The 57,037-nt window shown below is 59.7% G+C and carries 57 protein-coding genes (1 of these 57 cut by a window edge); 29 read left to right on the top strand and 28 right to left on the bottom strand.

The genetic code is table 11. The features are described from left to right. The first annotated feature begins 6 nt into the window (after positions 1–6). Positions 7–666 (top strand): MarC family protein, encoded by a 660-nt coding sequence (locus GLP43_RS01645; RefSeq protein WP_237277948.1) that lies wholly within the window; start codon positions 7–9, stop codon positions 664–666. On the opposite strand, the gene pncA is transcribed toward GLP43_RS01645, so the two are convergent. Next, positions 653–1,249, bottom strand: a complete 597-nt coding sequence (gene pncA / locus GLP43_RS01650; protein WP_237277949.1) for a bifunctional nicotinamidase/pyrazinamidase — start codon at positions 1,247–1,249, stop codon at positions 653–655. The genes GLP43_RS01645 and pncA overlap by 14 nt on opposite strands. Positions 1,250–1,351: 102 nt before the next feature. Between pncA and trhO the strand changes: the two genes are divergently transcribed. Continuing rightward, on the top strand, positions 1,352–2,251 hold the full coding sequence (trhO, locus tag GLP43_RS01655; protein WP_237279901.1) for an oxygen-dependent tRNA uridine(34) hydroxylase TrhO: 900 nt from the start codon (positions 1,352–1,354) through the stop codon (positions 2,249–2,251). 47 nt (positions 2,252–2,298) lie between these two features. On the opposite strand, the gene GLP43_RS01660 is transcribed toward trhO, so the two are convergent. From GLP43_RS01660 to GLP43_RS01685, 6 genes are all read right to left on the bottom strand, one after another. Further along, positions 2,299–3,618 (bottom strand): UDP-glucose dehydrogenase family protein, encoded by a 1,320-nt coding sequence (locus tag GLP43_RS01660; RefSeq protein ID WP_237277950.1) that lies wholly within the window; start codon positions 3,616–3,618, stop codon positions 2,299–2,301. 60 nt (positions 3,619–3,678) lie between these two features. Further along, positions 3,679–5,007, bottom strand: a complete 1,329-nt coding sequence (locus GLP43_RS01665; RefSeq protein ID WP_237277951.1) for an NAD(P)/FAD-dependent oxidoreductase — start codon at positions 5,005–5,007, stop codon at positions 3,679–3,681. Between the two features lie 13 nt (positions 5,008–5,020). Next, complete coding sequence (locus GLP43_RS01670) at positions 5,021–5,842, bottom strand: ABC transporter permease (protein ID WP_237277952.1); 822 nt, start codon at positions 5,840–5,842, stop codon at positions 5,021–5,023. Then, the gene (locus GLP43_RS01675) at positions 5,839–6,714 is read right to left on the bottom strand and encodes an ABC transporter permease subunit (RefSeq protein WP_237279902.1); all 876 of its coding nucleotides are present in this window, start codon (positions 6,712–6,714) and stop codon (positions 5,839–5,841) included. The genes GLP43_RS01670 and GLP43_RS01675 overlap by 4 nt, the downstream gene beginning before the upstream one ends. A 2-nt stretch (positions 6,715–6,716) precedes the next feature. After that, positions 6,717–7,844: an ABC transporter ATP-binding protein gene (locus GLP43_RS01680; RefSeq protein WP_237277953.1), complete on the bottom strand. Its 1,128-nt coding sequence runs from the start codon at positions 7,842–7,844 to the stop codon at positions 6,717–6,719. Between the two features lie 92 nt (positions 7,845–7,936). Continuing rightward, positions 7,937–9,022 (bottom strand): polyamine ABC transporter substrate-binding protein, encoded by a 1,086-nt coding sequence (locus tag GLP43_RS01685; protein ID WP_237277954.1) that lies wholly within the window; start codon positions 9,020–9,022, stop codon positions 7,937–7,939. A 146-nt stretch (positions 9,023–9,168) separates the two neighbouring features. On the opposite strand from GLP43_RS01685, the gene GLP43_RS01690 reads away from it, so the two are divergent. From GLP43_RS01690 to GLP43_RS01715, 6 genes are all read left to right on the top strand, one after another. After that, entirely contained in the window at positions 9,169–9,849 is a 681-nt protein-coding gene (locus GLP43_RS01690; RefSeq protein ID WP_237277955.1) for a GntR family transcriptional regulator, read from the top strand. A gap of 121 nt (positions 9,850–9,970) precedes the next feature. Continuing rightward, positions 9,971–11,401 carry an aspartate aminotransferase family protein gene (locus GLP43_RS01695; RefSeq protein WP_237277956.1) on the top strand — a complete coding sequence of 477 codons (1,431 nt, stop codon included), beginning with the start codon at positions 9,971–9,973 and terminating at the stop codon, positions 11,399–11,401. Positions 11,402–11,761: 360 nt separating this feature from the next. Next, complete coding sequence (locus GLP43_RS01700; protein ID WP_005850522.1) at positions 11,762–12,862, top strand: ABC transporter ATP-binding protein; 1,101 nt, start codon at positions 11,762–11,764, stop codon at positions 12,860–12,862. 111 nt (positions 12,863–12,973) lie between these two features. After that, positions 12,974–14,089: an extracellular solute-binding protein gene (locus tag GLP43_RS01705; RefSeq protein WP_237277957.1), complete on the top strand. Its 1,116-nt coding sequence runs from the start codon at positions 12,974–12,976 to the stop codon at positions 14,087–14,089. A gap of 100 nt (positions 14,090–14,189) precedes the next feature. Beyond that, on the top strand, positions 14,190–15,842 hold the full coding sequence (locus GLP43_RS01710; RefSeq protein WP_237277958.1) for an ABC transporter permease: 1,653 nt from the start codon (positions 14,190–14,192) through the stop codon (positions 15,840–15,842). Positions 15,843–15,846: 4 nt separating this feature from the next. Beyond that, the gene (locus tag GLP43_RS01715) at positions 15,847–17,025 is read left to right on the top strand and encodes an ABC transporter permease (RefSeq protein WP_237277959.1); all 1,179 of its coding nucleotides are present in this window, start codon (positions 15,847–15,849) and stop codon (positions 17,023–17,025) included. 79 nt (positions 17,026–17,104) lie between these two features. On the opposite strand, the gene GLP43_RS01720 is transcribed toward GLP43_RS01715, so the two are convergent. From GLP43_RS01720 to dapD, 8 genes are all read right to left on the bottom strand, one after another. Next, positions 17,105–18,364 carry a lytic murein transglycosylase gene (locus GLP43_RS01720; RefSeq protein ID WP_237277960.1) on the bottom strand — a complete coding sequence of 420 codons (1,260 nt, stop codon included), beginning with the start codon at positions 18,362–18,364 and terminating at the stop codon, positions 17,105–17,107. Between the two features lie 123 nt (positions 18,365–18,487). Beyond that, complete coding sequence (gene rnr / locus GLP43_RS01725) at positions 18,488–20,767, bottom strand: ribonuclease R (protein ID WP_237277961.1); 2,280 nt, start codon at positions 20,765–20,767, stop codon at positions 18,488–18,490. Positions 20,768–20,770: 3 nt separating this feature from the next. Next, positions 20,771–21,373: a TIGR04282 family arsenosugar biosynthesis glycosyltransferase gene (locus tag GLP43_RS01730; protein ID WP_237277962.1), complete on the bottom strand. Its 603-nt coding sequence runs from the start codon at positions 21,371–21,373 to the stop codon at positions 20,771–20,773. Then, positions 21,370–21,792 carry a GNAT family N-acetyltransferase gene (locus tag GLP43_RS01735; RefSeq protein ID WP_005850535.1) on the bottom strand — a complete coding sequence of 141 codons (423 nt, stop codon included), beginning with the start codon at positions 21,790–21,792 and terminating at the stop codon, positions 21,370–21,372. The genes GLP43_RS01730 and GLP43_RS01735 overlap by 4 nt, the downstream gene beginning before the upstream one ends. After that, the gene (gene dapE / locus GLP43_RS01740) at positions 21,789–22,934 is read right to left on the bottom strand and encodes a succinyl-diaminopimelate desuccinylase (protein ID WP_237277963.1); all 1,146 of its coding nucleotides are present in this window, start codon (positions 22,932–22,934) and stop codon (positions 21,789–21,791) included. Before dapE ends, GLP43_RS01735 begins: the two co-directional genes overlap by 4 nt. Before the next feature lie 139 nt (positions 22,935–23,073). Further along, positions 23,074–23,412, bottom strand: a complete 339-nt coding sequence (locus tag GLP43_RS01745) for a hypothetical protein (protein ID WP_237277964.1) — start codon at positions 23,410–23,412, stop codon at positions 23,074–23,076. Between the two features lie 61 nt (positions 23,413–23,473). Then, the gene (locus GLP43_RS01750; RefSeq protein WP_237277965.1) at positions 23,474–23,728 is read right to left on the bottom strand and encodes a GlsB/YeaQ/YmgE family stress response membrane protein; all 255 of its coding nucleotides are present in this window, start codon (positions 23,726–23,728) and stop codon (positions 23,474–23,476) included. Positions 23,729–23,789: 61 nt separating this feature from the next. Then, the gene (gene dapD / locus GLP43_RS01755) at positions 23,790–24,617 is read right to left on the bottom strand and encodes a 2,3,4,5-tetrahydropyridine-2,6-dicarboxylate N-succinyltransferase (protein ID WP_005850539.1); all 828 of its coding nucleotides are present in this window, start codon (positions 24,615–24,617) and stop codon (positions 23,790–23,792) included. Between the two features lie 152 nt (positions 24,618–24,769). Between dapD and GLP43_RS01760 the strand changes: the two genes are divergently transcribed. Next, positions 24,770–25,621: a TIGR00730 family Rossman fold protein gene (locus tag GLP43_RS01760; protein ID WP_005850540.1), complete on the top strand. Its 852-nt coding sequence runs from the start codon at positions 24,770–24,772 to the stop codon at positions 25,619–25,621. Positions 25,622–25,635: 14 nt separating this feature from the next. On the opposite strand, the gene GLP43_RS01765 is transcribed toward GLP43_RS01760, so the two are convergent. From GLP43_RS01765 to GLP43_RS01775, 3 genes are all read right to left on the bottom strand, one after another. Next, positions 25,636–25,848 (bottom strand): hypothetical protein, encoded by a 213-nt coding sequence (locus GLP43_RS01765; protein ID WP_005850541.1) that lies wholly within the window; start codon positions 25,846–25,848, stop codon positions 25,636–25,638. 190 nt (positions 25,849–26,038) lie between these two features. Then, positions 26,039–27,214: a 23S rRNA (adenine(2503)-C(2))-methyltransferase RlmN gene (gene rlmN, locus GLP43_RS01770; protein WP_037942562.1), complete on the bottom strand. Its 1,176-nt coding sequence runs from the start codon at positions 27,212–27,214 to the stop codon at positions 26,039–26,041. 204 nt (positions 27,215–27,418) lie between these two features. Next, a complete protein-coding gene (locus GLP43_RS01775) occupies positions 27,419–27,949 on the bottom strand; it encodes an invasion associated locus B family protein (RefSeq protein ID WP_009825608.1) in 531 nt (176 codons plus the stop codon). Between the two features lie 179 nt (positions 27,950–28,128). Here GLP43_RS01775 and GLP43_RS01780 point away from each other — a divergent pair, with 179 nt between their 5' ends. After that, on the top strand, positions 28,129–29,109 hold the full coding sequence (locus GLP43_RS01780; RefSeq protein WP_237277966.1) for an asparaginase: 981 nt from the start codon (positions 28,129–28,131) through the stop codon (positions 29,107–29,109). Between the two features lie 62 nt (positions 29,110–29,171). Here GLP43_RS01780 and serB read toward each other — a convergent pair whose 3' ends face one another. Then, positions 29,172–30,047: a phosphoserine phosphatase SerB gene (gene serB / locus GLP43_RS01785; protein WP_005850546.1), complete on the bottom strand. Its 876-nt coding sequence runs from the start codon at positions 30,045–30,047 to the stop codon at positions 29,172–29,174. 252 nt (positions 30,048–30,299) lie between these two features. Between serB and pcaF the strand changes: the two genes are divergently transcribed. The 15 genes from pcaF to GLP43_RS01860 all read left to right on the top strand — a co-directional run bounded on the left by pcaF (position 30,300) and on the right by GLP43_RS01860 (position 42,791). Beyond that, the gene (gene pcaF, locus GLP43_RS01790; protein ID WP_074636548.1) at positions 30,300–31,502 is read left to right on the top strand and encodes a 3-oxoadipyl-CoA thiolase; all 1,203 of its coding nucleotides are present in this window, start codon (positions 30,300–30,302) and stop codon (positions 31,500–31,502) included. A gap of 30 nt (positions 31,503–31,532) precedes the next feature. Beyond that, the gene (gene paaA / locus GLP43_RS01795) at positions 31,533–32,525 is read left to right on the top strand and encodes a 1,2-phenylacetyl-CoA epoxidase subunit PaaA (RefSeq protein WP_237277967.1); all 993 of its coding nucleotides are present in this window, start codon (positions 31,533–31,535) and stop codon (positions 32,523–32,525) included. Between the two features lie 5 nt (positions 32,526–32,530). Next, on the top strand, positions 32,531–32,875 hold the full coding sequence (paaB, locus tag GLP43_RS01800) for a 1,2-phenylacetyl-CoA epoxidase subunit PaaB (RefSeq protein WP_005850550.1): 345 nt from the start codon (positions 32,531–32,533) through the stop codon (positions 32,873–32,875). 53 nt (positions 32,876–32,928) lie between these two features. Then, positions 32,929–33,651: a 1,2-phenylacetyl-CoA epoxidase subunit PaaC gene (gene paaC, locus GLP43_RS01805; protein ID WP_237279903.1), complete on the top strand. Its 723-nt coding sequence runs from the start codon at positions 32,929–32,931 to the stop codon at positions 33,649–33,651. After that, complete coding sequence (paaD, locus tag GLP43_RS01810) at positions 33,645–34,112, top strand: 1,2-phenylacetyl-CoA epoxidase subunit PaaD (RefSeq protein WP_237277968.1); 468 nt, start codon at positions 33,645–33,647, stop codon at positions 34,110–34,112. Before paaC ends, paaD begins: the two co-directional genes overlap by 7 nt. Positions 34,113–34,115: 3 nt before the next feature. Further along, positions 34,116–35,180 carry a 2Fe-2S iron-sulfur cluster-binding protein gene (locus tag GLP43_RS01815; RefSeq protein ID WP_237277969.1) on the top strand — a complete coding sequence of 355 codons (1,065 nt, stop codon included), beginning with the start codon at positions 34,116–34,118 and terminating at the stop codon, positions 35,178–35,180. Between the two features lie 10 nt (positions 35,181–35,190). Continuing rightward, positions 35,191–37,215, top strand: coding sequence for a phenylacetic acid degradation bifunctional protein PaaZ (gene paaZ, locus GLP43_RS01820; RefSeq protein ID WP_237277970.1), 2,025 nt, complete (start codon positions 35,191–35,193; stop codon positions 37,213–37,215). Beyond that, positions 37,205–37,975, top strand: coding sequence for a PaaX family transcriptional regulator C-terminal domain-containing protein (locus GLP43_RS01825; RefSeq protein ID WP_237277971.1), 771 nt, complete (start codon positions 37,205–37,207; stop codon positions 37,973–37,975). Before paaZ ends, GLP43_RS01825 begins: the two co-directional genes overlap by 11 nt. A gap of 55 nt (positions 37,976–38,030) precedes the next feature. Further along, a complete protein-coding gene (locus GLP43_RS01830) occupies positions 38,031–38,645 on the top strand; it encodes a ribonuclease D (protein ID WP_005850559.1) in 615 nt (204 codons plus the stop codon). Beyond that, positions 38,642–39,604 (top strand): KpsF/GutQ family sugar-phosphate isomerase, encoded by a 963-nt coding sequence (locus GLP43_RS01835; protein ID WP_237277972.1) that lies wholly within the window; start codon positions 38,642–38,644, stop codon positions 39,602–39,604. Before GLP43_RS01830 ends, GLP43_RS01835 begins: the two co-directional genes overlap by 4 nt. A gap of 6 nt (positions 39,605–39,610) precedes the next feature. Continuing rightward, complete coding sequence (locus GLP43_RS01840; RefSeq protein ID WP_237277973.1) at positions 39,611–40,219, top strand: hypothetical protein; 609 nt, start codon at positions 39,611–39,613, stop codon at positions 40,217–40,219. Beyond that, positions 40,216–40,710, top strand: coding sequence for an LptA/OstA family protein (locus tag GLP43_RS01845; RefSeq protein WP_237277974.1), 495 nt, complete (start codon positions 40,216–40,218; stop codon positions 40,708–40,710). Before GLP43_RS01840 ends, GLP43_RS01845 begins: the two co-directional genes overlap by 4 nt. Next, positions 40,710–41,468, top strand: coding sequence for an LPS export ABC transporter ATP-binding protein (gene lptB, locus GLP43_RS01850; RefSeq protein WP_005850564.1), 759 nt, complete (start codon positions 40,710–40,712; stop codon positions 41,466–41,468). Before GLP43_RS01845 ends, lptB begins: the two co-directional genes overlap by 1 nt. Positions 41,469–41,717: 249 nt before the next feature. Then, positions 41,718–42,284, top strand: a complete 567-nt coding sequence (hpf, locus tag GLP43_RS01855; protein WP_138924731.1) for a ribosome hibernation-promoting factor, HPF/YfiA family — start codon at positions 41,718–41,720, stop codon at positions 42,282–42,284. Positions 42,285–42,326: 42 nt separating this feature from the next. Beyond that, positions 42,327–42,791, top strand: a complete 465-nt coding sequence (locus tag GLP43_RS01860) for a PTS sugar transporter subunit IIA (protein ID WP_005850566.1) — start codon at positions 42,327–42,329, stop codon at positions 42,789–42,791. A 6-nt stretch (positions 42,792–42,797) separates the two neighbouring features. On the opposite strand, the gene GLP43_RS01865 is transcribed toward GLP43_RS01860, so the two are convergent. The 8 genes from GLP43_RS01865 to cysQ form a co-directional block, all read right to left on the bottom strand. Beyond that, entirely contained in the window at positions 42,798–44,225 is a 1,428-nt protein-coding gene (locus GLP43_RS01865) for a sulfotransferase family 2 domain-containing protein (RefSeq protein WP_237277975.1), read from the bottom strand. 2 nt (positions 44,226–44,227) lie between these two features. Then, on the bottom strand, positions 44,228–45,925 hold the full coding sequence (locus GLP43_RS01870; RefSeq protein ID WP_237277976.1) for a beta-1,6-N-acetylglucosaminyltransferase: 1,698 nt from the start codon (positions 45,923–45,925) through the stop codon (positions 44,228–44,230). Next, on the bottom strand, positions 45,922–46,908 hold the full coding sequence (locus GLP43_RS01875) for a glycosyltransferase family 2 protein (RefSeq protein WP_237279904.1): 987 nt from the start codon (positions 46,906–46,908) through the stop codon (positions 45,922–45,924). The genes GLP43_RS01870 and GLP43_RS01875 overlap by 4 nt, the downstream gene beginning before the upstream one ends. A gap of 173 nt (positions 46,909–47,081) precedes the next feature. Further along, positions 47,082–48,119, bottom strand: a complete 1,038-nt coding sequence (locus tag GLP43_RS01880) for a glycosyltransferase family 2 protein (protein ID WP_237277977.1) — start codon at positions 48,117–48,119, stop codon at positions 47,082–47,084. Beyond that, positions 48,116–49,099: a UDP-glucose 4-epimerase GalE gene (gene galE / locus GLP43_RS01885; protein WP_237277978.1), complete on the bottom strand. Its 984-nt coding sequence runs from the start codon at positions 49,097–49,099 to the stop codon at positions 48,116–48,118. Before galE ends, GLP43_RS01880 begins: the two co-directional genes overlap by 4 nt. A 24-nt stretch (positions 49,100–49,123) precedes the next feature. Continuing rightward, a complete protein-coding gene (galU, locus tag GLP43_RS01890; protein WP_184583623.1) occupies positions 49,124–50,023 on the bottom strand; it encodes a UTP--glucose-1-phosphate uridylyltransferase GalU in 900 nt (299 codons plus the stop codon). Between the two features lie 281 nt (positions 50,024–50,304). Next, positions 50,305–51,105: a 3-deoxy-manno-octulosonate cytidylyltransferase gene (locus tag GLP43_RS01895; protein ID WP_237277979.1), complete on the bottom strand. Its 801-nt coding sequence runs from the start codon at positions 51,103–51,105 to the stop codon at positions 50,305–50,307. Beyond that, positions 51,105–51,902 (bottom strand): 3'(2'),5'-bisphosphate nucleotidase CysQ, encoded by a 798-nt coding sequence (gene cysQ, locus GLP43_RS01900; RefSeq protein ID WP_168592987.1) that lies wholly within the window; start codon positions 51,900–51,902, stop codon positions 51,105–51,107. Before cysQ ends, GLP43_RS01895 begins: the two co-directional genes overlap by 1 nt. A gap of 112 nt (positions 51,903–52,014) precedes the next feature. Here cysQ and GLP43_RS01905 point away from each other — a divergent pair, with 112 nt between their 5' ends. After that, entirely contained in the window at positions 52,015–52,839 is an 825-nt protein-coding gene (locus GLP43_RS01905; protein ID WP_237277980.1) for an ABC transporter permease, read from the top strand. A gap of 2 nt (positions 52,840–52,841) precedes the next feature. On the opposite strand, the gene GLP43_RS01910 is transcribed toward GLP43_RS01905, so the two are convergent. After that, positions 52,842–53,444, bottom strand: a complete 603-nt coding sequence (locus GLP43_RS01910; RefSeq protein ID WP_237277981.1) for an alpha-ketoglutarate-dependent dioxygenase AlkB family protein — start codon at positions 53,442–53,444, stop codon at positions 52,842–52,844. 208 nt (positions 53,445–53,652) lie between these two features. On the opposite strand from GLP43_RS01910, the gene dnaK reads away from it, so the two are divergent. The 3 genes from dnaK to radC form a co-directional block, all read left to right on the top strand. After that, positions 53,653–55,560: a molecular chaperone DnaK gene (gene dnaK, locus GLP43_RS01915; protein WP_005850585.1), complete on the top strand. Its 1,908-nt coding sequence runs from the start codon at positions 53,653–53,655 to the stop codon at positions 55,558–55,560. A 77-nt stretch (positions 55,561–55,637) separates the two neighbouring features. Beyond that, on the top strand, positions 55,638–56,792 hold the full coding sequence (dnaJ, locus tag GLP43_RS01920; protein ID WP_237277982.1) for a molecular chaperone DnaJ: 1,155 nt from the start codon (positions 55,638–55,640) through the stop codon (positions 56,790–56,792). A gap of 107 nt (positions 56,793–56,899) precedes the next feature. Next, a protein-coding gene (radC, locus tag GLP43_RS01925; RefSeq protein ID WP_237277983.1) for a RadC family protein crosses the window boundary here: on the top strand, positions 56,900–57,037 show its 5' portion. It continues 624 nt past the right edge of the window; 138 of the gene's 762 nt are visible here — the first part of the coding sequence; its start codon is at positions 56,900–56,902; the stop codon falls past the right edge of the window.

A 57,037-nucleotide genomic window follows, 5' to 3' on the forward strand; every position in this document is an offset into this window, starting at 1 on the left:
TGCTAGATGCTGGAATGGCCCAATCTCTTGCGAGAGTTGATTACACTGTTTGTCGTGATCGACCCTATTGGCAGCCTTCCCGTCTTTCTTTTCGCGACGGCCAATGTGCCACAACGACTGCACAAAAGCTTTGCGCTGCGGGCCGTGCTGGTGGCCGGACTTGTCTTGCTTGGGTTTCTGGCGGGCGGGCAATATCTGCTTGAGAACCTTGGGCTGCGGCTGGGGTCGTTTCAGGTCGCGGGCGGGATTATCCTGTTCCTCTTCGCGCTCAGCATGATTTTCGGCGACCCGAAACCGACACAGGAAATCGAGGCAGCAGAGCGGGATCATCTCGCCGGTGCGGTCTTTCCGCTCGCCATGCCGTCTATCGCCTCTCCCGGAGCGATGCTGGCGATTGTGATCCTGACTGACAATCACACCAACCAGATATCAGACCAGCTGGTCACGGCGGGCCTGCTGGTGGTCGTGCTGCTGTTCACGCTTGTGCTTCTGTTGCTCGCAGGGCGGATCGGTCACCTGATGGGGACCACAGGCGCCAGCGTGATCAGCCGCGTCATGGGGATCATTCTGGCGACCGTCGCGGTGGATGCCACGCTTGGCGGGCTGGATGCGCTGGATATCCTCAACATCGCCCCCGTCGAAGACGCCCCGCTTAGCGCAGAGTAACCCCCGCCGTCGTCATCGCCTCGCGCGCGGCAGAAAGCGACCCGTCCAGGTCAATTGCACGACACAGGTCCAAACGGACCTCGACATCAAAGCCCAGCTTCGCCGCGTCCACGGCGGAGAAGTTAACGCAGAAATCAAGCGCCAGACCTACCATCGTCAGCTTGGTTATGCCGCGTGTCCGCAAATACCCTTCAAGCCCGGTAGGCGTTTTGTGGTCATTTTCGAAGAACGCAGAATAGCTGTCGATGGCGGGGTTATACCCTTTACGAATGATCATATCGGCACGGGTTTGATCCAGCTGCGGATGGAACGCAGCCCCGTCGCTGCCTTGGACGCAATGATCCGGCCACAGCACCTGCGCGCCATAGGGCATCTGCGTTACCTCGAACGGCGCCTTATCCGCATGGGATGACGCAAAGGAGGAATGGCCCGCCGGATGCCAATCCTGCGTCAGAACCACCGCATCCGCCTGCCCCATCAGCGCGTTGATCCCGTCGACGATCGCGTCGCCGTCTGTCACCGCAAGGGCTCCGCCGGGGCAGAAATCATTTTGCACATCAATCACGATCAGGGCGTGGGTCATATCGGGTTCCTCATGGGCCAGCTTGTGCCAAGGGACATAACACGGCGGGTGCGGCACGGCACCCCCTTGCCTGAACCGCCGCATGGGCGTATCTCAGCGCGCATGTATACCATTGCCGCCCTCTATCATTTCAGCCGTTTTGACGCGCCTGACGCCCTGCGCCCGCCGTTGATTGCGCTTTGTGCGCAGCATGACGTCAAAGGCACGCTGCTGGTCGCCGCCGAAGGCATCAACGGCACCATCGCCGGCCCCCGTGCGGGGATCGACGCGGTCATTGCGCATATCCGTGCCCTGCCGGGCTGCGCCGATCTTGAGTGGAAGGAAAGCACCGCCACAACGCCGCCCTTCGGCAAGATGAAGGTCCGCCTGAAGCGCGAGATCGTGACCATGGGTCAGCCCGATGTCGATCCGCTGGCCAAGGTCGGGCATTACGTCGATCCCGCTGATTGGAACGATCTGATCGGTCGCGACGATGTTGCCGTGATCGACACGCGCAATGATTATGAGGTCGCGATCGGCACCTTCGACGGGGCCATCGACCCGGAAACCCAAAGCTTTGGCGAATTCCCCGCCTGGTGGGAGGCGAATAAGGACCGGTTTCACAACAAGAAAATCGCGATGTTCTGCACCGGCGGTATCCGGTGTGAGAAATCGACGAACTACCTGATCGGCCAAGGGGTGGAGGATGTGTTCCACCTCAAGGGGGGCATCCTCAAGTACCTTGAAGACGTCCCCGAAGAGCAAAGCAGCTGGAAAGGCGATTGCTTTGTCTTTGACAACCGCGTCAGCGTTGGTCACGGGCTGAAAGAAGGGCCGCATATGCTGTGCCATGGCTGCCGTCGCCCGATCCTGCCCGAAGATACCGCAAAGCCCGGATACGAGGCCGGCGTCAGCTGCCCGCAGTGCGTCGGCGAAACCTCTGACGCGGATAAGGCGCGGTTCCGCGAGCGCCAGCAGCAGATGACGCTTGCCAAAGCGCGCGGCGAAACCCACCGCAGCTGATCACGCTGTCGGCCCGCCCTGTTCCAAGCGCGGGCCTGTGGTGCAGGTTAAGCCCCGAACCCTTCGCGCCCGATAGAGACATAGGCCGAGAAACCGGCGCGTTTGGCATCTTTCGGGCTGTAGATATTGCGCAGATCTGCCATCGCAGGGGTCGCCATGCGCTTGGCCATCCGCTTGAGGTCCAGCGCGCGGAATTCGTTCCACTCCGTCAGAATGACCAGCGCATCCGCATTTTGTGCGGCCTTATAGGCATCCTCCAGCCACGACACGCCCGGCAGCAAGGCTTCGCCCTCGCGTTTGCCCTGCGGATCAACCACACGCACCTTGGCCCCGTTGCCGACCAGCGATGGCACAATCGTCAAGCTGGGAGAGTCGCGCATATCGTCGGTGTTGGGCTTGAACGTTACCCCCAGCACCGCGATGGTCTTGCCGTTTACCGACCCGCCACAGATGTCGACAACCTTGTCGATCATCCGGCGTTTAACCTCGTCGTTCACCTTGATCACGGTTTCGGTCAGCTGCATCGGCACCGAATGATCCTGCCCCATCCGCGCCAAGGCCTGCGTGTCTTTTGGGAAGCAGCTACCGCCATAGCCCGGGCCCGCATGCAGGAACTTGGACCCGATCCGGTTATCCAGCCCCATGCCTTTCGACACCATTTTCACATCCGCACCAGTGCGTTCACACAAGGCCGCGATTTCATTGATAAAGGTAATCTTGGTCGCCAAAAACGCGTTGGCGGCGTATTTGATCATCTCTGCGCTTTCCAGATCCGTCGACATGATCGAAAACTCGCGCAGCGAGAGCGGGCGGTAGATGTCCTTCATCACCTGTTCGGCGCGTTCATTCTGCGTGCCTACAACCACGCGGTCGGGGCGCATAAAGTCGTCAATCGCAGCCCCTTCCCGTAGGAATTCGGGGTTCGACGCGACATCGAAATCGGCGTTGGGATTGGCTTTGGCGACGACCTGTTTGACCTGACGGTTGGTGCCCACAGGCACAGTCGATTTGGTGACGATCACCGCATAACCCGTCAGGACAGAGGCGATCTCTTCTGCGGCGGCCATGACGTAAGTCAGATCCGCATGCCCGTCCCCGCGCCGGGTCGGCGTCCCAACCGCGATAAACACGGCATCCGCACCATCCACTGCGCCGGCAAGATCCCCGGTGAAAGACAGACGACCCGCTGCAACGTTCTTGGCCATCAAGTCATCAAGGCCAGGTTCGTAGATCGGGACGATGCCCTTTTCCAACTTCTCGATTTTAGACGGGTCTTTGTCGACACAGACAACTTCATGTCCGAAATCCGAGAAACAAACACCCGAGACCAAACCGACATAGCCGGTGCCAATCATCGCAATCTTCATGAAACTTTATCCTAAATCAATTTGACAGTCAGCAAGCCAAGCCAGCCGGTGCACCCACATCTAGTGATCTGACAGCGCAAAACCAAGATAGGCAAATGGCATCAGAAGCCGGCGCAAGCGCCCCAGCTCGAACTTTCGCAGCCGCTTTTGCATGACCTGAGGGTAGGGCCGGTCGATGGGTTTGCCCATCACCAGATCCGCGACCAGCCCGCCCGAATAGCTACCCATTGCAACACCATTCCCATGATAACAAAGGCTTGCATAGACGGCACCGGGGTCAGGGAGCTTGCCGACAAAGGGCATTTGCGCGCGCGATAGACATACCATACCCGACCATTGGTAGGGTGTCTCAACGTCTTTCCACGCCGGGAAAAACTTTTCGAAATCGCGGCGCACACGCGCAATGGCGCGCGCCTCTGCCGCTTTGCCCGTCACCAAGCCGCCGCGCATGCCAAACAACATCCGGCGATCCGGCATCAGCCTGAAATAATGCAGCAAATTGCGCGTATCTGCGGACATATAATCGCTCTTCCACCCCGCGGCATCAAGCTCTGCCTCGGTCAGGGGGCGGGACACAAGGACGGTCGACTGCGTGGGCATATAGCGCGCAGACAGCCCCGGCACCAAATCTTCCGAGGAATACCCGTTGGTAGCGACAATCACTTTCTGTGCAAGCACCCTGCCCTTGGGCGTTCGAACGTCGTGACCCTGCGCCGCCTGCCGCACCTCAAGCGCAGGCGTATCATGGTAAATCACCGCACCCGCCTTTTCCGCCGCCGCGGCAAGGCCGATCACGTATTTCCGCGGGTTCAGCGCAAAGCCCGCCGGAATATGCAGTGCCCCGTGGAACGGCCCCGAAAGCCCATGCGGCGCGAAATCTGCGGGATCAATAAGCCGCGCCTCTAGCCCGTAGTTTTCTCGCACCTCGCGGGCGCGCGTGCGGAAATCCTCCATATCTTTGGGCCGATGCGCCAGCTCGATCTCCCCGTCGGAGTGGCGGTCAACGTCGATCCCATGCCGCGTGATCAACGCATCAACAAAGTTGATCGCCGCTAGCTCAGCCGCGCGAAAGCGCAACCGATCCTCGCGCCCCGCAAGCTTGTCCAGCGCGGCATCACTTAGCCGTCCGCCCCCAAGGCAGCAGAAGCCCCCATTGCGGCCCGACGCGCCCCAGCCGACGTATCGATTTTCCAGCACGACCGCCGAATATCCAGCCTCCGCAAGGCGCAACGCGGCAGAGAGCCCTGTAAAGCCGCCGCCCACAATCGCCACGTCACAGGATACGTCACCTTCCAACGCAGATCTATCGGCAGGGGCGCAGGTTTGATCCCACCAACAATTTTCCCTTGGCGCATCTGTATAGGCAAAATCGTTAAATATTCGTTTCATGCCGCAGCTCTTTTCATACCGCGGCGCGTTCTGCCGCCTGCACATCGCGTTGCGCCCTGATCGCCTTGCGCTTCGAGACCAGCGACGCCGTGATAACCCCGAATGTCACGATACCGATCATGATGGTTGATAATGCGTTAATCTCGGGGGAGACGCCAAGACGCACCGCGCTCCAGATCTTGATCGGCAGGGTTGTGGAGGACGGGCCCGTGGTAAATGAAGCGATAACAAGGTCGTCCAGCGAGAGCGTGAACGCCAACAGCCATCCCGATATGACCGCCGGCGCGATGATCGGCAAGGTCACCAAACGGAAGGCGTCGAAAGGCGAACAGCCAAGGTCCAGTGCCGCTTCCTCCAGCGATCGGTCAAAAGTCACCAGCCGCGATGACACGACCACTGACACGTAGCACATCGAAAAGGTCGTGTGTGCCAGCACGATGGTCAGCGTCCCCCGATCCAGCCCGATCCCGATAAACAGAAGCAACAGCGACAGGCCGGTAATCACCTCCGGCATGACCAGCGGCGCGTAGATCATGCCAGAGAAGAGCGTACGCCCTGCAAACCGCCCCCCGCGCACAAGGATGTATGCCGCCATCGTCCCCAACACCGTTGCCAGCGTAGAGGATGCCACCGCGACCTTCAGCGTTACCATCGCAGCATTCAGAAATGCCTCATTCTGAAGCAGCTCGCCGTACCATTTGGTCGAGAAACCGGCCCAGACAGTCACCAGTTTCGAACTGTTAAAACTGTAGATGACCAACAGGATCATCGGCAGATAAAGAAAAGCAAACCCGAGGGTGAGCGACGTAATATTGAACCAGCTTGCGCGTCTCATGCCTCCACCTCGGCCTGACGTTGCTGGTTGCGCTGGAACAGAACGATTGGAACGATCAATATCAGTAGCAGGATCACCGCCACCGCGCTCGCGACGGGCCAGTCGCGGTTGTTAAAGAACTCCTCGAACAAGACCTTGCCGATCATCAACGTCCCTGAACCGCCCAACAAAGAGGGGATAACAAATTCGCCCAGCGCGGGGATAAAGACCAGGAAACACCCTGCAATGATCCCGTTGCGAGACAAAGGTATCGTGACCAGCCAGAATGCCTTTAACCGTGAACATCCCAGATCTTCAGCGGCCTCGATCAAGGATTCGTCCAACCGATCTAGCGCGGCGTAGATCGGTAGAATCATGAATGGCAGATAAGTGTAAACAATTCCTATATAGACCGCGGTCGTCGTGTTCATGATCGTCAAAGGCGTATCGATGATGCCCAACCACAGCAGGAATTGGTTCAAAAGCCCCTCATTACTCAGAATACCGACCCACGCGTAAACGCGGATCAGGAAGCTGGTCCAAAAGGGCAAAATCACCAGCATCATGAGGGTCGGACGCCATTCCTCGGGCGCGCGGGCCATGCCGTAGGCCATCGGGTAGCCCACCAAAACCGCTAAAACCGTAGATATTAACGCAATCTTCAAACTGCTTAGGTACGCCTTCCAGTAGAGATCGTCCGAAGCAAGAAAGGTAAAGTTTTCCAGATCGAATGCCGCAAACATCGCCCAGATCCCGTCCTTCGCCGTCGGGGAGTATGGAGGAATCGACAAAGCCAGATCAGAGAGAGAAATTTTAAAAACAATGATGAAAGGAATGAAAAACAGCGCGAGCAACCAGGCATAGGGCACCGCGATAAGGAAGAAGCGACGCATATTCATCGCTCCAACAGGACGCCGGCGGTGGCGCTCCATGAAATCCAGACCTTATCCTCCCACGTGATCGTGCGGCGCGACAGCCGACGCGTGTTTGCGGTCTGCGCCTTGATCACTTGTCCACCCGCCAGCTGGACATGGTAGGTGCTGAGATTGCCAAGATATGCGATGTCTAGAACGGTGCCCTGAACAACATTCTTCATTTCTGTCGGCTTCTCGGTAGAAATGGCGATCTTTTCGGGTCGGATCGCAAGATGCGCTTCCTGCCTATCACTGAACGGTCGTTCCGAAGCCGCAAGCAAGGGGGCCTCATTCGCGACCCAATCAACGTGGTACATATTCTCGCCCGCGGGCTTCACCGTGCCGGAGATAATGTTCACGTCACCGATGAAGTCAGCAACGTAGACGGAATTAGGTGCTTCGTAGATACCCCCTGGTGTGGCGACCTGGATGATCTGCCCTTCATCCATCACAGCCACGCGGCTCGCGACGGTCATCGCTTCCTCCTGATCGTGGGTAACGATAACAAAGGTGGTTCCCGTGCTTTCCTGGATATCCATCAGCTCAAACTGGGTGTCCTGACGCAGCTTTTTGTCCAGCGCGCCAAGCGGTTCGTCCAGTAGCAAAAGCTTCGGGGCTTTGGCGAGGGACCGCGCAAGCGCGACCCGTTGACGTTGCCCCCCCGAAATCTGGTGGGGTTTGCGTTTGGCAAATTTGGTAAGGCGCGTCAGCTTGAGCATCTCTTCAACGCGTGCGGCGATATCTGCCTTGGACATATCCCCTCGTTTCAACCCAAAGGCGATATTTTCCCAGACAGACAGATGTGGAAACAGGGCATAGGACTGAAACATCATGTTCACCGCCCGCTTGTTCGGCGGGATGCCCGCGATATTCTTACCCGCCAATTCGATCTTGCCCGCGCTTGGGTTTTCAAACCCGGCAAGCATGCGCATCATCGTTGTTTTACCGCAGCCCGAAGGCCCCAGCAGTGCAAAGAACTCGCTTTCATAAATACTCAAAGACAGATCATCGATCGCAACGAAATCGCCAAAACGCTTTGTCACATTCTCGAAGCGGATAAGCGGCTTTTCGTTCGGGTCATCCCACGGGGCGAAAACGGGTTGGCTCACTTTGATCTATCCTTTGCACAGCGTTTACCCCTCCGGGTGGAGGGGTCCGGTAGTTCGGGTCAAAACCGGTAAGGCTTTGACCCGATGCGATTTTAGATACCAGATTTGATCTTCGTCCACATACGCGTGACGACACGCTGTACCTTGGGCGAATAGGAAGAAATGGTATACAGGTTTTCCAGCGTGGCTTCGTCTGGGTAAATCGCTGTGTCCCCGATCACGTCCTCGGCAAGGAACTCCTGGCTCGCCTTGTTGCCGTTCGCATAGTAAACGTAGTTCGAGGCGGCGGCCATGTTCTCTGGTTCCATCATGAAATTCAAGAACTTATGCGCCCCATCCGGGTTTGGCGCATCCGCTGGAATGGCCATATTGTCGAACCACATCAACGCCCCTTCTTTTGGCGCGTAGTAGGCGATTTCGACACCGTTATCCGCCTCGGCCGCGCGGTCACGCGATTGTAGAATGTCACCCGACCAGCCGAAGGCAACGCAGATATCACCGTTGGCCAGTGCGTTAATATACTCCGAGCTGTGGAACTTTTGAACGTGGGGGGCAACCGCCGTCAAAACAGGCTCCGCCTTAGCGATCACGTCAGGGTCCTGGGATTGGGGATCTTCGCCCAGAAACTTCAGCGCCGCGGGGATCATTTCTGTCGGAGCGTCAAGGAAATGGACGCCACATTCAGCCAGCTTTTCCATGTTCTCGGGCTTGAATACGAGGTCTAGCGAATCAACAGGGGCATCTTCGCCCAGCACTTCCTTAACCTTGGTCATGTTAACGCCAAGCCCAGTGGTGCCCCACATATAGTTAACGGCATATTCATTACCGGGGTCGTATTTCGATACGCGGTCCTCGATCACGTCCCACATGTTGGCGATGTTCGGCAGCTTGTCTTTGTCGAGCTTCTGGAAAACCCCCGCCGTGATCTGGCGTTCAAGGAAGGTACCGGTCGGGACAACCACGTCGTAGCCGGACCCGCCTGCAAGCATCTTGGTTTCAAGCACTTCGTTACTGTCAAACACGTCATAGATCAGATCAATGCCGGTTTCTGTTTCAAATTTCTGCAACAGGTCTTCGTCGATGTAGTCGGACCAGTTATAGACCCGCACCTCTTCACCCAAGGCGCTGGTGGCGATCAATGCCGTTGCTGCGATTGAACTGAGCAAGCTATATTTCATTGTCATCTCCCGTTGTGTAGGCTCAGTTGATCCGAACCTTTCGTCAATTTGATCAAGTTTTGCGTCATGCGACAAGATCATTTATAATTTTACGCAGGTGCATGCCGTGGTTCAAAATGTGGTTGAGTACAATTTAGGCAAATTTGATGAACTTAAATTCCGCTGACCTTGCGTCGCAAAAGCCTTTGGAAAGCCCGGCCAAGGTGCCGGCCCATCAGCATGTCTATGAACGCGTGCGCAAGCTGATCCTGTTCGGCGACCTTGCCCCTGGTCAGGCCGTCACCATTCAAGGCCTTGCAGAAACCCTTGATGCGGGCATGACCCCAGTGCGCGAAGCGCTGCGCCGTTTGATCGCCGAAGGCGCGCTGGTGCATCAGGGCAATCGCCGCGTATCAGTGCCTGTGCTGGACCTCGAAGGGGTTAACGAGCTGGAATTCATGCGAAAAACTCTTGAAACAGAGCTTGCACAACGTGCCACAGGCCGCATGTCAGAGACTGTTTTAAACGAACTTGCACAGGTGGATGACGCGCTGAACCACGCGATTGATCGCGGGGATATCGGCGAATACCTGACCCAGAACTACCGTTTTCACACCATCATCAACGCCTGTGCAGAGGCCCCTATTCTGGCCGCGACCGTCGACCGCTTATGGCTGATGTTCGGCCCGTCGCTGCGCGTGGTCTGCGGTCGGTTTGGCACGTCGAACCTGCCAGATAAACATGCCGACTTGCTCGCGGCTTTTCGCGAAGGCGATGCGTCAAAGGCTGCGCAGGCCATGGCCGAGGATGTTTCTCAGGGCATGGTCCAGATTCGCGCCTCGCTTTGATTAAAATCTGATCGGCTGATAGCCGTTTATCATCACCACAGCAGAGCGATTCGATTGACTCTGCATAATTTGATCATATTCTGAGCCCAATCTTCCCTCCCCATTCCCAGAGGTGTTCTTTATGGCCCATATCACCAACCACATGCCCACCGCCGAGCTGCAAGCGCTTGACGCCGCGCATCACATGCACCCGTTCACCACCAATGACGAGCTTGCCGAGAAGGGCGCGCGGATTATCACCCGTGCCAAGGGCGTCTACCTGACCGACAGCGAGGGGAACGAGATCCTCGATGGGATGGCGGGTCTTTGGTGCGTCAACATCGGTTATGGCCGTCAGGAAATGGCCGATGTCGCCGCGCGCCAGATGCTCGAGCTGAACTACTACAACACGTTCTTCATGACCTCCCACGTGCCCGCCATCGCCCTTGCAAAAGAGATTGCGTCACTGGCCCCCGGCGATCTGAACCATGTGTTCTTTGCCGGGTCGGGGTCCGAAGCGAATGACACCAACATCCGGATGGTGCGCACCTATTGGGCGATGAAAGGGAAGCCAGAGAAATCCCACATCATCAGCCGCAAGAATGCCTATCACGGGTCGTCGATGGGGTCCGGCTCTCTTGGTGGCATGAGCTATATGCACGAACAGGGCGGCATGCCGATCCCCGGTATTCACCATATCAACCAGCCCGACTGGTGGGTGGAAGGTGGCGATCATACGCCCGAGGCGTTCGGCCTTGCCCGCGCGCAAGAGCTTGAAGCCAAGATCCTCGAGCTGGGGGCAGATAATGTCGCGGCGTTCATCGGTGAACCCATTCAGGGCGCGGGCGGTGTTATCGTGCCGCCAAGCACCTACTGGCCCGAAATCCAGCGTATTTGTGACAAGTACGACGTATTGATCATCGCGGACGAGGTGATCTGTGGCTTTGGCCGGACAGGCAGCTGGTTCGGGTCCGAAACCATGGGAATCAAGCCGCATATCATGACCATTGCCAAGGGCCTGAGCTCTGGCTACCAGCCGATTGGCGGGTCCATCGTTTGTGACGAGATCGCGCAGACCATCGGGTCCGGGGAGTTCAATCACGGCTATACCTATTCGGGGCACCCCGTCTGCTCGGCCGTGGCACTGGAAAACCTGCGGATTATGCAGGACGAAAAGATTCTGGATCACGTGAACAATGTTGCGGCCCCCGCCCTGAAGGAGGGGCTGGCCAAATTGGCAGAGCATCCTTTGGTCGGCACCGTCAACGTCGCGGGTCTTATGGCGTCGCTGCCGCTGTCCCCGCGCAAAGAAACGCGGTCAAAGTTCGCAGGCGATGCAGGAACCGTCGGTTATATGTGTCGTGAACGCTGCTTTGCGAATAATCTGGTGATGCGCCACGTCGGCGACCGGATGATCATCTCGCCACCGCTGGTGATCACCCCCGAAGAGATCAAAGTATTCATGACGCGCGCCACCAAAGCGCTGGATGAAACCTATACCGCGGTCAAAGAAGGCGGCCTGCTCAAGGCAGCCGAAGACCACGCGCAAGACGCTGAATCGCCGCTCGGCTAAGGCGTGACATACATTCGGGACGAGGCGCAAAGGTCGCCCGTCCCGCCGCTGGAAGCCCTGCAAGGACTTGTCTGTTTGCGACATCGGCAGTGGCTGACCAGCGCTCAAAATCGCCGGGTTCGGGGCGAGCCGCTGAGGCTTAGCCTATGGCAGATATTAACGAATTTCCCTTATTTCAAGCAGGCTGCACAGTAATTCCGCAGGCAAAAGAACTGTTTCTTGTCAAATAACCGTCGATCTTCCCGCAATTGACGCTTTCTGCCCAAAAGTGTCGTTAATTGGTTGCAAAGCGGAAACCAGCCAGTTTTAACTTCCTGTCAACAAGGGCGCTTGAACGTCACAATAAACGGGGAGCCAGCTTTGGCAGATACTTCAGCAACGAATGCGTTCGTAGAATTTGAACGCGTGCAGAAAAGCTATGACGGCGAAAATCTCGTCGTAAAAGACCTCAACCTGTCGATGCCGAAAGGCGAGTTTCTGACAATGCTCGGGCCATCGGGGTCCGGCAAGACCACCTGCCTGATGATGCTGGCGGGTTTCGAAACGGCCACGCATGGCGACATCCGGCTTGATGGTAAATCGATCAACAACATCCCGCCGCACAAACGCGGCATTGGCATGGTGTTCCAGAACTACGCGCTTTTCCCGCATATGACCGTTGCCGAAAACCTCGCCTTCCCGCTTGAGGTGCGCAAGATCGGCAAGTCCGAGCGTGAAGAGAAAGTGAAGATCGCGCTGGACCGTGTTCAGATGGGCGACTTCGGCGGCCGCCGTCCGGCACAGCTTTCCGGCGGTCAGCAGCAACGTGTTGCCTTGGCCCGTGCTTTGGTCTTCGAACCTGAACTGGTGTTGATGGACGAACCGCTGGGGGCGTTGGACAAACAGCTGCGCGAAACATTGCAGTTCGAGATCACGCATCTGGCGCATGAATTGGGCATCACTGTGGTCTACGTGACCCACGACCAGACCGAAGCGCTGACAATGTCCGACCGCGTAGCCGTGTTCGAAAACGGCCGCATCCAACAGTTGGCCCCGCCCGATCTGCTGTATGAAGAGCCCGAAAACAGCTTTGTTGCGCAGTTCATCGGCGAGAATAACACCCTTGAAGGCGTCGTGACCGAGATCAAGGGCGGCACTTGCCTTGTGCAGTTGGACGGCGGCGGCCTGATCGAGGCAAAGCCGATCAACGTGACCCGCGCCGGCGAACGCACCCGTGTCTCTATCCGCCCCGAGCGCGTTGAATTCAACAAGGACCGGATGCAGGAAGGGGCGCATACGCTGAAAGCCGAAGTACTTGAATTCGTCTATATGGGCGACATCTTCCGCACCCGTCTGCGGGTTGCCGGGACCGACAATTTTATCATCAAGACACGAAACGCACCCGATCAGGTACGTTTGAAGCCAGGCCAGCAGATCGAGATTGGCTGGTTGGCAGAGGATTGCCGCGCCCTCGACGCATAAGCGTCGGGACGCGGCCGGCCGTCCAACGTTCGACGGCGTCGCACGAGGCTGTGGTTAAGCCCGATATCACATCCTCAAGACCCTAACGGGCATATAATGGGAGACTATCTAATGAAGTTTACGACAACGCTACTCGCATCCTCCGCGATCATTGGCGCTGGCACATTGGCATTCGCCGATGCGCATGCGGACATGGCCAAAGAGATGACGCTTGTTTCCTGGGGTGGCGCTTACCAAGCCAGCCAAGACAAAGCGTATCTGCAGCCCTATCTGGAAATGCACCCTGAACTCTCTGCTGTTTGGGATGAAAGCTCCAACGAAGCCGTGGCAAAGCTGCGCGCGATGAACGAAGCCGGCAACGTGACCTGGGATCTGGTCGACGTGGTTGCCGCTGACGCCATCCGCCTGTGCGACGAAGGTCTGGCGATGGAAATCGACGCGGACGAAATGCTGGCAGAAGCCCCCGACGGGACATCCGCTGAAGACGACTTTGGCGACCTGCTGGTCAGCGACTGCTTTATCCCGCAGATCGTGTATTCGACCACATTCGGGTATCGCACAGACATGGTTGGCGACACGCCTCCAACCAAAATCTGCGACGTCTTCGACACCGAAGCCTACCCAGGCAAGCGCGCGCTTGAAAAGCGTCCGATCAACAACATGGAATGGGCGCTGCTCTGTGACGGCGTTGCAAAGGACGAAGTCTATGACGTTCTGGCAACTCCAGAAGGTCAGGAACAGGCTCTGGCCAAGCTCGACACCATCAAGGACGACGTGATCTGGTGGTCCGCCGGTGCCGACACGCCACAGCTGCTGGCCGATGGTGAAGTCGTCATGGGGTCCACCTACAACGGCCGTCTGTTCAGCGTCATCGAAGAGCAAGACCAGCCCGTTGCAATGCTGTGGGACGCACAAGTGTTCGACCTTGACGGTTGGATCATCCCCGCCGGTCTGCCTGACGACCGTCTGGCCCGCGTCAAAGACTTCGTGAAATTCGCGACAGACACACAGCGTCTGGCGGATCAATCGCAGTACATCAGCTACGGCCCTGCCCGTTTGTCCTCCGCTCCTATGGTTGGCAAGCACGCAGAACTGGGCATCGACATGGCACCACACATGCCAACCGACCCGGCCAACGCAGAGAACACGTTCCTGTACAACTACGAGTTCTGGGCTGACTACCGCGACGACATCGACGCGAAGTTCCAAGCATGGTTGGCGCAATAATCGCCTGAACCATTCGGAGGAGGCCGCTTTGGCCTCCTCCACCCTTTATTTGTTTTTCCATTTTCCCGACCTTCCAGCGACCTAACCCCATGGGGCCGATATGAGCGATACCGCCGACGCGACGAACGACACACCTGAACAGACCGGCCCGATGCTGGCCGCGGACGGCACACCGCTGAAACGCAGCCTGAACCGTGCGCTCCGTCGTCAGAAGCTCAGCGCGCTCTTGCTGATCGCCCCTCTGCTGATCTTTATCCTGATCACCTTTATAGCGCCGATCGCCGATATGCTGTTCCGCTCTGTTGAGAACCAAATCGTCAGCGACACGCTGCCCCGCACCACGCAGACCCTGTCCGACTGGGACAGCGAAAGCGGTGAAACCCCCGGCGCCCCCGTCTACAAGGCGCTCTACGAAGACCTGTTCATCGCACAGGAACGCAAATTGCACACCCGTCTGGGCTCAAGGCTCAACTACGAGCTGACCGGTGCATCGTCCCTGTTCCGCAAATCCGGCCGCGGCGTGGATGACATTGGCGAAGTGTTTCAGGACCAGTTCGAGGATCTGAACGACTTCTGGAAGAAGGGGGAAAACTGGAACGCGCTGCTTGGCTCCGACGCATGGCTGGCAGAGATTTCCGACTGGAAAAAATCCTCCGGCGACGACCAGCCCGCGTTTGAAATGCGCGAAGGCATGGCAGAGCTTCTGCCCGAGACCGCCGAATACTACGAGATTTTCGCCGACTTCGTTCAGAACGACGACGAAGACAACCTGTACAAGGAAGACCCATGGGCGCTGATCTACTCGGCCCTCTATGACGACCTGACAGGCCCCACGGCATCGCAAATCGCCAGCTATTCAGGCCCGGCATCAGCCGAACTGACCGAGGCTGCCGCAGCGGCCCCTGCATTCGACGCAGTCGATTACAAAACGGCCTTCACCGAGATTGACGACGATTGGGGCAAAACCCCGATCTGGAGCACAATCCGCGCCTACAGCCCCGCGCTGACCAACGGCTATTTCCTGAATGCCGTCGATATGCAGAAAACGGCTGACGGTCCCGAATTCCGCCCCGACAACGAACGCATCTACGGCACGCTGTTCATGTCGGTCTGCATCACCCTCAGCTGTATCCTGCTGGGCTATCCGGTGGCGTGGATCCTCGCCAACCTGCCCGCGCGCACCGCGAACCTGCTGATGATCCTCGTGCTGCTGCCCTTCTGGACCTCGCTTCTGGTGCGGACATCGGCGTGGAAGGTCATGCTGCAACAACAGGGTGTGATCAACGATACACTGGTGTGGCTGGGGCTGGTGGCCGATGACAGCCGTCTTGCGCTGATCAACAACCAAACCGGCACGATCATCGCGATGACGCACATCCTGCTGCCGTTCATGATCCTGCCGCTCTATTCCGTGATGCAAACAGTACCGCCCAGCTATCTACGTGCGGCAAAGTCGCTGGGGGCTACAAACTGGACAGCCTTCTGGCGCGTGTATTTCCCGCAATCAGTGCCCGGCATCGGAGCAGGGTCGATCCTCGTGTTCATCCTGTCGATCGGCTACTACATCACGCCAGAAATCGTCGGCGGCACCACGGGGACATTCATCTCCAACCGGATTGCCTACCATATCTCCAGCTCGCTCAACTGGGGCCTCGCGGCCGCGCTTGGGGCGATCCTGCTGGCCGTGGTGCTTGGGCTTTACTGGGCCTACGACAAGATCGTCGGCATCGACAACGTGAAACTGGGAGGCTGATATCATGGTCGCACTCACACCTATCTCCCGCAAACCCGTCGGTTTCTATGTACCGGTTGTCGCCGCTGCAGGCGCCTTTGCCGGGCTCTTTGTCGGCACCGCCCAAGGCAGCGGACTGCTGGGCATCCTGATCGGAGCCCTCTCCATGGGGGCGCTGGCCTTTGTGCTGACGCAAGTGATCAAGAACGAAACCATCGCCCGTTGGGCCTCTGTGATCCTGCTCGCCGTCATCGGCTTTATTCTGGGCGGCGTGCCCATGCTGGTACTGGGGGTCATCTTCGGCTGGTTCTTTGGCTGGTTCAGCTTCTGGCTCTACGAGGGACGCTACCGCGCCAAGGTCGCGCCCTATCTAACCCCGGGTCAGGTGCTCTGGCACTTTGCCTTCCGCGTCATTTGCGGCGCGATCCTTGTGTTCCTGATCACACCGATCCTCGTGGTCATGCCACTTAGCTTCAACGCCGAGAACTTCTTTACCTTCACCCCTGAAATGCTGCGTTTCGATCCCGAAGGGTATTCGCTGCGCCACTACAAAGACTTTTTCAGCAGCTCCGCATGGCAAGGTGCCGTCTGGAACTCGATCAAGATCGCCCCGGCCGCGACCCTTCTATCGGTCAGCTTCGGCACCCTCGCGGCGATTGGCCTGAGCCAACAGCACGTGCCGTTCCGGCGCGCGATCATGGCAATCCTGATCTCGCCCATGATCGTCCCCCTGATCATCTCGGCGGCGGGCATGTACTTCTTCTACAGCCGCGTCGGCCTGCAGGGCACATATGTTGGCGTCGTCTTGGCACACGCGGCCTTGGGCATTCCCTTTGTCATCATTACCGTCACCGCGACACTGGTAGGCTTTGACCGTTCTCTCACCCGCGCGGCGGCGAATATGGGGGCCAATCCGGTCACAACCTTCTTCCGCGTGCAAATGCCATTGATCCTGCCGGGCGTGATCTCGGGCGGTTTGTTCGCCTTCATCACCTCGTTTGATGAAGTCGTCGTGGTGCTCTTTGTCGGCTCTGCCGGTCAGAAAACGCTCCCGTGGCAGATGTTTACCGGCCTGCGCGAACAGATCAGCCCCACGATCCTTGCCGTGGCAACGATCCTCGTGGTCATCTCGATCTGCCTGCTGACCGTGGTCGAACTGCTGCGCCGCCGCTCCGAACGGTTGCGCGGGATGTCCCCCGGCTAAGCCGCTTCCAAATGGTTTAAAATCCTCGCCGAAGGCACGCGCCGGACCCAAAGGTCCGGCGCGTTTCATTTACGCCAGACTACTCCGCCGAGGCCGCGCGCAGCGCTTCCAACAATCGGGGGGAGGCATAGCCGTCAGGCACAAGCCCCTGCGACAATTGGAAATTGCGCACCGCATTGATGGTCAGCGGGCCGATCTTGGCGTCGATCTGGACCGTATCAAACCCCTGCGCCGTCAGCTGCGTCTGAAGCTCGATCCGTTCGTCATAGGTCAGCGCGCGGTCTTGCACCGGCCAGCTGGCCTCGATCGGCCCGCCCCCGGCGATACGATCCGCCAGATGCCCCACACCGATCACATAGGCATCGGCCGAATTATAGCGTTCGATCACCGCGAAATTGGCATAGATCAGAAACGCCGCGCCCTCTGCCCCACCGGGCAAAAGCAGGGACGCAGGACCGTGATCCCCCAGCGATCCTGTCACAGGGCGCACCCCAAGCGCACGCCATTCCGCTGCCGTTTTCAGGATATCCCGCCCCGCCAGAAGATAGTCGAACCCCTTGGGCAGCCGCACCTCATCGCCCCAAGGCTGCCCTTGGACCCATCCGAAATGCTTGAGATACGCCGCGGTAGAGGCAAGCGCGTCGCGGGGATCATCGCTCCAGATATCGCGTTTACCATCGCCGGTGAAATCCTCGGCATATTGCTGGAAGGACGAGGGCATGAACTGCGTGTGCCCCATCGCACCGGCCCAACTGCCCTGCATCTGTGCGGGCGTGGTATCGCCCGCCTGCAAGATCCGCAGCGCGTCCAGCAGTTCCCCTTCAAAGAAAGCCCGCCGCCGCCCGTCATATGCCAGTGTGGTCAGCGAGCTGAGCACCGGATCGCTGCCTCTGAAGGTGCCATAGGCGCTTTCGAGCCCCCAGATCGCGGTGACGATCTCTTTCTCGACGCCATAGCGCGTTTCGATCTGTGACAGCGCGTCGGCCTGTTCGGCCAGCGCCTTCTTCCCGTTGGTGACCCGTAGATCAGAGGTCGCGGTCTCCAGATAGGCCCAGATTGTTTTGGTGAATTCGGATTGGTTGCGGTCGCGGCGGATGACCTGCGGGTCATAGCGCACGGTCTGCATCGCGCGGTCAAAGACCGCACCGTCGATCCCTGCGGCCAAGGCACGCGCACGGAAGGCGGTCACCCAGTCCTGCAACCCCGCCGCGCTGCCCGGCTTTTGCACCGCCGCGGGCGGGCGCGAAGTACCCTCGGCCCCCGCAGCGATCACACCTGTGGCAGCCGTCACCGAGAGCGTCACCCCGCCAACCAATACACCAATTTTCAGCAGTTCCATTCCCACGCCCTTCCCCAGCATCACGCTGCAAGCCTAGCGTCAAACGCCGGGCCCAGAAAGGCGGAGTTGCCCGCTGTGCGTGTTACTGCCTGCCTGTTCCTGCCTCGTGTTCCCGTTCCGGGGTTAGCGTCGTGTGCGTTTGACCTTGCGTTTCACCTTATCCGCCTTGCGCTTGGCTTTGACACCTTTGCGCTTGGGATTAGTGCGCCCCGCTGGCCCGCCACGTCCGCGCCGCGCCCCTTGGCCGCCCTTAGGCAAGGCATCGCCCTCAAGCGTCAGCAGCTCCAGCGCGATGCCGCCAGTGACCGGCACCGCCTCTGACAGGCGCACGGTGACACGCTGCCCGACAGAGATGATCATGCCCGTGTCCGACCCCATCAGCGTGCCGGCGTCTTGGTCGAAATGGAAATACTCGCGCCCCAGCGACCGCATGGGCAGCAGCCCGTCGGCACCGGTTTCGTCCAGCTTCACGAAAGCCCCAAATCGCGCCACGCCGCTGATCCGGCCCGAGAATTCATTGCCCACACGTTCCGACAGATACGACGCGAGATAGCGATCGGTGGTGTCCCGCTCTGCCACCATCGACCGGCGTTCCGTGTCCGAGATATGCGCGCCGGTCTGTTCAATATCCTCGATATCATGCTGGCTTAGCCCGTCGTTGCCCCAGCCATGGGCAGTGATCAACGCGCGGTGCACGATCAGATCCGCGTAGCGCCGGATCGGAGAGGTGAAATGTGCATAGGACCGCAGCGCCAGACCAAAGTGCCCGATATGCGCAGGCCCGTAATAGGCTTGCGTCATCGACCGCAGGGTCGACAGGTTGATCAGCTCCGCATCATCCGTGCCCGCTGCGTCGTTCAGCAGCTTGTTCAGATGGCGCGTGTGCAGCACCTGTCCCTTGGCCAGCGTATAGCCCGCCGCCTGCGCGGTTTCGCGCAAGGCGTCCAGCTTGGCCGGAGAGGGTTCTTCGTGGATGCGGTAAAGCAGCGGCGTTTTCTTGGCCAGCAACGTCTCGGCGGCGGCGACATTGGCAAGCACCATGAACTCTTCGATCAAGCGGTGCGCATCCAGCCGGTCCTTGAAGTTCACCGATTTCACGGTGCCGTCCTTGTCCAGCTCAATCCGCCGCTCGGGCAGGTCAAGGTCCAGCGGCTGACGCTCGGCGCGGGCGGCTTTCAATGCGGCATAGGCGGCATAGATCGGTTTTAGCACAGGCTCCAGCAACGGGCCGGTGCGGTCATTGGGGGTGCCGTCAATCGCGTCCTGCACCTCTTCGTAGTGCAGCGAAGCGGGCGAGCGCATCAGCCCGCGATGGAAGCTATGGCCGATCTTGTTGCCCGCCGCATCCAGCACCATGCGGACAGCGATACAGGCCCGCGGCACGCCTTCGTGCAAGGAACACAGGTCCCCCGACAGACGGTCAGGCAGCATCGGCACCACACGGTCGGGGAAATAGGTGGAATTGCCCCGTTTGCGCGCCTCGCGGTCCAGCGCAGAGCCGGGGGTGACATAGGCGGCCACATCGGCAATCGCGACCCAGACGACATGGCCGCCCTCGTTCTTGGGGTCTTCGTCGGCATGGGCATAGCACGCGTCATCATGGTCCCGCGCGTCCGACGGGTCGATGGTGATCAGTGGCAGGTCGCGCAGATCCTCGCGCCCTTTCAGGCCCACGGGTTTCGCGGCATCGGCCTGCGCCATCACGTCGTCAGGAAAGTCGTCGGGGATACCATGCTGGTGGATCGCGATCAGGGACACGGCCTTGGGTGCTGACGGGTCCCCAAGCCGTTCGACGATACGCGCCCGAGGCGATCCCATGCGCGCCTTTGGTCCGGCCTGTTCCGCCTCGACCAGCTCGCCATCCTTGGCCCCGTGGGTCGCGTCACCGGGCACCCACCATTCCTTGTCGGAGCCTTTGTCGATGGGAACGATGCGCCCGCCCTCTGTGGTCTTGCGGAAGATGCCCAAGACCCGCTGAGGGTTCGCGCCGATGCGGCGGATCAGCCGCGCCTCGTAGTGGTGGTCCTGCGCCTGTACCAGCGTCAACCGCGCCAGAATACGGTCACCCGCCCCCAAGGCGGGGTCAGAGGCACGGGGGATCACCAGCACGACGGGCTCCACGCCTTCGCCCTGCCACTCCATCGGTTTGGCAAACAGATCGCCATCCTTGTCCGGCCCCGTGACCTGCAACACAGACACCGGCGGCAAGCGGTCAGGGTCCTGATAGCTGCGCTTGCGCTTTTCCAGATGGCCTTCGGCCTCCAGCTCTTTCAGCACGCGTTTCAGGTCGATCCGGGCCGCGCCCTTGATGCCGAACGCCTTGGCGATGTCACGCTTGGCGGTCAGAGTGGGGTTTTCGGCGATCCATTCAAGGATCTCGGGCTTTGAAGGTATTTTGCTCATGCTTCACGAGGTAGCACGCGCACCCCGCTTCGTCATGGGCAAATCGTCGATTGTATCCACGTCCCGCAATGTGGCGACCTGTGCGATGCGGTGATCGGGCAGCGTGGCGACGGTATCGGCCAGCGCATGCTCCGTGGACCAGCGGACGTTTTCAAACAGGCGCGGCGGCACGGGGCGGGCGCGTTTCAGCCCGACCAGCCAATAGCCCCCATCCGGTGCAGGCCCGAACACTGCGTCATGCGACCCGAGCGCGTGAAACGCATCAGCCACCCGCGCCGCGGTCACACCCGGAATATCCGCCCCGATAACACAGACCGGCCCCGCGGGCGCGCTGCGCAGCATACGGCCCATACGGTCCCCCAGATCACCGCGCCCCTGCGGCCAGCGCGGCAGATGCGCGGGCCAAACGCGGCTGGACAGCCCTGCACGATCCGGTGCGACCGCCAGCACCACCTGCCAGCGCGGATCTTGCACACGGCGGATCAACGCGCGGGTCTGATGCCGGAACCACCACGCGGCGGCGGTCATGCCCAGATCACGGCCAAGCCGCGTCTTGACCCGCCCCGGCAGCGGCTCCTTCACCATGATGACCAATGTTCGGTTCAAAGCGACAGCACCATCTCGCGGTGATCAATGCCGGCGTCGTCAAAGACCGGCCCCTGCGCCACGAACCCCAGCTTTTCGTAGAACCCCAAAGCATGCAGCTGCGCGCCGAGCTTCACGAAGCGCACGGCAGGATCCTTGCGCGCCTCGTCTACCGCCGCGCGGATCAGCGCCGCGCCAAGCCCCGTACCGCGGTGGGACTTGATCACACATACGCGCCCGATCTTGGCCGTATCACCCTTGATATGCATCCGCGCAGAGCCGATCGGCAGCTCTTCCTCGGTGGCAAGGAAATGCGTCGCGTCATCGTCGCGGTCGTCCATTTCATCGGCTTCCGACACGTTCTGCTCTTCGATAAAGACGATCCGGCGCAGCAGGTGACAGCTGGCGAGGTCTTCGGTCACGGCGATATGGGCGGTCATGCGAAATAGTCCTTCAGGATGCGGGTATAGATGGATTTGAGCTGGTGGATCTGCGCCACCTCGACGTTTTCGTCGACCTCGTGCATGGACTGACCAACCAGCCCGAATTCAACCACAGGGCAGTGGTGCTTCATGAACCGCGCATCCGACGTCCCGCCAGAGGTGGACAGTTCAGGCGTCACCCCCGTTTCAGCCTGCACCGCTTTGGACACCAGATCAGACAGCTCACCCGGTGGCGTAATAAAGCTCTCGCCCGAAATCTTGACCTTTAGCTCGACCTGCACACCAAAACTGTCGCGGATCGCGGCGGCCTGTTCCTCCAGCCAAGTGGTCAGGCTAGCGCCCGAATGCTTGTCGTTAAAACGGATATTCACCGTCGCGCGGGTTTCAGCGGGGATCACGTTGGTCGCGGGGTTGCCGGTATCGACGGTGACAATCGCCAGCGTAGACGGATCGAAATGGTCCGTCCCCGCGTCCAGTTGATGCGAGGCAAGCTGATCCATCAGCCGCATCATCGCAGGCATCGGGTTATTGGCGCGATGAGGATAGGCCGCATGACCCTGCTTGCCGTTCACGCGAAAATGCGCGTTCAGCGACCCGCGTCGCCCGATCTTGATCATCTCGCCCATTTTGTTCGGACATGTCGGCTCCCCTACCAGACAAACATCCATCCGTTCGCCCGCCTCTTGCATGTAATCCAGCAAGGCGCGTGTGCCGTCGATGCCTTCGGCTTCCTCGTCACCGGTGATTGCCAGCACGATGGACCCATCGGGGGGCGTATCGCGGACAAAGTCGATGGCCGCGGCGGTAAAGGCTGCCACACCGGATTTCATATCGGTGGTGCCGCGCCCGTACATGATGCCGTCTTTGATCTCTGCGCCAAAGGGCGGCATCGTCCAATCGGTTTCGTTTCCGATGGGCACGACATCGGTGTGACCGTTAAAGCCAAAGCTGCGGGTGTTACCCTTGTTGCCCCAACGCGCAAAGAGGTTCTTGATCCCGCCACGGTCCGCCCAGGCACAGTCAAACCCCGCCTCGGTCAGCAGATCGAACAGCACCTCTTGCGCGCCCCCATCTGCTGGGGTGACCGACGGGCAACGCACCAGTTTGGCGGTCAGGTCTACGGGATCGATGCTGGACATATGAGGGCTCCTTCGGCGTGTGTCGCGGTGTTGCCCTACATTTGTGGGGAAAATGCCCCAAAGCCAAGGGGCAGCGCGGAAATACACAAAGCGGTGAGCCACATAGCCCACGCCAGCGCTGCAAAGCCGCGCAGGAACCTTAGTCGAAGAAAGGCGTCATCTGCGCAATAATGACAGAGTTTTCGTCCAGTGCCCGCGCCATCAAGGCCCGTTCGTCTTCGTCAATCTCGTGGCCTTCGGCCTCGCGGTCGGCAATCGTGCCATATCCGGTCACGTCCAGCGGGTTGGTATCGGCCTGTTTCAGGATGGCGACCGTCTCGCGCACGGCTTCCGCTTCATCGATGCCCGAGGCAAAGCACATCAGCGCAGCGCCCGTGGCCTTGTCCGGCAGGCCGTCGCCGTCTTTGCGGCCAATCTCGACCAGCAGCGTATAGACCTGCTGGCGCGACGGTTTTTTCGGTTTCTTCTGGTCAGACATAAAAAGGGCCACCGCATTAAGATGCGGCAGCCCTATCGTGTTCTGTGTCGTCTGAAAAGGGTCAGCTACGTCCGCGTACCAAACGTGTGACCCAAATCAACAGGCAGGCACCTACGATCCCGACAACGAGCTGACCAATCCAGCCACCCAAGGTCGCACCGACGATTGTCATCAGCAGGAAGTTGGCAACGATCGCGCCAATGATCCCCAGAATAATGTTCATGATCAGCCCCATATCGGACTTCATGATCTTTTCCGCGATCCAACCGGCCAGACCACCGACGATTATTGCTGCGAACCAACCCAGACCTGTCATTTCAAATTCTCCATAAATCTTGTTTCATAGAATGAACTCACAGGTCTGTGAAAAGGTTCCCTTAGTCGCGCAGCAGCTCGTTGATCGAGGTTTTGGAGCGGGTCTTTTCGTCGACGCGCTTCACGATCACGGCGCAATAAAGGTGCACACCGTTCTTCGACGGCATGGACCCCGCCACAACGACCGACCCCGCGGGCACTTCGCCATAGAAGACTTCGCCGGTTTCACGGTCGAGGATCTTGGTCGACTGGCCGATGTAGACCCCCATCCCCAGAACGGAGCCTTCGCGGACGATACAGCCTTCGACCACCTCGGAACGCGCACCGATAAAGCAGTTGTCTTCGATGATTGTCGGGCCAGCCTGCATGGGCTCGAGCACGCCACCGATGCCAACACCACCCGACAGGTGGACGTTCTTGCCGATCTGCGCGCAGGACCCGACGGTCGCCCATGTGTCAACCATTGTGCCGCTGTCGACATAGGCACCAATGTTCACAAAGGACGGCATCAGCACAACGCCCGGCGCGATATAGGCCGATTTGCGCACGACACAGTTGGGCACGGCGCGAAAGCCTGCCTCTTTCCAGTCGGCATCGTTCCAGCCTTTGAACTTGCTATCGACCTTGTCCCACCAGCCGCTGCCCTGCGGGCCGCCGTCTTGCTGTTCCATATCCTTGATGCGGAAGCCCAGCAGGACCGCTTTCTTGGCCCATTGGTTCACATGCCAGTCGCCGTTCTCCATCTTTTCGGCAACGCGCAGCTTGCCGCTGTCCAGCGCGGCCAGCGTGTCTTCGATCGCGTCACGTGTTTCGCCGGTGGTGGCCGAAGTGATCGTGTCACGGGCGTCCCAGGCGGCTTCGATGGCGGTTTCAAGTTGGGCGTTCGACATGGGTGTAGCTCCGGCGAATGAGGGTCAAATGTTGCGCTTGGCTATACAGTCGTCGGGGCTGTGGTGCAATGACGTCGGATGGCGTGGTCATTTGCGGCAAAGGCAGGCATGTTGCAGCAAAGGGCGCCCGTCGCCCGCACAGACCGGAGAGTATGATGACCGAATCCAAACGCCACCCCTTGCGCAAGGCCGGCGACGACCGCGCCACCGCGCAGGATGTACCCGACACGCCGCAAACGCGCGCCCCGGCATACCGGCTGGCCTTTACCGATGACGACTTCATGTGCCGTCAGGAATTGCGCCCCGTCCGGCTGCAGCTGGAATTGCTCAAGCCCGAGATGGAGCTGGACGCCCATGGTGTGAAATCCACCATCGTCCTGTTCGGCGGCGCGCGTATTCCCGCCCCTGCCCACAAGGACAAGGCCCGCACCAAGACACTGGCCGATCTGTCGCATTTCTATGACGAGGCCCGCGAATTCGCGCGGCTGATGACGCTGAAATCGATGGAGAGTGACGGGCAAGACAACGTGATCGTCACCGGCGGTGGCCCCGGCGTGATGGAGGCAGGCAACCGTGGTGCCGTCGACGCCGGCGGGCAATCTATCGGGCTGAACATCGTTCTGCCCTTTGAACAGGCCCCGAATGAATATGTCACACCGGAGCTGTGCTTTAACTTTCACTACTTCGCGATCCGCAAGATGCATTTCCTGATGCGCGCGCGGGCGATCTGTGTCTTTCCCGGCGGCTTTGGCACGCTGGACGAGATGTTCGAAACGCTTACCCTGATCCAGACAGGCCGGATGAGCCGTGTGCCGTTCCTGCTGTTCGGCCGTGCCTTCTGGGAAAAGATCATCAACTGGGATGCGCTGGCAGACGCGGGCACGATCTCTGATCAGGATCTGGACCTGTTCCAGTTCGTTGAAACCGCCGACGAGGCGATGAAGCTGATCGAAAACTGGGATACAGCCCCCGCCCGAGAGGAAGTCCCCGGGCGTTCAAAATAAAGACCCCGGTCAGATCAGGCGCAAAGATCGGCCGGAAGCACACAAACCTCTACGTGATGCGGCAGCGTTTCCAGAACGGACCCGTGGTCCGTGTCACGTACCCCATAGCCATAACCGGCCAGACGATGTTTCCATTCGCGGTAGGACAAGGCGCTTTCGCGTTCGCGGGTTACAAGCGCCAGTACATCGGCAGTGATAAAGGCGTCGTTCTTGATAATAACAGTCATCGCAGTATCGCTCCTGATTGTGTTGTCGATGGAAACAATATTCTGGGCGATCATGACTTAATTTCCGCTTAATTGTGGCGGGCCCAAGGTCATTTCAGGGTGACCCCGCCACAATCAAACGCCTTGAAATGCAAACAGCCGCCCCAATCGGGACGGCTGCATCGTGGATTTCACGTTGCATGACAGGCAGTTACATCCCCGCGTCAGCCTCGATCTGCTTGCGGGACTTGCGTTCACGCTCTGTCGCCGATTTCAACTGACCGCAGGCCGCCATGATATCTTCACCCCGCGGTTTACGCACGGGCGAGGCATAGCCGGCCTGATACACGATCTCGGAGAACGCGCGGATGCGGTTGTTCGAAGACCGCTTATACGGCGCGCCGGGCCATTCGTTGAACGGGATCAGGTTGATCTTGGCGGGGATACCGCGGATCAATTCAATCAGACGATGCGCGTCAGCGTCTGAATCGTTCACACCATCCAGCATGACATATTCAAACGTGATCCGTTCAGAGTTGCTGACCTTGGGATAGGCCCGCAGCGCCTCGATCAGCTCGGCGATGTTCCAGCGTTTGTTGATCGGCACCAGCTTGTTGCGCACCTCGTCCGTGGTGGCGTGGAAAGATACAGCCAGCTGGCAGCCAATCTCTTCGGCGGTGCGCGCGATCTCTGGCACAACACCGGAGGTCGACAAGGTGATCCGGCGGCGCGACAGCTGGATCCCCTCGGGGTCCATCGCGATCTTCATCGCGTCGCGCACATTCTCGAAGTTATAAAGCGGCTCGCCCATGCCCATCAGTACGATGTTGGACAATAGCCGCGGCGCATCGGTCAGCGTACCGGGCACGGGCCATTCGCCCAGATCATCGCGCGCCACCATCACCTGCCCGATAATCTCGGCCGCGGTCAGGTTGCGCACCAGCTTTTGCGTGCCGGTATGACAGAAGGAACAGGTCAATGTGCACCCGACCTGAGAGCTGACGCACAAGGTGCCGCGCCCCTCTTCGGGGATATACACCACCTCGACCTCATGGCCGCCCGCGATGCGCACCAGATATTTGCGCGTGCCGTCTTCGGACACCTGCTTGGTCACGACCTCGGGCACCTCGATCACGAACTTCTCGGCCAGCTCGGCACGGAAGGCTTTCGACAGGTTGGTCATATCGGCAAAATCGCGGGTGCCCCATTGGTAGATCCACTGCCAGATCTGACCCACACGCATCTTCGCCTGTTTCTCAGGCGTGCCTTCTGCGATCAACGCGGCGCGCATGGCATCACGGGTCAACCCGACAAGGTTCACCGGCCCCTCCGCCTGCTTACGCGGAATGGTCATGACATCTTGAGTAATCGGCGCGGTCGCAGACATGGGGATTCTCCGGTGTGCAGGGGTTTGAGCGCTCTATATAGGGATTTTTCCCTAAATCAAAAGGAAACGCCGCATTGCTGGGCCGGGCTGGGTGCATAGCTTCGCCCGTCATGGCCGCTTTATCGACCAAACCCTTGGCCCAAACCGTGGTATAAAAAAGCCCCGCCAGTGGCAGGGCTTTGTGAACAGTTCAGATGGAAAAACCTAGCCGCCGCAGCGTTTGGCCGCATCTTCAACCGCAGCCGTGAACCCCAGAAGCGAGAACGTGTCCTCGGTCTGTGTCCCACGCCCGGAACGGCCCGTCAGCTTGGCATCCGCGCCACGTTTCATCGCGGCGATGATCTTGTTGTCGTCATCGGTGGTCGCAGGCCAGGCCCATTCGCCTTCGGTGAACAGCTCGAACGTGGTGCCGCCGATGTTCATGTTGACCGTCGACCCCGACGCAAAGGGATAGCCGCCGGTAAAGGCCACCTGCCCTTTGGCCCCCGCGCTTGGACGGTAAAAGACCATCAGCAGGGTCTGGCCACGGTTCACCGCGACAACGCGACCATCGCGCGAGTTTACGGATTCTTTCGGGGTGGACACGCCCCAGCATTCGGTCGGGTTGTCTTCGACGAATACGCTCCAGTCCGTCTCTGCTGCCACGCGGTTCGTGCTTTGCGCTTGCGCGAAAACGCTGCCTGCGCTCAGACCCGCCAGCGCCGCCGCAAAACCAATCGTCCTAAAGTTCATCATCTACCTGGGCCTCCAGCCGCCATTAACCTCAACATCACCACAATTCCCCAATGGCAGCCCTTCGGGAGGCGCTCTTGATCAAAGGAACTGTATTTCTTTCGTCAACAAGCATAATAACGGCAAACAGGCGACACACGAAACCCTGATTGGCAGGAATTCGCCAACGAAAAGGATAATTCATGACCCAAGCAGCCCCCTTTGCTGAAATCTGGCGTGGTCCGTTTCTGGAAAGCGTGCATTCGGGTCATGCGGTGGTCTGTGACAGCAGCGGTCAGATCCTGCAGGCTTGGGGCGATCCCGACACGGTGATCCTGCCGCGCTCCTCTGCCAAGATGATCCAGGCGCTGCCCCTGATCCAGTCCGGTGCCGCCGGTGCCTATGGCCTTGAGCCCCAACATCTGGCGCTGGCCTGCGCGTCCCATCAGGCGGCGGATTTGCATGTGGGCATCATCTCTGACTGGCTCAAGACGTTGGGGCTGGACGACAGCGCCTTTCGCTGCGGCACGGCACTTCCCGGTGACGAGGCCGCGCGCAATGCGCTAGTGTGTTCTGACACGCAGCCTTGCCAGATCCACCACGAATGTTCCGGCAAACACGCAGGCTTCCTGACCGTCAATACCCATATGGGCGGCGGTGCCGATTACGAAAAGCAGGACCACCCCGTGCAACGCGCCTGTCTCGAGGCGTTCGAGCGTGTGACCGGCACCACCTCCCCCGGTTTCGGGATCGACGGCTGTTCTGTCCCGAATTTCGCGACCACGCTACACGGTATGGCCCGCGCCATGGCGCATTTCGCCGCTGCTCCCGATGGGTCGGCCGAGGCGCGGCTGCATCAGGCCATGCGCCTGCACCCCGACCTTGTCGCCGGCGAAACCCGCGCCTGCACCAATCTGATGCGCGCGATGAACGGCAAGGTCGCGCTCAAGACCGGGGCCGAGGGGTTCTTCATCGCGATCCTGCCGGATCAGAACATCGGCGTGGCTCTCAAGGCGGCCTGTGGCACCAAACGCGCGGCAGAATGCGCGATCACCTCGATCTTGGTGAAACTGGGCGCGCTCGACCCGAACCACCCCGAAGCGCGGAAATACCGCAATGCCCCGATAGAAAACCGGCGCGGGATCATCACGGGCACGCTCAAACCTGCCGCTGGCTTTGCGTAACGCCGCTTCCAAATGGTTAAAAATCCCGGGGTATGGGGCAGCGCCCCATGCAGCTTGCGAGCCTAGATGACGAATTCGTCCTTGGCATACCCCTGCACATAAAGCAGCGCGGTCAGATCGCCAAAGTTGATCCGCACGTCACATTCCGCCGCCACGGCGGGCTTGGCGTGCAGCGCCACGCCCATGCCCGCGCGCGCCAGCATGCCCAGATCGTTTGCCCCGTCGCCCACCGCGATCACGTCGTCCTCTGACAGCCCCAGGCGCGCGGTGATCTGTTCAAGCGCATCGACCTTGGCCTGTTTGCCCAGGATCGGCACGCCGACGTCGCCCGTCAGCACGCCATCCGATGCGATCAGCGTATTCGCGCGGTTCTCGTCAAAGCCAAGCGCCTCTGCCACGGCGGCAGTGAACGCCGTGAAACCGCCCGACACAAGCGCCGCATAGGCACCATTTGCCTTCATCGTGGCGATCAGGGTCTTGCCGCCGGGCATATGGGTGATCCGTTCGGCCAGCACGCGGGTGATCACCGCCTCGTCCAGCCCCTTTAACAGACCAACCCGTTCGCGCAGCGCGGCGTTGAAATCAAGCTCTCCGTTCATGGCGCGGGCGGTGATATCTTTCACGCGGTCCCCGACCCCGGCCTCATCTGCCAGCTCGTCAATACACTCCTGCTGGATCATGGTGCTGTCCATATCCGCCAGCAGCATCTTCTTGCGGCGGCCTTCCGACGGGGTGATCACCAGATCGACCCCCATCCCCTGACATTCGGCCCAGACATCCCAGCGATTGCCCGGCATCCGCTTCATGTCAAAGCCCGCCGCCTCATCCGGAGCAAGCCAGACCGCATCCCCGCCGCCCCATGCGTTGCGCACGGCATCGACCAGCGACGCCTCAAGCTGCGGGCGTTGAGGGGAGGTTAGCAGGGTCACACTATGCATGGGTCAGGTCCGTTCGCGTCAAATCAGTCTGGGGCGCATCTTGCGCATTGTTTTAACGGGGTTTCCACCCCTGTTCCAGCGCTCCTGCGGGGGAAGGTTGCGCGCTTTGCCCAAGCCGCCCGAACAGACCGCCTTGCGCGTTACCCTACCCGCCCTTATGTTACAAAATATACAAACTGAAAAATGTCAGGTAACATTTAAGTTGCGTCGAATCGCGACTATCCCTACGCTCGTCAACCAAGGGAGACTTTCATGGACGCTTTTATTTGTGACGCACAGCGCACACCCATCGGCCGCTTTGGCGGCGCATTGTCATCGGTCCGCGCCGATGATCTGGCAGCGGCACCGATTGCCGCACTGATGGCCCGCAATCCTGATCTGGATTGGTCCAAAATCGATGACGTGATCTTTGGCTGTGCCAACCAGGCCGGCGAAGACAACCGTAACGTGGCCCGTATGGCCGCCCTGCTGGCCGGTCTGCCGGTCGATGTGCCCGGTGCAACGATCAACCGCCTATGTGCCTCTGGCATGGATGCCGTCGGTGCCGCGGCCCGCGCGATCAAATCCGGCGACATGGATCTGGCGATTGCCGGCGGTGTCGAAAGCATGACCCGCGCGCCTTTCGTGATGCCCAAGGCAGAAACCGCCTTCTCGCGCAACAACGCTGTCTATGACACCACCATCGGCTGGCGCTTTGTGAACCCCAAGATGAAGGCGCAATACGGCGTCGAATCCATGCCCGAAACCGGCGACAACGTGGCTACGGATTATGATATCAGCCGCGAAGATCAGGACGCCTTTGCCAAGCGCAGTCAGGACCGTTGGGAAGCGGCGGACAAGGCCGGTGTTTTCGCCGACGAGATCACCCCCGTGTCGATCCCGCAGCGCAAGGGCGACCCGATTGTCTTTGACCGCGACGAACACCCGCGCCCCGGCACCACGATCGAAGCGCTGACCAAGCTGCGCCCGATCAACGGCCCCGACCTGACCGTGACCGCGGGCAATGCCTCTGGCGTCAACGACGGCGCGGCGGCGATGCTGATGGCCTCTGAGGCGGCGGCGTCGCAGCACGGGTTGACCCCGATTGCACGCGTTGTCGGGATCTCTGCCGCCGGTGTTGAACCGCGCGTCATGGGCATCGGCCCTGTTCCTGCCAGCCAGAAAGTTCTGGCCCGCGCAGGTCTGACCATCGACCAGATGGATGTGATCGAACTGAACGAAGCATTCGCTTCGCAAGGGATCGCCACTTTGCGCGCGCTTGGCGTGGCGGATGATGCACCTCATGTGAATGCCAACGGCGGCGCGATTGCCATCGGTCACCCGCTGGGGATGTCCGGTGCCCGTCTGGTCATGACCGCAGCCCTGCAGTTGAAACGCACAGGCGGCCGCTATGCGCTGTGCACCATGTGTGTCGGCGTCGGCCAAGGCGTCGCCATCATCCTCGAACGCGCTTAACGCAATTATCCCCCTGAAAGGATCTGAACGATGTATGCACAGATGATCAAATCCACCGGCCAAGGTGTCAAATCTCTCGAAGAGATGGATCCGCAGGAACGCGCCTTTCAGGAACGGATAAATGCGGGCGGCAAGATCGAACCGAAAGACTGGATGCCTGAGGGGTATCGCAAGAACCTCGTCCGGCAGATCGGCCAGCACGCGCATTCGGAAATCGTGGGCCAGTTGCCAGAAGGCAACTGGATCACCCGCGCCCCGACGCTGGAACGTAAGGCGATCCTGCTCGCCAAGGTGCAGGACGAGGCAGGCCACGGTCTGTATCTCTATTGTGCCGCCGAAACACTGGGGGTCAGCCGTGACCAGCTGACCCGCGACCTGCTGTCGGGCAAGATGAAATACAGCTCTATCTTCAATTATCCGACCCTAACATGGGCCGATATGGGGGCTGTCGGCTGGCTCGTGGATGGGGCCGCGATCATGAACCAGGTGCCCCTGCAACGCACATCCTACGGCCCCTATGCCCGCGCGATGGTACGTATCTGCAAAGAGGAATCGTTCCACCAGCGCCAAGGCTACGACATCATGATGAAGATGGCGAAGGGCACAGAGGCGCAGCGCAAGATGGCGCAGGACGCGTTGAACCGCTTCTGGGGCCCCGCGCTGATGATGTTTGGCCCGTCGGACGAAAACTCTGTCCATTCGGCGCAATCTATGGCGTGGAAGATCAAGATGAACTCCAACGACGAACTGCGTCAGAAGTTCGTCGATGAATGTGTCCCGCAGGCCGAATATCTGGGCCTCACCGTTCCCGACCCCGATCTGAAGTGGAACGAGGAACGCGGGCATTACGACTTTACCCAGCCCGATTGGGACGAATTCTTTGACGTGCTCAAGGGCAATGGCCCCTGCAATACCGAACGGCTCGCCGCGCGCAACAAGGCGTGGGACGACGGCGCGTGGGTGCGGGACGGTTTGATGGCACATGCGGCGAAGAAACGCGCCGCGAAACTGGCAGCGGAGTAAGCAAGATGAGCAGCCCAGAAGCAAAACCCTACCCCGGCACCCAAGCGGTCGACCACGGCAAGGCGCGCGCCGATGAATGGCCCCTGTTCGAGATCTTCATTCGCGGTCAGCACGGGCTGAGCCATCGCCACGTCGGGTCGCTTCACGCCGCTGACGCCGAAATGGCGATCAAGAATGCCCGCGATGTTTATACCCGTCGCAACGAAGGCGTGAGCATCTGGGTCGTCGAGGCCGCCCATATCGCCGCCTCCTCGCCCGAGGAAAAAGGCCCGCTGTACGAGCCCGCCAACGACAAAGTCTACCGCCACCCCACCTTCTTTGACATTCCAGACGAAGTGGGGGCGATGTGAGCACGGCAAATATAGACCCTAACAAAGGCGATATGTTCGAATTTCTATGCCGGATGGGGGATAACACCCTTGTTCTGGGGCACCGCGTTTCGGAATGGTGCGGCCACGCCCCCGTGCTGGAGGAAGACATCGCGCTGGCGAATACCGCGCTGGACCTGATCGGCCAGACCACGCTGTGGCTGGATCTGGCAGGCAAGGTTGAAGACGCGGGTCGCGATGCGGATCGGCTGGCCTTTCACCGTGACGTTTGGGATTTCCGCAATCTGTTGTTGGTCGAACAGCCCAACGGCGATTTCGGCCAGACGATCATGCGCCAGTTTCTGTTTGACGCATGGCACCTGTCGCAGCTGACCGCCCTGATGGAAAGCAGTGATGCACAGATCGCCGCCATCGCGGAAAAGTCGAGCAAAGAGGTGACCTACCATCTGGAGCGCGCGACAGACACGGTGATCGGCCTGGGCGACGGCACCGAGGAAAGCCACCGCCGCATGCAGAACGCGCTGGACCTGTTATGGCCCTATGTCGGGGAAATGTTCGTCGCGGACGCCGTGGACGAGGCTATGGTCGCAGCAGGCATCGCGCCCGATCCTGCGTCCCTGCGCGCCGCCTACGATACCTTGGTGAACGATATCTTCACCGCCGCCACGCTGACACGGCCCGAAAGCGATTTCGGCCATCACGGCGGCAAATCCGGTAAGCGCCATTCGGAACATCTGGGGCATATGCTGACGCAGATGCAATGGCTGCAACGCGCCTACCCGGATGCGACATGGTAGTCGAAAAACCTTCGTTAGAGACTGTTTGGGGCTGGCTCCACGCCGTGCCGGACCCCGAGATTCCGGTAATCTCGCTCACTGATCTGGGGATCATCCGCGATGTGCAATGGCAGGATGACACGCTAGAGGTCACGGTGACGCCGACTTATTCCGGCTGCCCCGCGACGACGATCATCAACCTTGATATCGAAACGGCATTACGCGGGCACGGGATCGAAAAACTGGCTCTAAAGCGGCAACTTTCGCCTGCCTGGACCTCTGACTGGATGACCGACGCGGGCCGTGCCAAGCTGGAAAGCTACGGCATCGCCCCGCCCCAACCCGCAGGTGGCCCTGAACACTGCCCCCGTTGCCAATCGACGCATCTGGAAAAGATCAGCCAGTTCGGATCGACCCCATGCAAGGCGCAATGGCGCTGCACCGACTGTCTGGAACCCTTCGATTATTTTAAGTGTATCTGACCCATGAGCCAATTCCTCCCCTTATTAGTGACTGATATTCACCGCACCATCCGCGACGCGGTGGTCTTGACCCTGCAGCCCGAAGACCCAAAGGCGTTTGCCTTCAAGCAGGGTCAGTATCTGACCTTCAAACAGGATTTCGACGGGACCGAGCTGCGCCGCAACTATTCCATTTGCGCCGGTCTGGACGACGGCGTGCTGCAAGTGGGGATCAAGCGGGTCGATGGCGGTGCCTTCTCTACCTTTGCGAACGAGGTATTGAAGGTCGGGGATACGCTGCATGCCATGCCCCCCCAAGGCACGTTTTCCGCCGGGTTAGAGCCTGATCGCGCGCGGAATTACCTTGGCTTTGCCGGCGGGTCTGGGATCACGCCCGTGCTGTCGATCCTCAAGACGGTGCTGAAACGCGAGCCCAAATCGACCTTTACGCTGGTCTATGCCAACCGCGCTGTGAACACGATCATGTTCCGCGAAGAGCTGGAGGATCTCAAGAACCGCTATATGGGCCGGTTGAGCGTCATCCACATGCTGGAAAGCGGCCAAGACATCGACCTGTTCACCGGCCGTGTAGACCAGAATAAATGCGCCGAGTTGTTCAAGACCTGGATCGACGTGTCGGACATGGACATGGCCTTTATCTGCGGGCCGGAGCCGATGATGCTGGCCATCGCGGATGCCCTGAAAACCCACGGGTTAGAGCCTGATCAGATCAAGTTCGAGCTGTTCAGCGAAAGCCAACAGGGTCGTCTGGCGAAACAGGAAATGGCCAAGCGCAGCGAGGGTCAGGCGCAAACGCAGGTGACCGTCAAAATCGACGGCGCGCAGCACAGCTTTACCATGACCAAGGGGCAGTCGGTGCTGGATGCCGCGCTAGAGAATAACCTTGATGCGCCCTTTGCCTGCAAGGCGGGGGTCTGTTCGACCTGCATGTGCAAGGTGACCGAAGGTGAGGTCGAGATGCTGTCGAACCACGCGCTGGAAGATTACGAAGTTGAACGCGGATACCGGCTGAGCTGCCAAAGCTATCCGCTGAGCGACACGCTTTTCATTGACTACGACCATCACTAAGGGGCCCAATATGCGCGATATCCAAAGCTTTGCCGCCGGACAATGGATCAACCCCGGTGCCGGTGCACGCAACATCGCAAGCGCGATCACCGGCGAGATCATCGCCCAAGCAGGCAATGACGCGCTGCAGGTTCAGACGATGCTGGCCTTTGCCCGTGACATCGGCGGCCCTGCCCTGCGCAGGCTGACGTTTCATGACCGCGCCAAGATGCTCAAGGCCGTCGCGCTTTACCTCAATGACCATAAACAGAGCCTATACGAGCTGTCGTTCGACACAGGCGGCACGCAGGCCGATCACCTGATCGACGTGGATGGCGGCATCGGCACGATGCAGGTCTACGCCGCCAAGGGTCGCCGCGAGATGCCGGATGACCAGATCTATCTGGACGGTCCCGTGGAACAGTTGGGCCGCACCGGTCAGTTCATGGGGCGCCACATCTGCACGCCGCTGCAGGGCGTCGCGGTGCATATCAACGCCTTCAACTTCCCCGTTTGGGGCATGTTGGAAAAGCTCGCCCCGACGCTGCTTGCGGGCGTGCCCGCCATCGTCAAACCCGCCACCGCCAGCTGTCAGGTGACCGAGGCCTGTTTCCGCCTGATGATCCAGTCCGGTATTCTGCCAGACGGCGCGATCCAGTTGGTGACGGGGGGCTTGGGCGATATGCTGGACCACCTCGATTGTCAGGATGTCGTTAGCTTTACAGGCTCTGCCGAAACCGCGCTGAAACTGCGCAGCAACCCTGTGTTGGTCGAACGCTCCGTCCGGTTCGCGTCTGAACAGGATAGTCTCAATGCCTCTGTGTTAGGGTCTGATGCGGGCCCCGGCACGCCCGAGTTTGATCTGTTTGTGAAAGAGGTCCAGCGCGAGATGACGGCCAAGGCGGGGCAGAAGTGCACCGCCATCCGCCGGATCATGGTACCGCAACCCCATGTGGATGCGCTGATCGCTGCGCTGTCGGACCGGCTGGCCAAAGTCACCATCGGCGATCCCCGTCTTGAGGGCACGAAAATGGGCGCGCTTGTTTCGCAATCGCAGCGCCGCGACGTGCTTGAGAAAGCCGCCCTGATCGGGTCAGAGGCAGCGCGTGTCTTTGGCGACCCCGATGCCTTTACGGTCGAGGGTGCGGATGCGCAGAAAGGTGCGTTTATCCCGCCGATGCTGTTCCACTGCGCCGATCCCGATGCCGCCACGCATGTGCACGACACCGAGGCTTTTGGCCCTGTGTCCACCATCATGCCTTACCGTGACACCGATCATGCCGTCGCGCTGCTGAACAAGGGCAAAGGGTCGCTGGTCGCATCCATCATCACCCGCGACGGCGAGACCGCGCGCGACATGGTGATGGGCGCAGGCGCGTTTCACGGGCGGCTCTATTTCAACAACCGCGACTCGATGGCCGAGGCGACGGGCCACGGTGCCCCCCTGCCCCACATGGTCCACGGGGGGCCGGGGCGTGCAGGTGGCGGCGAGGAACTGGGCGGCGTGCGCGGCGTCATGCATTACATGCAGCGCACCGCCATTCAGGGCAGCCCCGATATTCTGACCGCCATCGGCAAGCAATGGGTGCCCGGCGCGACCGAGATTTCGGACCGCGGCCACCCCTTCACCCGCCACTTTGGCGCGCTGGATCTGGGCGAGACTTTCAATTCTGCCAGCCGCACCGTGTCGCTGGAGGATATCGAGACTTTCGCCCATTTCACCGGTGATACGTTTTACGCGCATATGGATGACGCCGCCGCCAAGGCGAACCCGTTCTTTCCGGGCCGTGTTGCCCATGGCTATCTGCTGCTAAGCTTTGCCGCCGGGCTGTTCGTGCAGCCTGACCCCGGCCCTGTGCTGGCGAACACCGGGCTGGACAACCTGCGCTTTATGGCACCGGTGCAGGCGGGCGACAGCATCAAGGTCCGGCTGAGCGTCAAGGCAAAGACGCCTCGCAATGACGAATACGGTGAGGTACGCTGGCACGTGACCCTGACCAATCAGGATGATGCCGCCGTGGCCGAGTATGAATTGCTGACGATGAATGCCTATTGACGACTTTGACCTTGCGATCGCCCCTCTGAAAGACCTTGGCGGCCAGCGCGTCTGGTCCCTTATGATCAGTCTCTTTGGTGATCTGGCCCGACAGGAAGGGCAGATCATCGGCGGGCCGGTGCTGTCGGCGATCATGTCGGCGATGGACGTCCGCCCCGAGGCCGCGCGCGTGGCTCTGCATCGTTTGCGCAAGGACAAATGGATCGCCTCCGAGAAACACGGGCGGATCAGCCATCACAGCCTGACCCCCGAAGGCCGCGCACAAAGTCAGGCGGCCAGTGGCCGGATCTACGCCACCCCTGACGATCTGCCGGAACACTGGCAAATGATCGTGACCGATGACGCCGACACCGGCGCGCTGGAAAAGGCGGGGTTCACCACCTTGATGCCGCGCCTTTATGTCGGGGATGCCGCCCTGCCTGTGCCGAACGATGCCGCCATGCTGCCCGGTCAGGCTGCCCCCGACTGGATGAAACGCCAGCTAGAGCCTGCCTCTCTTGCCGAAAGCTATGCGCAGCTGTCAGACGCCTTGCACCATGTCGCGCGCGACCTTGCCGGTGCCGACACGCTAACGCCGTTACAAATTGCGACCCTACGCTGCCTAATCGTGCATAATTGGCGCCGCCTTGCGCTGAAGCACCCTGCGCTGCCGCGTCCGCTGATCCGCGATGATTGGGCCGGTCTAGTCGCGCATCAAAGGGTTGCTGCTCTGCTTGCAGCCTACCCACGCCCCGACCTGCCGGAAATCGCCACCGCTTGAGGCCGCGCAGAAAGCGATGCTTTCCCAACGCGCGCCGTCGGGATATAGGGAGGGCATGACAAATACAGTTTACCAAAATGACCTGCCCGACGGGCTTAACCTTGGACCGATGGTCGCCATTGACTGCGAAACCATGGGGCTGCATCCTCACCGTGACCGGCTGTGTGTCGTGCAGCTGTCTGGCGGTGACGGGAACGCGCATCTGGTCCAGATCGCCAAGGGCCAGACCGAGGCCCCTAATCTTTGTGCCCTGCTCGAAGACCCGCATGTGCTCAAGCTGTTCCACTATGGCCGGTTTGACATCGCAGCCTTGCTGAACACCTTTGGGGCCAAGGCCGCGCCGGTCTATTGCACCAAGATCGCCAGCCGCCTTGTGCGCACCTATACCGACCGCCACGGGCTTGCCAAACTCTGCCAAGAACTGCTGAGCGTCGATATCTCCAAACAGCAGCAATCCAGCGATTGGGGTGCCGAGACGCTGACCAAAGCGCAGATCGACTATGCCGCCTCGGACGTGCTGCACCTGCACAAGCTGCGGGACGTGCTGAACCAGATGTTGATCCGCGAAGGACGCATCGAGCTCGCGCAAGCGTGTTTTGAATTTTTGCCAACCCGTGCCCAACTCGATTTGGACGGCTGGCCCGAAACGGATATTTTTGCACACGCATGACCACACCTTTCCTAGATACCGCCCGCCGCGTCATCCGCACCGAAGCCCAAGCGCTTGAACAACTCGCCGACAGTCTGGACGACCGGTTTCGTCAGGCGATCGACCTGCTGGTCGCGACCCGTGGGCGGGTGATTGTCACCGGCATCGGCAAGTCCGGCCATATCGCCAAAAAGATCGCCGCGACGCTGGCAAGCACGGGCACGCCCGCGCAATTCGTCCACCCTGCCGAGGCAAGCCACGGCGATCTGGGGATGATCACCAGCAGCGATGTGGTGCTTGCGATCTCTAACTCGGGCGAAGCGCCGGAGCTTGCCAATCTGATCGCCTATTCGCGCCGCTTTTCCATCCCGCTGATCGGCATCACCAGCCGCGCGCAAAGCAGCCTTGGTGCGCACTGCGACGTGGTGCTGGAGCTGCCGCAACTGGCAGAGGCCTGCGGGACCGGCGTGGTGCCGTCGACATCGACCACGATGACGCTGGCAATGGGGGATGCTGTGGCGATTGCCCTGATGGAAAACCGCGCCTTCACCGCCGAGCATTTCCGCGAATTCCACCCCGGTGGCAAACTTGGCGCACGGCTTAGCCGCGTCGCTGATCTGATGCACACGGGTGATGCGCTTCCGCTGGTGCAGGTCGATGCCCCGATGTCCGACGCGCTGATGGCGATGAGCAGCAAATCCTTTGGCGTGGTGATTGTCACCGACAGCAACGGCGCGCTGGCCGGTATCATCACCAGCGGCGATTTGGGGCGTCACCTTGATGGGTTGATGTCCAAAACCGCGCGCGAGGTCATGACGCCGACCCCTGTCACCGTCGCACCCGACGCGCTGGCGGAAAAGGCCGTGGGCATCATGAACGCCCGCAAGATCACCTGTCTGCTGGTGCTGGACCCCGCCCAAGGGGACGTCCCCGCAGGTCTGCTGCATATCCACGACTGCCTACGCGTCGGTCTGGGCTAGGGCGCGATGCAGGGGGACCGTTACACAAGGCTGATCTCTTGGCTCAAGGTGCTGTTCCCCTTGGCAGCGCTTGGCCTGCTGTCGACCCTGTTCCTGCTGTCGCGCGCGATTGATCCCGGGCAGGCCATCCCCTTTGCCGAGAAAGAGGTGCAAGATCGCCTGCGCGACCAGCAGATCACCGGTCCCTTCTTTACCGGCGCAACGGCAGAGGGGGACGAACTGTCGTTCTATGCCGATGTGCTGACCCGGCCCGACGGGCAGACTGGCATGAACCACGCCGAAAACCTGCGTGCGACGATCAACACCCCCGAGGGATCGACCTTTCGCCTGCAATCGGATCTCGCTGATTTTGACATCGCCAAAGACGTGGCCGATCTGCTGGGCAAGGTGATCCTGACGACCTCGACCGGATACCGGCTGCAAAGCGAGAAGATCACGTCTGACCTCTCCGGCCTAAACATCCAGTCGCCGGGAACCGTGTTCGGCACGACCCCCGGTGGTAATCTAGAGGCCGGAGCCATGTCGATAACGCAAACAGATGATCAAACCGCCCCCCAATTGGTTTTCACAAACCGGGTGAAGCTGATATACAAACCGAAATCCAAATCAGAGTGACGCACGTGAAACACCTACTGCTGCCCGTTTTTCTGCTCCTTTCCGCGATGCCAATCGCCGCACAGGGGACCAATGTGGCCTTTGGGTCGATCCGTCAGGATACCGGCCTGCCCGTCGAGGTGACCGCCGACAACCTGTCAGTCGATCAAGCGGACGGATCGGCTGTTTTCACTGGGAATGTGCTGATCGGTCAGGGCGAGATGCGCCTCTCCGCCGCACGCGTTCTGGTTGTGTACCGTGCAGAGGCTGAAGGCATCGCGCGGCTTGAAGCAACGGGCGGTGTGACCCTTGTATCAGGCAAAGACGCCGCCGAATCAGAGCGCGCGGATTACGACATCGACACGGGCACGATCGTGATGTCGGGGAACGTGCTGCTGACCCAAGGGCGCAATGCGCTCAGCTCTGACACGATGAGCGTCAAGCTGTCGGACGGCACGGCGCAGATGTCCGGCCGCGTGAAAACAATCCTGCAAACGGGCAGCAACAACTGATGTCTTCCCCGAATTTGACGGTCACGGATGGCGCAAGCGGTCTGCGCATCGAACATCTGCGTAAATCCTACCGCAAGAAAACCGTCATCCGCGACTTCTCGATGGAGCTGAACCGGGGCGAGGTTGTTGCCCTGCTGGGGCCGAACGGGTCCGGCAAGACGACCACCTTTTACGCGGTTGCGGGGCTGGTCATGCCCGAAGGCGGCACTGTCACGATTGATGGCAAGAACGTCACCACCCTGCCGATGTATCGCCGCGCACAGCTTGGCATCGGCTACCTTCCGCAAGAGATGAGCATCTTTCGCGGGCTCAGCGTGCAAGACAATATCTCGGCGATTCTGGATATCTCTATCTCTGACGCGCGCGGGCGGCGTGAGCGGCTTGAAGCTTTGCTGTCGGAATTTTCCATCGAACACCTGCGCCGTGCGCCTGCCTTGGCCCTGTCAGGCGGGGAGCGTCGCCGCGTGGAAATCGCCCGCTGTCTGGCGGCCGATCCCAAGTACCTGCTGCTTGACGAACCCTTTGCGGGCGTGGACCCGATTTCGGTGGATGACATCCGCCATCTGGTTGCCGATCTGAAAAAGCGCGGCATTGGCGTGCTGATCACCGACCATAACGTACGGGAAACATTGGATATTGTGGACCGCGCCTACATCTTGCACGAAGGCACTGTGCTAATGTCCGGCACCCCCGAAGAGGTCGTGCAGAACGAGAATGTACGCCGGGTCTACTTGGGCGATAACTTCCGCATTTCCTAATCAACTACAGACATATTGCGCTAGTTTCCGCACATCCATGCGCCGGATTCATTTGACAACGCGGCCCAATCACGCGCTCAATAGGACTATGGCGAGACGGCGTATCATGTTTGTGCTGCATCCCCCCCTTCCCAAAGGGATGGTGTCTCTCAAACTCGTCGCATCGTCATTCACCCGCATCTGACCCCGCCTTTACCGCATTTTATGCGGCCTATGGTGTTGTCCGGATCATAAGAACAAGGAGAATTTATGCGGTACCAAATCAGTGGCAAACAAATCGACATCGGCGAAGCCCTGCAAACGCATGTGAAAACGGAATTGGGCGAAGCTGTCCAGAAGTATGCTGAGCGTCCGACGGACGCGAATGTCATCTTTTCCAAATCCGGTCACGAGTTTGTCTGCGAAGCGACGGTGCACCTATCGACTGGCCTTACGGCGTCAGCGAAAGCGCATGCTACTGATATCTATGGATCTTTCGATTCATGTGCAGCAAAGATGGAAAAGCAGCTAAGGCGCTACAAGCGACGGTTGAAAGATCACCATCGCGAGCGTGCGCAACCGGTTGAACTTTTCGGTGCATCCTCGTATATCCTCGCCTCAGAAAGCGATTCAGACGCGCAGGAACCCGAAACACTCCAACCCATGATCATCGCGGAAATGCAGACCAAGATCGCGACCTTGTCTGTGGGTGAAGCTGTGATGCAGATGGAAATTTCGGGAACGCCTGTCGTGGTCTTCCGCAAAGACGGCCAAGAAGGCGTAAACGTTGTCTACCGTCGCGAGGATGGGAACATCGGCTGGATCGATCCGTCGTAACACAAACCGGACCCATCAGCGGCCGAGAACAGAGCGAGCAGAATGAATTTTGCGAAACTCCTAAAACCGGGGGCTGTCAAAGTCCTCACATCGGCCTCAAGCAAGAAACGCCTGCTCCACGATATCGGGGAGCTGGCGCATAATGCTTACGGGTTGAAAGCCGCCGCGGTGGTCGAAGCCTTGATGACGCGCGAATCCCTTGGTCCGACAGGCGTGGGCCACGGGGTCGCGCTGCCCCACGCGCGGCTTGAAGGTCTGGACAATGTGCTGGGGGCCTTTGTGCTTCTGGACAAGCCGATCGATTTCAACGCGGTCGACCGCCAGCCGGTCGATATCGCCTTTGCGCTGTTTGCCCCTGAAAGCGCGGGTGTCGAACACCTCAAGGCGCTTGCGCTGGTGTCGCGTACCCTGCGCAATGCCTCTGTCTGCTCTAAGCTGCGGGCCAACCCGGACCCCGCCACGCTTTACGCGATCCTGACCGAAGCACAGGCAACGCAGGCCGCCTAAGCGGCGCTACCCCCAGCTTTTGAACCCGAACATCATATAGTCCCGCTGGTACGCGTCGGATGCGCGTTTTTCGATGTCGGCATCATAGATGTCGGCCAGCGCATAGGGGTGGGTTGCGGGTCGTGCGGGCAGCGTTGCGGGCGGTTGCACCCCGACGCTTTGCGCCAAGGCTGACAGCTCTGCGGCCAGCTCTTCCTCGCGGATGATCCGGTCGGGCAAGGCGAATTCGCCGAAACCCTGTACCGCCTGCGCCTGCGTGCACCACGCCTGATCCACACGAATTGCTGTCTGCCCGTTCAGATTCCCCTTGAGGAAGGTCAGAAACGCCTTGAACGCCGCGCGATGCGCATCGGCGTCATAGCTGTTGTCCGGTTCGCCTTTCGGCAGCGGCAGCTTGTAGCGGTTGATCAACGTCGTGCGCAGCTGCGGGTAGCTACCTTTGCCCGTGGTCACGATGTGCCGGCAGAACGCGTCATGAGCACGGTCCACCGGATGCCGCAGCACGGTGAAACTGCGGTGACCGGGATGCCGGCGCTTCCATTGGCGCAACTGCTTCTGGTTCAACTTGGTTTGCAGCTTGTCCCGCCCGACACCATCCAGCGCCGCCATCCAGTCCAGCACCTGCGGCTCTGGCCCGCTGCGCAAGGGCAGATAAAGCAACGGAGCTTCGGCCGCCACGACATAGGACGGCACCACCGGCCCGCGTCGGGGTTCGAAATTCGGGGTGCGGGTCAGGTCGAAGCGATCCATCCGGCCAAGCGCATCCAGCATATCGTCATAATTGCTGACCTTGGCCGAGATCGGGTCGGGGTTCTGTTTTTTCAGACTTTTATCCAACGCCTCTAGCGGGTGATCCACGCCCAGATACCGCGCTAGACCGTTCATCACCTCGACGCTTTGCAGATCCTCATAAGCCACGTAAAACGCCGTCTGCCCCAGCGTCTGCAACCGGTTCAACAGTGTCAGCTGGAACGCCTGAAGCGCCTCTAGGTGGTCCGAGAATTCTTCTTCGTCAAAGACGGCTTGCGCCTTCTTCCGCGCTTTCACATCCGTCAGTTTCCACTGCCCCGTGCTGCGCGCGATCTTCCAGCTGACGTAGCTTTCGACAGGGTTGCGCGTCAGGATGATCTTGGCGCAGGTGTCGTCTTCCAGCAGCGGGTCCAGCACGCGCGGATCATGGTTGTGGAAATAGCGAAACCCGCCGATGCCCTTGGTCTTGTCGCGTATCGCGTCCAGCAGCTTTGTCGGGTCGTCGTCCCGTGTCTGCTGGTCTATGCCCAAAATCTCGGTGCTTTTGGGGTAGCCGATAAAATGCGGGTTGAAGGCCTCGCCGTGGCAGGTGATCCCGTCAAAGGCATTCAGGTTACTCTCCAGAAAGTTGGAGCCCGTGCGCATTTCGGCAAAGACGACAAAGCTTTTGAATTTAGAACTCATATTTATTGCACCAGATAGGGTTTGCGCGGCGGTTTCTGGGGCGCCGACATGCCACGTTCAACGGGGAAGTCGCCCATCAGATAGGGGTGCATCCCCTGGTTCTTGAGGTTCTGCAGGAATTGGCCAAAGCCGGTGAGGTCCGCCATCTTTGGCACTTCGGACAGACGACCGGTTTTGACCTGCCCGATCTCGTCCAGAATGCTTTGCAGCGGCTCCATCGGGGCTTCGATGAATTCGGCCATCGTCCAGATACGCACCCGCGCCTTGGCGTAATGCGACCGCAGCACCTTCATGTGTTCGCTTTCGATCTTTTGCAACGCGGCGGCGGTGCGGCGAATGTCGGCGAAATCCTGATTGGACCGGAACAGCGGCACGGCCCAAGCCCCGGTGATCACCGACACCTGCGCATTCGGATCCTTGGCGATGTCCCAGACGATATCCTGATTGTCCTGCGGGCCGAACTGGAAACATTGACGTTCGCCACGGGTGTTCCAGATCAGATTGGTCAGAAACGCCTTGGGGTCATAGTCGCGTATCTTGGCGCTATTGCTCAGCGCCCCGTTGATCGAGTTCTGCCCATCGGCAAAATGCACGCGATCCGGTGCGAACAGATGGCCATGCACCCGCGCGCCAGTGGATTTGGTGAGCCAGGGTTCAAAGTTCTCGAACAGCTCGACAAATCCCTGAAACACGGAATAGGGCGCGGCGGTAACGCCGTTTTCCCAATCTTCATTGGGGAAGCGGCTTTGCATATAGAGCCCCGCCCGCCCCCGCGTGCGCCGTTCAACCGCTTTGGCAAAGACACGGTCGATCTTGCCGGGGTTCGGCTCTGTCCGTTTCATCGCGCCCGCCTCATCGGTAAGGAAAGCCTCGTAGAGTCTGTCTGCCTTGGGCCAGATCTTGCGCGCGACAAAGCAATCGGACCGCCGCAAAAGCTGGAGGTGATCGTCGTAAAAGATATGCGGCTTGCCCTGAAAATCGAACTTGGACAGCGTCAGTGACCGGCTTTCGATCTGGGTCGAATACAGCCGTGCGAGCGTCTGGAAATAGCTTTCATCCGGTATCCAGACGTGGCGGAAATAGGCGTCGTAGGCGGCGCGTTTCGGATCTTGCAGGATCGCCGACAGGGTTTGCCGCGTCAGGCACCACCATTGCGACCCCATATGCGGCACGATCCCCTTGGGGATACGACGTTTCAGCCCAACAAACCGTTGAAAGGCCACCGCCTTGTCGAACAGATAGCGCCGCCGTTTCCACGAAAAAGGAAAGCGCATGGTAAAGCGTTCTTCGTCCAGCCCGCCAACGGTCCAGGGCACATCGGCTGTGGTGGCGCTTTCGATAAAATCGGTGCGCGGGCGGGCGGCAAGATAGTCGATCAGTTCTTTCACCGGACGCAGCGGCAGACATGACCCCGACGCCAGATACACATGGCGCACATCCGGAAAGCGGTTCAGCATCATCTCGGACGCGGTTTGCGAGGCGGCCACCAGCCCCCATGTCCCCCATTCGCAACGGTATCGTTTGCTGAACACCAGTGCGGGCACATCCGCCAGCGCCTGCACAAAAGCATCATGGGTCTGGCGTGGCACCGATTTATCGACATGGATCACCACCGGACAGCCCGCCGCCGCCCAATGCCGCGCGACCTGTTCGGCGCGGCCAAGGGCGGTGTGCACCAGCATGACGATCCCGACGCTCATGCCCAGTTCCCCTTGGACATGAGGCCCAGAATCTCAAGCTGGCGCCAGTTGATATATTTCTCGGACCACTTGCCCCACAGCTGCGGGTTCTGGTCGGGGTTGTTGGCATAGGTCTTGTATTCGATGGATTTGGCATAGTGCTGGCCGCGCACAAGTTCCTCTGCCGCCTTGGCGCTAAAGGTATCCAGGAATTTGGCATGAAGCAGCACGCCTGATGCTTTCTCTCCGCCCCATTCATCATAGACCCGGTTCAACCCGCGCGGCAGCAGCATATGGGTCGAACTGACATAGGCATACCGCCGGTCCCATTTGACCAGAGGCACCTTGTTCAGCGCGGGGGCCTTGGCGGGCTTGTGCTTAAAAAACACACGCGCACGCGGCCCGCCCTGTATCCACAGGTTTCCATATTTGGCATTGCGCGAGATCGCGTAGTTGCCGCTGTCGAACCACGATGCGATCTCCATCGGGTTCTGGCCCTCTTGATAGGGTTCATCCCCCAGCCGTCCCTTGGGGTAGACATCCAGCAGCATCGCGCCAAAGCTGCGGATCTCGCAGTTGTCCAGCCAGTCGGTCAGCGCCTGAACCGGCCGCGTATCGCAAAACGGATAGACAAAGAATTCATCCGGATCGACCACCAGCACCCAATGCCCGTGCGCGTATTTGCGTTTGAGGTAGTTCATCCAGTCGACACCGAACCCCGACCACCGATAGCTGGCATCAGTATGCCAGACAGAGACATCCTTCATCCCGCGCAGGTAATCGGCACTGCCGTCGTCGGACCCGTTATCGACAAAGAGAAAATGGTTGATCCCCAGCTCTCGATAATACTCCAGAAAATACGGGAGCCTGATTTTCTCGTTCCGCATGGTGCAGACAAGCAAGACATCATCGGGACGGATGGCGCTGGTGTTGTCCTGAACATGTGTCAGCTCGGACGACTTGCGCAGCGCCCGGATCAACCGCCGCTTGCGCCGCACGCGCATCTTGTAAGAATCCCAAAGGCTCACGTGTTCTCCATACCCTGCGCGGAACGCCCCGCCGGTCTAAGGCCCTCATCCCATCAGGTTCCAAGCCAATATGTCATGGGCCGTGTTCATAAACAACGTACTTTGAAACAGTTACGCGTTGCCGGAATGACGGGCAGGACCGAGGAATATCAAGCCCAGGGGCTGCGCATCAGGTCGCTGTCTTCCAGATCCGCCGGTCCGGTATAGCGCCGCGCATCGGCGTGCCACAGATCGGGGGAGTCAGCGATCTGGTCATAGTAACCGTCAAACTGTTCCGGGTTGTGAAAATGCTGCCCCCGCGCCTTTTCCTGACGGGACTTCGCAATAATCTCTGGCAGGAACTTACTGTGCAGCAAAACCCCCGAGACCGTCTTCCCCCTCGGCCCATCGTAGATGTCATTCAGCGCGGGCGGCAGGAGGGAATGGGTCGAATTCAGATAGACATAGCGCCGATGCCAGCGGATCAGCGGTATCTTGTTCAGCGTCGGTGACTGCGTGGGGCAATCGGCAAAGAAAACCCGTTCGCGGGCACCGCCCTGCACCCAAAGATTGTTCGTCGGCCACTGGCGTACCGCCCGATAGGGGGCGGGGTCGAACCAATCCAGCACCTGCGCCGGGTCTTGGCCGGTGGCATAGGACTGCGCGCCCAATGGGCCCTTCGGGAACATATCCAGCATCAGCGTGCCGAACCCTTTGCGCGCTTTACGCTCTAGTTGATCGGTCAACGCGGGCAGTTTCCGCGTCTCCATCTGGTCATAGACTAGCAGCTCGTCCGCATCGACGGTCAGGCACCAGCGCCCGTGCCCATGCCGCCACAGCAACCAGTTCAGCCAATCCAGCCCGAACCGCGACGCGCGATAGCTGGCAGAGGTTTGCCACAGGGTCACATCGGGCTGTGCCGCCAGCATTTCGGTACTGCCATCGTCACTGCCATTGTCGATCATCAGAAAATGCGCAACCCCAAGATCGCGGTAGTGATCCAGAAAATACGCAAGCCGCGCGGACTCGTTACGCAGCACGACAAAGGCGAGCACGCCATCGCGCGGAATGGCGGGCCGCGTTGGCGCTTTCAACTGATGCCGCGACCGCAACGCACGCCACAGCAGCCGCCGCCGTTTCAACCGCATCCGATAGGCACCCCACAAGCGGGCCCCTCGGGATGCGGGAACAGCGGCGCTGTCGGTCATGCGCTATAGTGGCCGGTCTGGTGCCATCTCCAGGCGTCGGTGATCATCTGCTGCAAGGTCGACCGTGTGGGCCGCCAGCCCAGCTCTGTCTCGGCGCGGACCGAGCCCGAGACCAGTTTGGTGCAATCGCCCGGCCGCCGGTCGCCTTCGGTCATGGGCACGGCGCGGTTGGTGACCTCGCGGCTGTGCTCCACAACCTCGCGCACGGAAAACCCGGTGCCGGTGCCCAGATTGAACACGCGGCTGCCCTTATCCTTTAGCAGCCATTTCAGCCCCAGAACATGGGCATCGACCAGATCGCAGACATGCACATAGTCACGAATGCAGGTGCCATCGGGCGTGTCGTAATCGGTGCCAAAAATCGTCAGCGCATCCCGTTTGCCGTCGATAGCGTCCAGCATCAGCGGGATCAAATGTGTCTCGGGCTGGTGGAATTCGCCCACTTCCCCCTCGGGGTCGGCACCGGCCACGTTGAAATAGCGGAAGATCACGCTTTGCAGGCCATAAGCGGCCTCGAAATCGCGCAGGATATCTTCGATCGCGCGTTTGGAGGCCCCGTAGGCGTTGATGGGATGCTGCGCGCTATTCTCATCCAGCACGACATTGTCCTGATCGCCATAGGTCGCGCAGGTGGACGAAAAGACGAAGTGTTTGCAGCCTGCGGCGACCGTCGCCTCGATCAGGTTCAACGACCCTTCGACGTTGTTGCGCCAATAGGTGCCGGGTTGCTTCATGCTGTCGCCCACTTGGCTGAGCGCGGCAAAATGCATGACGGCGACCGGCTGGTATTTTTCAAACGCAGCGTCAATCTCGGCGCGGTTCAGCAGGTCACCCTGCACGAACGGGCCGAATTTTACTGCGTCACGCCAGCCGGTGACCAGATTATCGAAGGTGACGGGGGTATGCCCTGCGGCGGCCAGTGCCTTGCACGCGTGCGACCCGATATAGCCCGCGCCGCCGGTGACCAAGATATTCGCCATACGCCCGTCCCTATCGTCCAGCGCTTATTGCGCCGCGGTTTCACCCTGCATGATGTCTTGCAAATACGCACGCAGATCATCGCGCAGCTCTTCACGTGCCAACCCGAAAGACACGGTCGCCTGTAGGAAACCGGATTTGGAGCCGCAGTCGAAACGCTGGCCCTTGAAGCGGTAGCCATAGACATCGTTTCCTTGGGTCAGCTCTGCCGCAATAGCGTCGGTCAGCTGGATTTCCCCGCCCGAGCCGGACTTCAGTTGGTTCAGGTTTTTCAGCACGTTCGGCGACAGGATATAGCGACCGATTACGGCAAGGTTCGACGGCGCGTCTTCAGCCTTGGGCTTTTCGACCATGCCCTTCACCTTGACGAGCTCGCCATCGGTTTGACCGTCGTCGATGTCCAGCATCCCGTAAGAGGAGGATTTCTCAGGGTTCACTTCCATCGCCGCAACCATGTTGCCGCCGGTTTCGTTATAGGCTTCGATCATCTGCTGCAGGCAGGGTTTGTCGGCAGCGATCACATCGTCGGGCAGCATCACCGCAAAGGGTTCGTTGCCGATCAGACGACGGGCGCACCATACCGCGTGGCCCAGACCAAGCGCTTTGTGTTGGCGGATATAGGCGATGGCACCGCTGTCCATATTGGTGCTTTTCAGGATCTCCATCAGCTCTGTCTTGCCCTTGGAGCGTAGTTCCTGTTCCAGCACGGGAGAGTGGTCAAAGTAATCTTCCAGCGCGCCCTTGCCGCGGGAGGTGACAAAGATGAATTCCTTAATGCCCGCCGCGCGGGCCTCGTCGATGGCGTATTGCACCAGCGGGCGATCGACCAACGTCATGATCTCTTTGGGGACAGATTTTGTCGCGGGCAAAAACCGCGTTCCCAAACCTGCCACCGGAAAAATCGCTTTTGTTACTTTCTTAGCCATGTGAAATCGTCGCCTTTATACATTTACGTGCGGATAACCGAATTAGCGCTCATTGAATTGCAAACCACCATGCTGCCAGCCCTAAATATAGGCAGCGCCTAAAATATGGCGGCTTCTTGCTGATTTTGCGGTCAAAAGCTCCTTTATGCCGCAGCTTGCACATCTTTGAGCCTTATCCGTCGTTTTCGTTAAATAAATCAAAACGTCGGATCGCCGTGGCTTTATTCATTACAGGTTGCACGCCCCATCGCAATATTGGTGATGGCGGTGGGGCGGTGGGGTCACGCCAACCCCATCTCGGCCATCATCGCTTCGATCTTTGGCACATCTTCGGGGTTGTTCAGCTCCCAGAACTGGCGGCCCTTGGCCTCGACCTCGACGCAGAGCACCTTGTGGCTGTTTTCCATGAAGCGCAGCTGCTCCAACCCTTCAAGCTGTTCAAGCGGGCCGACCTTCCACGACGGATAGGCCGCCAGCGCGTCGGGGCGATAGGCATAGACGCCCACGTGGTGGAACACCGGCGTGGGATCGGTATCCTCATAAGTTTTCGACGTGAAGGGCACGACTTCCTTTGAAAAATACATCGCCGCATGATCCGCTGCGAAAACGGCGGTGGTGCCGCCCACCCGACCCGCTTTGCGGTCGGCCAGCAGCCCGTTCAACGCCGCGCCATCGCAGCGCAACACAGGCGTCGCGATCCCCGCATCAGGGTCGCCTTGCAGACCCTGCACAAGGCTTTCGACAAACCAGTGCGGTGTCAGCGGCGCGTCGCCTTGCAGGTTCACCACGACGTCATAGCCACCGCCCAGAACTGCATGGGCTTCGGCGCAACGCTCTGTTCCGTTGGCACAGTCGACCGAGGTCATCACCACCTCGGCCCCGAAGGCTTCGGCGGCGTCCTTGATGCGATCATCATCGGTGGCCACGACGACCTTGTCGACGCCCTGAACCTCGCAGGCAGCACGCCAGCTGCGTTCGATCAGGCTGCGTGCCGTACCGCTCGCCCCTGTCAACAGCGCCAGCGGTTTCGCCGGATAGCGGGTAGAGGCATAGCGCGCGGGAATGACAATAAGGACCGACATCAGGAGGCTTTCAGATCAACGCCCGGCGCATGGGCGATAAAAAAGGGGTTGGCAAAATCGGCTTTGCCGTAGGTCAACGGGGTCAGGTCGTCAAAGCGCACAACGGCCCCACCAGCGCCAGTCAGAACCGCGTGGCCTGCGGCGGTGTCCCATTCCATCGTCCGGCCCACGCGCGGGTACAGGTCCGCCTCGCCCGTGGCGATCAGGCAGAACTTCAGCGACGAGCCCGCGCTTTTCATGTCGCGCACGTTGTACTTCGCGATGTAGTCATCGGTCGCCTGATCGCGGTGCGACTTAGACGCGACCACCATCAGCGCGGCATTATCCGGCGTAGAGACTGATATCGGCTGCACAGGGCCCATGCTATCTTTGGGGAAATCGCCGGTTTCCTCGACCGCGCTGCCATCGGCCAGCGTAAAGAACATCCGCGAACGGGCGGGGGCATAGACAACACCACGCGTCGGCACGCCGCCTTCGACCAGCGCGATATTCACGGTGAAATCGCCACGACGATTGATAAACTCTTTGGTGCCGTCCAGCGGGTCCACGATCAGGAATGTATCGCCCGATGCCGAATGGGTGGCCGATTGTTCTTCCGTGACAAGCATCACATCAGGGAACGCCGCGCGCAGCCCGTCCGAGATGATCTTGTCCGCCGCTTCGTCGGCAATGGTCACGGGGCTTTCGTCAGATTTGGTTTTGACCTCGAAGTCATCCGCGCCGTAAATCTCCATGATCTTGTCGCCTGCTTCGATCGACAAACGGCGCATCACCGTTACCAGTTGCTCATAATCCATAATGTCGCGGCCTTTTCAGTTTCGTTGATTACTTTGCGCAAACCCCTTATGATTGCGCCTTGACGGAACAGCAAGAATTCCGTGCGAGGGTACGTCACAAAGAGGCTTTACGATGTTTCAACCAAGGCGCACCAACACGGGCAATTTCCGCTCGGCCGTTAACTTTTTCGAACTTGTTTACCATTCTATCGTGCGCTCCGTGCGCAAACAGCACAACAATGCCTTTGCGGCCATCGGGATCAACATCCTGCAGGCGGTGATCTTTGTCGGCGTGTTCTATGTCATGTTCTCGGTTCTGGGGATGCGCGGGTCGGCCATTCGGGGCGATTTCGTGATCTACATCATGACCGGCATCTTTCTGTTCCTGGTGCATACGAAAACGGTTTCCGCCGTTGCCGCGGCCGAGGGGCCGGCAAGCGCGATGATGAAACACGCGCCGATGACCACGATGATCGCACTGGCTGCGGCGGCTTTGGGCGCGCTCTATATCCAGGTGCTATCGCTAATCCTGATCATGTCGGTCTACCACCTCGCCTTCAATCCGGTGGTGATTTACGACCCATCGGGCGTGATGTTCATGCTGATGATCGCGTGGTTTACGGGCGTGGCCGTGGGGATGGTGCTGCTGGCCATCAAACCCTGGGCACCGGCCTTTACACAGATCTTCACGACGATCTACCAGCGGGCAAATATGATCGCCTCGGGCAAGATGTTTCTGGCCAATTCGCTGCCGTCCTTCATGCTGGCCATGTTCGACTGGAACCCCTTATTCCACGTCATCGATCAGGCGCGTGGATATGCGTTTATCAACTACAACCCGCGCTATAGTAACTGGGAATATGCGGTTTGGGTCGGTGTGGTCCTGATGGTGATCGGGCTGATGGGTGAATTCTACACCCGTAAACATGCCTCCGCGAGCTGGAGCGCGCGACGCTAGGCTCAGGTCACGACCCGCAGCGTAATGTTGATCCGCCCGCCCTTGGGCAACAGCGTGGAAGACCCCGCACGAATGCGGTCGATTCCGTGATAGTTCAGCCGTGCCTCGCCGCCCATGACGACGACATCGCCCGATTGCAGCCAAAGGCTGTCGGTCTTGCCACCGCGCTTTTGACCGCCGACGCGCAACATTCCTTCGTCGCCAAGCGAGATGGACACGACCGGCCAGCGGAAATCCGTCTCGTTCTTGTCCTGATGCAGGCCCATCTTCGCGTCTGACGCATAATAGTTGATGAGGCAGGACTCCGGCTGCCGTTCCAACCCCGTCAGGTCATTCCAGATCGCCAACACCTCGGACGGAATTGCAGGCCACGGGGTGCCGTTGGGGTGAGTTGGTGCATAGCGATAGCCCTGCGTATCGGACAGCCAGCCGTAGTCCCCCGCGGATGTCATGCGCACCGACATCTGCTGCCCGCTTGGCACGACAGGGCGAAAGAATGGCACCTGTTTGACCACCCCGCGCACGGCATCCAGCAGCCCGCGCTGCGCCGGCAACGTAAGGTAAGATTTGTGAATTTCGAAGCCGCGTAACCGCAATATCGTCATCTAAACGCCCTTCTTTCCTGCTTTCGCGAAAAATCCACGCAGAATCCGCCTCTCCTTTCTCATGCAACGGTTGCAGGGTCCATATCTGCTCCTTATATACGCCGAGAACCGCTAAAGGCATCCGGCCTTTGGTGAAAAAGATCGGGGCAAAGGTGCCACAACGGGCCTGCGCTTCGTGTCATCGCCTTGAGTAAAAGAGGGATCAAACATGGCCAAAGTTATTGGTATCGACCTAGGAACGACAAACAGCTGTATCGCCATCATGGACGGCAGCCAGCCTCGCGTTATCGAAAACGCCGAAGGCGCGCGCACCACGCCCTCCATCGTTGCGTTCACAGACGACGAACGTCTGGTTGGACAGCCTGCCAAACGGCAAGCGGTTACCAACCCCGACAACACAATTTTCGGCGTGAAACGCCTGATCGGCCGTCGCAATGACGACGCAGATCTGGCCAAGGACAAAAAGAACCTGCCCTTCACCGTCATGGACGGTGGGAACGGTGACGCATGGGTACAAGCCAAGGGCGAGAAATACTCCCCCTCGCAAATCTCTGCGTTCATCCTTGGCAAAATGAAGGAAACAGCGGAATCCTATCTGGGCGAAGAAGTCACCCAGGCCGTGATCACTGTTCCTGCCTACTTTAACGACGCTCAGCGTCAGGCGACCAAAGACGCGGGCAAGATTGCCGGTCTGGAAGTGCTGCGGATCATCAACGAACCGACAGCGGCGGCCCTGGCCTATGGTCTGGACAAGAAAGACACGCAAACCATCGCGGTCTATGACCTTGGCGGCGGTACATTCGACGTGACCATCCTTGAAATCGACGATGGCCTGTTCGAAGTGAAATCCACCAACGGTGACACGTTCCTCGGTGGTGAAGACTTCGACATGCGCATCGTGAACTATCTTGCGGATGAGTTCAAAAAAACCAACGGCGTCGACCTGACCCAAGACAAGATGGCGCTTCAGCGCCTGAAAGAAGCGGCAGAGAAGGCCAAGATCGAACTGTCCAGCGCAAGCCAGACAGAGATCAACCAGCCGTTCATCTCGATGGGCAAAGATGGCTCGCCACTGCACATGGTGATGAAGCTGACCCGCTCCAAGCTGGAGCAACTGGTTGGTGACCTGATCAAAGCGTCGATGAAACCCTGCGCAGCCGCGTTGAAAGATGCCGGTGTCTCCGCATCCGAGATCGACGAAGTCGTTCTGGTTGGCGGTATGACCCGTATGCCGCGCGTCATCGAGGAAGTGACCAAGTTCTTCGGCAAAGAGCCCCATAAGGGTGTGAACCCTGACGAGGTTGTTGCCTTGGGTGCGGCCATTCAGGCCGGTGTTCTGCAAGGCGACGTTAAAGACGTTGTTCTGCTGGACGTGACACCGCTGAGCCTTGGTATCGAAACGCTGGGTGGCGTGTTCACCCGTCTGATCGACCGCAACACCACGATCCCGACGAAAAAGTCGCAGGTCTTCTCGACCGCCGAGGATAACCAAAGCGCCGTGACCATCCGCGTCTTCCAAGGGGAGCGTGAAATGGCTGCGGACAACAAGATCCTTGGCGCGTTCAATCTGGAAAGCATCCCACCCGCACCCCGCGGCATGCCCCAGATCGAAGTGACCTTTGACATCGACGCAAACGGTATCGTTGCCGTAGGCGCGCTGGATAAAGGCACAGGCAAAGAGCAGAAGATCACGATCCAGGCGTCCGGCGGTCTGTCCGATGCGGATATCGAAAAGATGGTGAAAGACGCCGAAGAAAATGCCGACGCCGACAAAGAGCGCCGCGCATTGATCGAGGCGAAAAACCAGGCGGAATCGCTGATCCACTCGACCGAGAAGTCGCTGGAAGAGCATTCTGACAAGGTTGACCCGACCACCGTCGAAGCGATCGAACTGGCCATTGCTGCGTTGAACGACGAACTGGCGACCGACAATGTTGATAAGATCAACAACGGCATCCAGAACGTTACCGAAGCGGCGATGAAACTGGGCGAAGCCATCTACAAGGCGGCTCAGGACGAAAACGAAGACGTTGCCCCGGCTGCGGATGCACCCGAAGGTGACGACGATATCGTCGATGCCGATTTCGAAGACCTGGACGATAACAAGCGCGCGTAAGCACGCCCACGGAACCACTGAAGGGGCCGGTCCGCTTGCCGGGCCGGCCCGTCACGTTCCAGCGTAGGAGCTAATTCATGGCCAAACGTGATTACTACGAGACGCTCGGCGTCGCTAAAGGTGCCTCTGCCGACGAGATCAAAAAGGGCTACCGCACCAAAGCCAAGGAATTGCACCCCGATCGCAATGCCGACAACCCCAATGCCGAAGCCCAGTTCAAAGAAGCGAACGAGGCTTACGAAGTCCTGAAAGACCCCGAAAAGAAAGCCGCCTATGACCGCTACGGTCACGCGGCCTTTGAAGGCGGGATGGGCGGCGGTGGCCATCGTGGCGGCGGCTTTGGCGGCGGCGGTCAGGGCGACTTCTCTTCGGCGTTCTCTGACGTGTTTGACGACCTGTTCGGCGACTTTATGGGTGGCCAGCGGGGCGGCGGCGGACGCCGTGCCGCACGCGGTGCCGATCTGCGCTATAACCTCGGGATTACGCTCGAAGATGCGTATCGGGGCATGCAGAAGTCGATCAACGTGCCCACCTCAGTGGCCTGCGATTCCTGTAGCGGTTCCGGGTCAGAAGGCGGCGCAGAGCCGACCACCTGCCCCACCTGTTCCGGTATGGGCAAGGTCCGTGCACAACAGGGCTTTTTCACGGTCGAACGCACCTGTCCGACCTGTTCGGGCATGGGTCAGATCGTCAAGAACCCCTGTAAATCCTGCCGCGGTGCCGGGCGTGTTGAAAAAGACCGTGCGCTGTCGGTCAACATCCCTGCGGGCGTTGAAACCGGCACACGTATCCGTCTGGCCGGCGAAGGCGAAGCAGGCATGCGCGGCGGGCCGACGGGTGATCTGTACATCTTTATCGAGGTGCAGGAGCACAAGCTGTTCGAACGCGACGGGCCAAACCTGTTCTGCCGCGTTCCCGTTTCGATGAGCACCGCCGCCCTTGGGGGCAGTATCGAGGTGCCGACGATCGACGGTGGTCGTGGCCGCGTGCAAATCCCTGCGGGCAGCCAGTCCGGTCGCCAGATGCGTCTGCGCGGCAAGGGTATGCCCCCGCTGCGTGGGGGTGGCACGGGCGATATGATCATCGAACTGGCAGTCGAAACGCCGGTGAACCTGACCAGCCGCCAAAAGGAATTGTTGCAGGAGTTCGAAAAGGAATCCTCCAATAACAATCCTGAAAGCAGCAGCTTCTTTTCGTCGGTGAAATCCTTCTGGGATTCGATGAAAGGGTAACACCTGATCGCACAAAACATCGGGCGGGGCGCAGGCCCTGCCCTTTTTTGTTTCTGCCCCTGCCCGCCTTAACGGGATGATAACCTTTTTGGCCGCAAGCTGGGCCAATGGGACGCAACAACGCTCACTTCTCTGACCCGCGCCTGCCCTTTCTGGGGGACGAAGCGGTGCCCGCACCGCCCGCATCGGGCAAACAGCCGTCGTATATCGCGGATCACCGACAACGTTTGCGTGCACGCTTTATG

It is taken from the genome of Sulfitobacter sp. M39 (assembly GCF_021735935.1).
Classification (GTDB): Bacteria; Pseudomonadota; Alphaproteobacteria; order Rhodobacterales; family Rhodobacteraceae; genus Sulfitobacter.

Coding starts and splice junctions, on each gene's coding strand:
- GLP43_RS01645 (WP_237277948.1), top strand. CDS start 7: ATGCTGGAATGGCCCAATCTCTTGCGAGAGTTGATTACACTGTTTGTC.
- pncA (WP_237277949.1), bottom strand. CDS start 1,249: ATGACCCACGCCCTGATCGTGATTGATGTGCAAAATGATTTCTGCCCC.
- trhO (WP_237279901.1), top strand. CDS start 1,352: ATGTATACCATTGCCGCCCTCTATCATTTCAGCCGTTTTGACGCGCCT.
- GLP43_RS01660 (WP_237277950.1), bottom strand. CDS start 3,618: ATGAAGATTGCGATGATTGGCACCGGCTATGTCGGTTTGGTCTCGGGT.
- GLP43_RS01665 (WP_237277951.1), bottom strand. CDS start 5,007: ATGAAACGAATATTTAACGATTTTGCCTATACAGATGCGCCAAGGGAA.
- GLP43_RS01670 (WP_237277952.1), bottom strand. CDS start 5,842: ATGAGACGCGCAAGCTGGTTCAATATTACGTCGCTCACCCTCGGGTTT.
- GLP43_RS01675 (WP_237279902.1), bottom strand. CDS start 6,714: ATGCGTCGCTTCTTCCTTATCGCGGTGCCCTATGCCTGGTTGCTCGCG.
- GLP43_RS01685 (WP_237277954.1), bottom strand. CDS start 9,022: ATGAAATATAGCTTGCTCAGTTCAATCGCAGCAACGGCATTGATCGCC.
- GLP43_RS01690 (WP_237277955.1), top strand. CDS start 9,169: ATGAACTTAAATTCCGCTGACCTTGCGTCGCAAAAGCCTTTGGAAAGC.
- GLP43_RS01695 (WP_237277956.1), top strand. CDS start 9,971: ATGGCCCATATCACCAACCACATGCCCACCGCCGAGCTGCAAGCGCTT.
- GLP43_RS01705 (WP_237277957.1), top strand. CDS start 12,974: ATGAAGTTTACGACAACGCTACTCGCATCCTCCGCGATCATTGGCGCT.
- GLP43_RS01710 (WP_237277958.1), top strand. CDS start 14,190: ATGAGCGATACCGCCGACGCGACGAACGACACACCTGAACAGACCGGC.
- GLP43_RS01715 (WP_237277959.1), top strand. CDS start 15,847: ATGGTCGCACTCACACCTATCTCCCGCAAACCCGTCGGTTTCTATGTA.
- GLP43_RS01720 (WP_237277960.1), bottom strand. CDS start 18,364: ATGGAACTGCTGAAAATTGGTGTATTGGTTGGCGGGGTGACGCTCTCG.
- rnr (WP_237277961.1), bottom strand. CDS start 20,767: ATGAGCAAAATACCTTCAAAGCCCGAGATCCTTGAATGGATCGCCGAA.
- GLP43_RS01735 (WP_005850535.1), bottom strand. CDS start 21,792: ATGACCGCCCATATCGCCGTGACCGAAGACCTCGCCAGCTGTCACCTG.
- dapE (WP_237277963.1), bottom strand. CDS start 22,934: ATGTCCAGCATCGATCCCGTAGACCTGACCGCCAAACTGGTGCGTTGC.
- GLP43_RS01745 (WP_237277964.1), bottom strand. CDS start 23,412: ATGTCTGACCAGAAGAAACCGAAAAAACCGTCGCGCCAGCAGGTCTAT.
- GLP43_RS01750 (WP_237277965.1), bottom strand. CDS start 23,728: ATGACAGGTCTGGGTTGGTTCGCAGCAATAATCGTCGGTGGTCTGGCC.
- dapD (WP_005850539.1), bottom strand. CDS start 24,617: ATGTCGAACGCCCAACTTGAAACCGCCATCGAAGCCGCCTGGGACGCC.
- GLP43_RS01760 (WP_005850540.1), top strand. CDS start 24,770: ATGATGACCGAATCCAAACGCCACCCCTTGCGCAAGGCCGGCGACGAC.
- GLP43_RS01765 (WP_005850541.1), bottom strand. CDS start 25,848: ATGACTGTTATTATCAAGAACGACGCCTTTATCACTGCCGATGTACTG.
- rlmN (WP_037942562.1), bottom strand. CDS start 27,214: ATGTCTGCGACCGCGCCGATTACTCAAGATGTCATGACCATTCCGCGT.
- GLP43_RS01775 (WP_009825608.1), bottom strand. CDS start 27,949: ATGATGAACTTTAGGACGATTGGTTTTGCGGCGGCGCTGGCGGGTCTG.
- GLP43_RS01780 (WP_237277966.1), top strand. CDS start 28,129: ATGACCCAAGCAGCCCCCTTTGCTGAAATCTGGCGTGGTCCGTTTCTG.
- serB (WP_005850546.1), bottom strand. CDS start 30,047: ATGCATAGTGTGACCCTGCTAACCTCCCCTCAACGCCCGCAGCTTGAG.
- pcaF (WP_074636548.1), top strand. CDS start 30,300: ATGGACGCTTTTATTTGTGACGCACAGCGCACACCCATCGGCCGCTTT.
- paaA (WP_237277967.1), top strand. CDS start 31,533: ATGTATGCACAGATGATCAAATCCACCGGCCAAGGTGTCAAATCTCTC.
- paaB (WP_005850550.1), top strand. CDS start 32,531: ATGAGCAGCCCAGAAGCAAAACCCTACCCCGGCACCCAAGCGGTCGAC.
- paaC (WP_237279903.1), top strand. CDS start 32,929: ATGGGGGATAACACCCTTGTTCTGGGGCACCGCGTTTCGGAATGGTGC.
- paaD (WP_237277968.1), top strand. CDS start 33,645: ATGGTAGTCGAAAAACCTTCGTTAGAGACTGTTTGGGGCTGGCTCCAC.
- GLP43_RS01815 (WP_237277969.1), top strand. CDS start 34,116: ATGAGCCAATTCCTCCCCTTATTAGTGACTGATATTCACCGCACCATC.
- paaZ (WP_237277970.1), top strand. CDS start 35,191: ATGCGCGATATCCAAAGCTTTGCCGCCGGACAATGGATCAACCCCGGT.
- GLP43_RS01825 (WP_237277971.1), top strand. CDS start 37,205: ATGCCTATTGACGACTTTGACCTTGCGATCGCCCCTCTGAAAGACCTT.
- GLP43_RS01830 (WP_005850559.1), top strand. CDS start 38,031: ATGACAAATACAGTTTACCAAAATGACCTGCCCGACGGGCTTAACCTT.
- GLP43_RS01835 (WP_237277972.1), top strand. CDS start 38,642: ATGACCACACCTTTCCTAGATACCGCCCGCCGCGTCATCCGCACCGAA.
- GLP43_RS01840 (WP_237277973.1), top strand. CDS start 39,611: ATGCAGGGGGACCGTTACACAAGGCTGATCTCTTGGCTCAAGGTGCTG.
- lptB (WP_005850564.1), top strand. CDS start 40,710: ATGTCTTCCCCGAATTTGACGGTCACGGATGGCGCAAGCGGTCTGCGC.
- hpf (WP_138924731.1), top strand. CDS start 41,718: ATGCGGTACCAAATCAGTGGCAAACAAATCGACATCGGCGAAGCCCTG.
- GLP43_RS01860 (WP_005850566.1), top strand. CDS start 42,327: ATGAATTTTGCGAAACTCCTAAAACCGGGGGCTGTCAAAGTCCTCACA.
- GLP43_RS01865 (WP_237277975.1), bottom strand. CDS start 44,225: ATGAGTTCTAAATTCAAAAGCTTTGTCGTCTTTGCCGAAATGCGCACG.
- GLP43_RS01870 (WP_237277976.1), bottom strand. CDS start 45,925: ATGAGCGTCGGGATCGTCATGCTGGTGCACACCGCCCTTGGCCGCGCC.
- GLP43_RS01875 (WP_237279904.1), bottom strand. CDS start 46,908: ATGCGCGTGCGGCGCAAGCGGCGGTTGATCCGGGCGCTGCGCAAGTCG.
- GLP43_RS01880 (WP_237277977.1), bottom strand. CDS start 48,119: ATGACCGACAGCGCCGCTGTTCCCGCATCCCGAGGGGCCCGCTTGTGG.
- galE (WP_237277978.1), bottom strand. CDS start 49,099: ATGGCGAATATCTTGGTCACCGGCGGCGCGGGCTATATCGGGTCGCAC.
- galU (WP_184583623.1), bottom strand. CDS start 50,023: ATGGCTAAGAAAGTAACAAAAGCGATTTTTCCGGTGGCAGGTTTGGGA.
- GLP43_RS01895 (WP_237277979.1), bottom strand. CDS start 51,105: ATGTCGGTCCTTATTGTCATTCCCGCGCGCTATGCCTCTACCCGCTAT.
- cysQ (WP_168592987.1), bottom strand. CDS start 51,902: ATGGATTATGAGCAACTGGTAACGGTGATGCGCCGTTTGTCGATCGAA.
- GLP43_RS01905 (WP_237277980.1), top strand. CDS start 52,015: ATGTTTCAACCAAGGCGCACCAACACGGGCAATTTCCGCTCGGCCGTT.
- GLP43_RS01910 (WP_237277981.1), bottom strand. CDS start 53,444: ATGACGATATTGCGGTTACGCGGCTTCGAAATTCACAAATCTTACCTT.
- dnaK (WP_005850585.1), top strand. CDS start 53,653: ATGGCCAAAGTTATTGGTATCGACCTAGGAACGACAAACAGCTGTATC.
- dnaJ (WP_237277982.1), top strand. CDS start 55,638: ATGGCCAAACGTGATTACTACGAGACGCTCGGCGTCGCTAAAGGTGCC.